The organism is Mycobacterium lehmannii, assembly GCF_002245535.1.
Lineage (GTDB): Bacteria > Actinomycetota > Actinomycetes > Mycobacteriales > Mycobacteriaceae > Mycobacterium > Mycobacterium lehmannii.
Genome location: NZ_NKCN01000030.1, coordinates 1 through 44,685, shown reverse-complemented (window position 1 = coordinate 44,685; position 44,685 = coordinate 1). Strand labels below are relative to the sequence as shown.

The 44,685-nt window shown below is 67.7% G+C and carries 51 protein-coding genes and 1 pseudogene; 36 read left to right on the top strand and 16 right to left on the bottom strand.

Annotated features, from left to right (window positions below):
- Positions 1-142: 142 nt before the first annotated feature.
- Positions 143-1,030, bottom strand: coding sequence for an oxidoreductase (locus CEX87_RS23985; RefSeq protein ID WP_064428412.1), 888 nt, complete (start codon positions 1,028-1,030; stop codon positions 143-145).
- Positions 1,031-1,106: 76 nt separating this feature from the next.
- Here CEX87_RS23985 and aspS point away from each other — a divergent pair, with 76 nt between their 5' ends.
- Positions 1,107-2,873, top strand: a complete 1,767-nt coding sequence (gene aspS / locus CEX87_RS23980; protein ID WP_064395402.1) for an aspartate--tRNA ligase — start codon at positions 1,107-1,109, stop codon at positions 2,871-2,873.
- A gap of 46 nt (positions 2,874-2,919) precedes the next feature.
- Entirely contained in the window at positions 2,920-3,789 is an 870-nt protein-coding gene (locus CEX87_RS23975; RefSeq protein WP_066809093.1) for a DUF4436 family protein, read from the top strand.
- Here CEX87_RS23975 and CEX87_RS23970 read toward each other — a convergent pair whose 3' ends face one another.
- Positions 3,790-4,581, bottom strand: coding sequence for an SDR family NAD(P)-dependent oxidoreductase (locus CEX87_RS23970; protein WP_064395403.1), 792 nt, complete (start codon positions 4,579-4,581; stop codon positions 3,790-3,792).
- A gap of 57 nt (positions 4,582-4,638) precedes the next feature.
- Between CEX87_RS23970 and CEX87_RS23965 the strand changes: the two genes are divergently transcribed.
- Complete coding sequence (locus tag CEX87_RS23965) at positions 4,639-5,061, top strand: nitroreductase family deazaflavin-dependent oxidoreductase (protein ID WP_064395404.1); 423 nt, start codon at positions 4,639-4,641, stop codon at positions 5,059-5,061.
- 54 nt (positions 5,062-5,115) lie between these two features.
- Here the strand turns inward: CEX87_RS23965 and CEX87_RS23960 are convergent, their stop codons facing one another.
- A complete protein-coding gene (locus tag CEX87_RS23960) occupies positions 5,116-6,297 on the bottom strand; it encodes a thiolase family protein (RefSeq protein ID WP_064395405.1) in 1,182 nt (393 codons plus the stop codon).
- A 94-nt stretch (positions 6,298-6,391) separates the two neighbouring features.
- On the opposite strand from CEX87_RS23960, the gene CEX87_RS23955 reads away from it, so the two are divergent.
- From CEX87_RS23955 to CEX87_RS23940, 4 genes are all read left to right on the top strand, one after another.
- Positions 6,392-6,859: a winged helix-turn-helix transcriptional regulator gene (locus CEX87_RS23955; protein WP_064428408.1), complete on the top strand. Its 468-nt coding sequence runs from the start codon at positions 6,392-6,394 to the stop codon at positions 6,857-6,859.
- A gap of 64 nt (positions 6,860-6,923) precedes the next feature.
- Positions 6,924-9,584 (top strand): circularly permuted type 2 ATP-grasp protein, encoded by a 2,661-nt coding sequence (locus CEX87_RS23950; protein WP_094289390.1) that lies wholly within the window; start codon positions 6,924-6,926, stop codon positions 9,582-9,584.
- Complete coding sequence (locus CEX87_RS23945; RefSeq protein WP_064395408.1) at positions 9,581-10,513, top strand: transglutaminase family protein; 933 nt, start codon at positions 9,581-9,583, stop codon at positions 10,511-10,513. The genes CEX87_RS23950 and CEX87_RS23945 overlap by 4 nt, the downstream gene beginning before the upstream one ends.
- A complete protein-coding gene (locus tag CEX87_RS23940; RefSeq protein WP_094289388.1) occupies positions 10,506-11,534 on the top strand; it encodes a zinc-binding metallopeptidase family protein in 1,029 nt (342 codons plus the stop codon). The genes CEX87_RS23945 and CEX87_RS23940 overlap by 8 nt, the downstream gene beginning before the upstream one ends.
- A 93-nt stretch (positions 11,535-11,627) precedes the next feature.
- Here CEX87_RS23940 and CEX87_RS23935 read toward each other — a convergent pair whose 3' ends face one another.
- Both CEX87_RS23935 and CEX87_RS23930 read right to left on the bottom strand, forming a co-directional pair.
- Positions 11,628-12,113 (bottom strand): nuclear transport factor 2 family protein, encoded by a 486-nt coding sequence (locus CEX87_RS23935; protein ID WP_094289386.1) that lies wholly within the window; start codon positions 12,111-12,113, stop codon positions 11,628-11,630.
- Positions 12,110-12,910 carry an SDR family NAD(P)-dependent oxidoreductase gene (locus CEX87_RS23930; protein WP_064395624.1) on the bottom strand — a complete coding sequence of 267 codons (801 nt, stop codon included), beginning with the start codon at positions 12,908-12,910 and terminating at the stop codon, positions 12,110-12,112. The genes CEX87_RS23935 and CEX87_RS23930 overlap by 4 nt, the downstream gene beginning before the upstream one ends.
- A 121-nt stretch (positions 12,911-13,031) precedes the next feature.
- Between CEX87_RS23930 and CEX87_RS23925 the strand changes: the two genes are divergently transcribed.
- The 4 genes from CEX87_RS23925 to CEX87_RS23910 all read left to right on the top strand — a co-directional run bounded on the left by CEX87_RS23925 (position 13,032) and on the right by CEX87_RS23910 (position 16,127).
- Positions 13,032-13,868, top strand: coding sequence for a DUF3097 domain-containing protein (locus CEX87_RS23925; protein WP_094289396.1), 837 nt, complete (start codon positions 13,032-13,034; stop codon positions 13,866-13,868).
- 20 nt (positions 13,869-13,888) lie between these two features.
- Positions 13,889-15,217: a replication-associated recombination protein A gene (locus CEX87_RS23920; protein ID WP_094289384.1), complete on the top strand. Its 1,329-nt coding sequence runs from the start codon at positions 13,889-13,891 to the stop codon at positions 15,215-15,217.
- Positions 15,218-15,339: 122 nt separating this feature from the next.
- Positions 15,340-15,657 carry an ArsR/SmtB family transcription factor gene (locus CEX87_RS23915; RefSeq protein WP_094289394.1) on the top strand — a complete coding sequence of 106 codons (318 nt, stop codon included), beginning with the start codon at positions 15,340-15,342 and terminating at the stop codon, positions 15,655-15,657.
- Positions 15,654-16,127 carry an SRPBCC family protein gene (locus CEX87_RS23910; RefSeq protein WP_064417090.1) on the top strand — a complete coding sequence of 158 codons (474 nt, stop codon included), beginning with the start codon at positions 15,654-15,656 and terminating at the stop codon, positions 16,125-16,127. The genes CEX87_RS23915 and CEX87_RS23910 overlap by 4 nt, the downstream gene beginning before the upstream one ends.
- A gap of 56 nt (positions 16,128-16,183) precedes the next feature.
- Here the strand turns inward: CEX87_RS23910 and CEX87_RS23905 are convergent, their stop codons facing one another.
- The gene (locus CEX87_RS23905) at positions 16,184-16,492 is read right to left on the bottom strand and encodes a GlsB/YeaQ/YmgE family stress response membrane protein (protein ID WP_064395413.1); all 309 of its coding nucleotides are present in this window, start codon (positions 16,490-16,492) and stop codon (positions 16,184-16,186) included.
- 79 nt (positions 16,493-16,571) lie between these two features.
- Positions 16,572-17,192, bottom strand: coding sequence for a hypothetical protein (locus CEX87_RS23900; RefSeq protein WP_094289382.1), 621 nt, complete (start codon positions 17,190-17,192; stop codon positions 16,572-16,574).
- Between the two features lie 119 nt (positions 17,193-17,311).
- Between CEX87_RS23900 and CEX87_RS23895 the strand changes: the two genes are divergently transcribed.
- The 8 genes from CEX87_RS23895 to CEX87_RS23860 all read left to right on the top strand — a co-directional run bounded on the left by CEX87_RS23895 (position 17,312) and on the right by CEX87_RS23860 (position 25,398).
- Positions 17,312-17,713 carry a secondary thiamine-phosphate synthase enzyme YjbQ gene (locus CEX87_RS23895; RefSeq protein WP_064395414.1) on the top strand — a complete coding sequence of 134 codons (402 nt, stop codon included), beginning with the start codon at positions 17,312-17,314 and terminating at the stop codon, positions 17,711-17,713.
- Between the two features lie 147 nt (positions 17,714-17,860).
- A complete protein-coding gene (alaS, locus tag CEX87_RS23890) occupies positions 17,861-20,557 on the top strand; it encodes an alanine--tRNA ligase (RefSeq protein ID WP_064425966.1) in 2,697 nt (898 codons plus the stop codon).
- A 4-nt stretch (positions 20,558-20,561) separates the two neighbouring features.
- Positions 20,562-21,143, top strand: coding sequence for a Holliday junction resolvase RuvX (gene ruvX, locus CEX87_RS23885; RefSeq protein WP_064417093.1), 582 nt, complete (start codon positions 20,562-20,564; stop codon positions 21,141-21,143).
- Positions 21,136-22,377 carry an endolytic transglycosylase MltG gene (locus CEX87_RS23880; protein ID WP_174522770.1) on the top strand — a complete coding sequence of 414 codons (1,242 nt, stop codon included), beginning with the start codon at positions 21,136-21,138 and terminating at the stop codon, positions 22,375-22,377. Before ruvX ends, CEX87_RS23880 begins: the two co-directional genes overlap by 8 nt.
- Positions 22,374-23,174 carry a shikimate dehydrogenase gene (locus tag CEX87_RS23875; protein ID WP_064417094.1) on the top strand — a complete coding sequence of 267 codons (801 nt, stop codon included), beginning with the start codon at positions 22,374-22,376 and terminating at the stop codon, positions 23,172-23,174. Before CEX87_RS23880 ends, CEX87_RS23875 begins: the two co-directional genes overlap by 4 nt.
- A gap of 53 nt (positions 23,175-23,227) precedes the next feature.
- Positions 23,228-24,349, top strand: a complete 1,122-nt coding sequence (locus CEX87_RS23870; RefSeq protein WP_064417095.1) for an esterase-like activity of phytase family protein — start codon at positions 23,228-23,230, stop codon at positions 24,347-24,349.
- Positions 24,346-24,891 carry a hypothetical protein gene (locus CEX87_RS23865; RefSeq protein WP_064417096.1) on the top strand — a complete coding sequence of 182 codons (546 nt, stop codon included), beginning with the start codon at positions 24,346-24,348 and terminating at the stop codon, positions 24,889-24,891. The genes CEX87_RS23870 and CEX87_RS23865 overlap by 4 nt, the downstream gene beginning before the upstream one ends.
- A 75-nt stretch (positions 24,892-24,966) precedes the next feature.
- Positions 24,967-25,398: a prepilin peptidase gene (locus CEX87_RS23860; protein WP_094289380.1), complete on the top strand. Its 432-nt coding sequence runs from the start codon at positions 24,967-24,969 to the stop codon at positions 25,396-25,398.
- Here the strand turns inward: CEX87_RS23860 and CEX87_RS23855 are convergent.
- From CEX87_RS23855 to CEX87_RS23835, 5 genes are read right to left on the bottom strand one after another with little or no spacing between them, the layout of a single operon-like run.
- A complete protein-coding gene (locus CEX87_RS23855) occupies positions 25,395-25,595 on the bottom strand; it encodes a CbtB domain-containing protein (protein WP_064395422.1) in 201 nt (66 codons plus the stop codon). The genes CEX87_RS23860 and CEX87_RS23855 overlap by 4 nt on opposite strands.
- Positions 25,588-25,878 carry a nitrile hydratase accessory protein gene (locus CEX87_RS23850; RefSeq protein ID WP_064417098.1) on the bottom strand — a complete coding sequence of 97 codons (291 nt, stop codon included), beginning with the start codon at positions 25,876-25,878 and terminating at the stop codon, positions 25,588-25,590. The genes CEX87_RS23855 and CEX87_RS23850 overlap by 8 nt, the downstream gene beginning before the upstream one ends.
- Positions 25,875-26,495, bottom strand: a complete 621-nt coding sequence (gene nthA / locus CEX87_RS23845) for a nitrile hydratase subunit alpha (RefSeq protein ID WP_064417099.1) — start codon at positions 26,493-26,495, stop codon at positions 25,875-25,877. The genes CEX87_RS23850 and nthA overlap by 4 nt, the downstream gene beginning before the upstream one ends.
- On the bottom strand, positions 26,492-27,229 hold the full coding sequence (nthB, locus tag CEX87_RS23840) for a nitrile hydratase subunit beta (protein WP_064417100.1): 738 nt from the start codon (positions 27,227-27,229) through the stop codon (positions 26,492-26,494). Before nthB ends, nthA begins: the two co-directional genes overlap by 4 nt.
- Complete coding sequence (locus tag CEX87_RS23835) at positions 27,229-27,771, bottom strand: DUF1097 domain-containing protein (protein WP_064395426.1); 543 nt, start codon at positions 27,769-27,771, stop codon at positions 27,229-27,231. Before CEX87_RS23835 ends, nthB begins: the two co-directional genes overlap by 1 nt.
- 102 nt (positions 27,772-27,873) lie before the next feature.
- Between CEX87_RS23835 and CEX87_RS23830 the strand changes: the two genes are divergently transcribed.
- From CEX87_RS23830 to aroQ, 7 genes and pseudogenes are all read left to right on the top strand, one after another.
- Positions 27,874-28,260 (top strand): nuclear transport factor 2 family protein, encoded by a 387-nt coding sequence (locus tag CEX87_RS23830; protein WP_094289378.1) that lies wholly within the window; start codon positions 27,874-27,876, stop codon positions 28,258-28,260.
- On the top strand, positions 28,257-28,748 hold the full coding sequence (locus tag CEX87_RS23825) for a DUF3237 domain-containing protein (RefSeq protein WP_198957292.1): 492 nt from the start codon (positions 28,257-28,259) through the stop codon (positions 28,746-28,748). Before CEX87_RS23830 ends, CEX87_RS23825 begins: the two co-directional genes overlap by 4 nt.
- Before the next feature lie 38 nt (positions 28,749-28,786).
- Positions 28,787-29,395, top strand: a complete 609-nt coding sequence (locus tag CEX87_RS23820) for a TetR/AcrR family transcriptional regulator (RefSeq protein WP_198957293.1) — start codon at positions 28,787-28,789, stop codon at positions 29,393-29,395.
- 37 nt (positions 29,396-29,432) lie between these two features.
- Complete coding sequence (gene aroC, locus CEX87_RS23815; protein ID WP_064395628.1) at positions 29,433-30,644, top strand: chorismate synthase; 1,212 nt, start codon at positions 29,433-29,435, stop codon at positions 30,642-30,644.
- A pseudogene (locus tag CEX87_RS23810) lies at positions 30,644-31,168 on the top strand (shikimate kinase); the annotation flags it as partial. The gene aroC and the pseudogene CEX87_RS23810, both read left to right, overlap by 1 nt.
- A 115-nt stretch (positions 31,169-31,283) precedes the next feature.
- Positions 31,284-32,360, top strand: a complete 1,077-nt coding sequence (gene aroB, locus CEX87_RS23805; RefSeq protein ID WP_064395430.1) for a 3-dehydroquinate synthase — start codon at positions 31,284-31,286, stop codon at positions 32,358-32,360.
- Positions 32,361-32,364: 4 nt separating this feature from the next.
- Complete coding sequence (aroQ, locus tag CEX87_RS23800) at positions 32,365-32,832, top strand: type II 3-dehydroquinate dehydratase (protein ID WP_064395431.1); 468 nt, start codon at positions 32,365-32,367, stop codon at positions 32,830-32,832.
- Here aroQ and CEX87_RS23795 read toward each other — a convergent pair.
- Positions 32,760-33,656 carry a hypothetical protein gene (locus CEX87_RS23795; RefSeq protein WP_064395432.1) on the bottom strand — a complete coding sequence of 299 codons (897 nt, stop codon included), beginning with the start codon at positions 33,654-33,656 and terminating at the stop codon, positions 32,760-32,762. The two genes, aroQ and CEX87_RS23795, sit on opposite strands and share 73 nt — an antisense overlap.
- An 18-nt stretch (positions 33,657-33,674) precedes the next feature.
- On the bottom strand, positions 33,675-34,220 hold the full coding sequence (locus tag CEX87_RS23790; RefSeq protein WP_064395433.1) for a B-4DMT family transporter: 546 nt from the start codon (positions 34,218-34,220) through the stop codon (positions 33,675-33,677).
- Positions 34,221-34,253: 33 nt separating this feature from the next.
- On the opposite strand from CEX87_RS23790, the gene CEX87_RS23785 reads away from it, so the two are divergent.
- The 4 genes from CEX87_RS23785 to CEX87_RS23770 are packed head-to-tail and all read left to right on the top strand — an operon-like array spanning position 34,254 to position 36,944.
- Complete coding sequence (locus CEX87_RS23785; protein WP_094289374.1) at positions 34,254-35,339, top strand: M24 family metallopeptidase; 1,086 nt, start codon at positions 34,254-34,256, stop codon at positions 35,337-35,339.
- 17 nt (positions 35,340-35,356) lie between these two features.
- A complete protein-coding gene (efp, locus tag CEX87_RS23780; RefSeq protein ID WP_064395435.1) occupies positions 35,357-35,920 on the top strand; it encodes an elongation factor P in 564 nt (187 codons plus the stop codon).
- A complete protein-coding gene (gene nusB, locus CEX87_RS23775; RefSeq protein WP_064395436.1) occupies positions 35,913-36,392 on the top strand; it encodes a transcription antitermination factor NusB in 480 nt (159 codons plus the stop codon). The genes efp and nusB overlap by 8 nt, the downstream gene beginning before the upstream one ends.
- A gap of 3 nt (positions 36,393-36,395) precedes the next feature.
- A complete protein-coding gene (locus CEX87_RS23770) occupies positions 36,396-36,944 on the top strand; it encodes a hypothetical protein (RefSeq protein WP_064395437.1) in 549 nt (182 codons plus the stop codon).
- An 11-nt stretch (positions 36,945-36,955) separates the two neighbouring features.
- Here the strand turns inward: CEX87_RS23770 and CEX87_RS23765 are convergent, their stop codons facing one another.
- Together CEX87_RS23765 and CEX87_RS23760 are read right to left on the bottom strand one after the other, a co-directional pair.
- Entirely contained in the window at positions 36,956-38,176 is a 1,221-nt protein-coding gene (locus CEX87_RS23765) for an FAD-dependent monooxygenase (RefSeq protein ID WP_064417114.1), read from the bottom strand.
- Between the two features lie 17 nt (positions 38,177-38,193).
- Positions 38,194-39,396 carry a serine hydrolase domain-containing protein gene (locus CEX87_RS23760; protein ID WP_064425961.1) on the bottom strand — a complete coding sequence of 401 codons (1,203 nt, stop codon included), beginning with the start codon at positions 39,394-39,396 and terminating at the stop codon, positions 38,194-38,196.
- A gap of 144 nt (positions 39,397-39,540) precedes the next feature.
- Here CEX87_RS23760 and pyrR point away from each other — a divergent pair, with 144 nt between their 5' ends.
- The 6 genes from pyrR to CEX87_RS23730 form a co-directional block, all read left to right on the top strand.
- Entirely contained in the window at positions 39,541-40,137 is a 597-nt protein-coding gene (pyrR, locus tag CEX87_RS23755) for a bifunctional pyr operon transcriptional regulator/uracil phosphoribosyltransferase PyrR (protein WP_064417116.1), read from the top strand.
- A complete protein-coding gene (locus tag CEX87_RS23750) occupies positions 40,134-41,084 on the top strand; it encodes an aspartate carbamoyltransferase catalytic subunit (protein WP_064395441.1) in 951 nt (316 codons plus the stop codon). The genes pyrR and CEX87_RS23750 overlap by 4 nt, the downstream gene beginning before the upstream one ends.
- Positions 41,081-42,385 (top strand): dihydroorotase, encoded by a 1,305-nt coding sequence (locus tag CEX87_RS23745; RefSeq protein WP_064425960.1) that lies wholly within the window; start codon positions 41,081-41,083, stop codon positions 42,383-42,385. Before CEX87_RS23750 ends, CEX87_RS23745 begins: the two co-directional genes overlap by 4 nt.
- The gene (locus tag CEX87_RS23740) at positions 42,382-42,885 is read left to right on the top strand and encodes a PH-like domain-containing protein (protein ID WP_064417172.1); all 504 of its coding nucleotides are present in this window, start codon (positions 42,382-42,384) and stop codon (positions 42,883-42,885) included. The genes CEX87_RS23745 and CEX87_RS23740 overlap by 4 nt, the downstream gene beginning before the upstream one ends.
- 20 nt (positions 42,886-42,905) lie before the next feature.
- Positions 42,906-44,048 carry a glutamine-hydrolyzing carbamoyl-phosphate synthase small subunit gene (gene carA / locus CEX87_RS23735; protein ID WP_064395443.1) on the top strand — a complete coding sequence of 381 codons (1,143 nt, stop codon included), beginning with the start codon at positions 42,906-42,908 and terminating at the stop codon, positions 44,046-44,048.
- An 81-nt stretch (positions 44,049-44,129) separates the two neighbouring features.
- Positions 44,130-44,685, top strand: a 556-nt coding sequence (locus CEX87_RS23730; RefSeq protein ID WP_463605570.1) for a carbamoyl phosphate synthase preATP-grasp domain-containing protein, incomplete at its 3' end; no start/stop codon positions are given.

Genomic DNA, 44,685 nt, shown 5'->3' with positions numbered 1-44,685 from the left:
ACGGGCATTACGGTGGGACACGAGAACCTCCGGACGGTGGTGGACCTAGACAAGCCACACCTCACCCGGAGGTTCTCCTCACATCAAGCCAACACGCCTGCTACCAACCTCATGACCCGGTACATCTAGTCAGAGTCCACGTCTAGCCAGGCCCGTCGCTGGCCGCGGCCAGCAGCGGCACCAGCACATCGCTGATCGGGGTGCTCAGCCCGTGCTCGGCCCCCTTGCGGGCGATCACCCCGTTGCGGATGTCCCACTCCAACTCCCGGCCGGCCTCGCGGTCGGTCAGCATCGAGGTGGTGATGTCCTCGGGGGACTTGGCGAGCAGCCCGACGATGCCGTCGATCACCTCATCGCCCAGTTGTGCACCCGCTGCCCGCGCGACAGCCAGGCATTCGGCCAGATAGCGCCGTGCCAGGCCGTCGACGTCGTCGCGGCGGAACATGCCCGAGCGACGGCCGCTGAGCACCATGAACCCCACGACCGCGTTGACCAGAAGCTTGTGCCACGCCGCGCTGAGGAAATTCGGGTCGATCTCGACCGTGACGGCGCTGCCGGCGAACAGTGCCGACAGTGTCCGCGCCCCGTCGGTGTCGGGCAGCACGAGGCGGGCCCCGGTGCGCAACCGGACATAACCCTGCTCCGTCGGCTCCGCCGAAACCCACACCGCCGCAGGCACAACCGTCGATGACGGGCAGTAGCGGCCGACGCGCTCGACCTGTTCGACACCGTTCTGCAGCGCGCACACGACGGTGCGCTCGTCGCACAACTTCGCGAGCCATCCGGCCGACTGCTCGTTCTGGGTGTCTTTCACCGCCAGCAGCACTACGTCGACCGGTTCGGAGATGTCGGCCGGGTCGGTCAGCACCGGACCGGGCACCACGATCGGCTCGCCGTCGTCGGACCTGACCTCGATCGAGTCTCGCGGCGTCCGCCCGCACAGCGTCACCGGGTGGCCGGCCGCGTGCAGCAGAGCCGCAACCGTCGATCCGATCGCCCCGGGTCCGACGAGCGCGACGCGACTGGGCATGAACGCCAAACTACCGGCGGATTCGACCCCTCTACACTTGTGCAGTTGTCTTGTCAGGCGAATTCCAGGAGTTTCAGTGCTGCGCAGTCATGCCGCCGGATCGTTGCGGCCCGCCGACGCCGGTCAGAAGGTGACGTTGGCCGGGTGGGTGGCGCGTCGGCGCGACCACGGCGGCGTCATCTTCATCGATCTGCGCGACGCGTCCGGGGTGTCGCAGGTCGTGTTCCGTGAGGCCGGCGTCCTCGCGGCGGCGCACCGGCTGCGCGCCGAGTTCTGCATCGCGATCGACGGTGTGGTGGAGATCCGCCCCGAAGGCAACGCCAACCCCGAGATCGCGACCGGTGAGATCGAGGTCAACGCGACGTCGCTGACCGTGCTCGGGGAGAGTGCGCCGCTGCCGTTCCAGCTCGACGAGCAGGCCGGCGAGGAGGCGCGCCTGAAGTACCGCTACCTCGACCTGCGGCGCGACGGGCCCGGCCACGCGATCCGGCTGCGGTCCAAGGTGAACGCCGCCGCCCGCGAAGTACTGGAACGGCATGACTTCGTCGAGATCGAGACCCCGACGATGACGCGCTCGACCCCCGAGGGCGCGCGCGACTTCCTGGTACCCGCACGGCTGCAGCCCGGGTCGTTCTACGCGTTGCCGCAGAGCCCGCAGCTGTTCAAGCAGCTGCTGATGGTCGCAGGCATGGAGCGTTACTACCAGATCGCGCGCTGCTACCGCGACGAGGATTTCCGCGCCGACCGCCAACCCGAGTTCACCCAGCTCGACCTCGAGATGAGCTTCGTCGATTCCGAGGACGTCATCGCCGTCTCCGAGGAGATCGTCGCCGCGCTGTGGCGGTTGATCGGCTACGACGTGCCCCTTCCGCTGCCGCGGATCACCTACGCCGACGCGATGCGCCGGTTCGGCTCGGACAAGCCCGATCTGAGGTTCGGGCTCGAGCTCGTCGAATGCGCGGAGTTTTTCTCCGACACCCCGTTCCGCGTCTTCCAGGCACCGTACGTCGGGGCCGTCGTCATGCCCGGCGGCGCCTCCCAGCCCCGTCGCACGCTGGACGCCTGGCAGGAGTTCGCCAAACAGCGCGGGCACAAGGGGCTTGCCTATGTGCTCGTCGGCGAGGACGGCACGCTGAGCGGTCCGGTGGCCAAGAACTTGTCCGACGCCGAGCGCGACGGCCTCGCCGCGCACGTCGGCGCATCCCCGGGTGACTGCGTGTTCTTCTCGGCGGGTCCGGCAAAGAGTTCACGGGCGCTGCTCGGCGCGGTGCGCATCGAGATCGCCAAACGGCTCGACATGATCGACCCGAACGCATGGGCGTTCACCTGGGTGGTGGACCCGCCGCTGTTCGAGCCCGCCGACGAGGCGACGGCCCACGGTGACGTCGCGGTCGGCTCCGGCGCGTGGACCGCGGTGCACCACGCGTTCACCGCGCCCAAGCCGGAGTTCGAGGACCGCATCGACACCGATCCCGGCGCCGTGCTCGCCGACGCCTACGACGTGGTGTGCAACGGCAACGAGATCGGCGGTGGTTCGATCCGTATCCACCGCCGCGACATCCAGGAGCGGGTGTTCGCGGTGATGGGAATCGACAAGGCCGAAGCCGAGGAGAAGTTCGGATTCCTATTGGAGGCGTTCACTTTTGGCGCGCCGCCACACGGCGGTCTGGCGTTCGGGTGGGATCGCACCACCGCCCTGCTGGCCGGTGCGGACTCGATCCGCGAAGTGATCGCGTTCCCGAAGTCCGGTGGTGGTGTCGACCCGTTGACCGGCGCGCCCGCACCCATCACCGCGCAGCAACGCAAGGAATCCGGGATCGACGCCAAGCCGAAGACCGACTGATCCCAATCCGCGTCAGGTTCGGCGCGACTGAGGCTACGATCCGCGCGTGACAGGTGCGGCGCCATCAGGCACGCCCAGGCGGCGACGGGTCACCGTCGTGACGACGGTCGTGGCGGTGATGGCGGTCTATGTCGGATCGCTCCTCGGATATGCGTTGTTGGAGCCGCGGCCCCGCAACTTCGAATTCTCAGAGCCGTCGGTCACCGGTGAATCCGTCGTCATCATCCGCTTGCGGCAGATGGACGCGATCCAGAACCGGCTGGCGGTCGACGTTCTCATGCACCCGGGCCCCAACCTGCAGGAGTACGAGCCCGCCGATTTCACGGTCCGGTTGAGTTCATGGACCGCTTCGGGCGAGTTGATCTATGTGCACGGTGACCTGTCGGTCAGTGAATCGGCCACCCATCTCGTCGCGGTCGGCGACCCCGACGACTGGCCGTTCGACAAGTTCACCACCGACACCATCGGCGTGGAGGCCTTTGCGGGCTACGGTGCCGAACAACGCCGCATCCCGGCGGGAATCGTCGCGGCGGGGCAGATCAACGGGTGGGACTTTCGTGCCCAGAACGGCACCGTCGATTCGGCGCCGGACCCGATTCCGACCGTACGGTTCACGATGGAGCGCACCAGGGGAGCGCTCGCGTTCGACATCGGGGTGTTGCTGGTGCTGCTTGCGCTGCCTGCGGCGGCGTTGTTCGTGGCGATCGAGACGGTGCTTGGCCGCCGAAAGTTCCTGCCTCCGTTGACGACCTGGTTCGCGGCGATGTTGTTCGCGGTGGTGCCGCTTCGCAACCTGTTGCCCGGGGCGCCGCCGGCGGGTGCCTGGATCGACCTGGCGGTGGTCCTGTGGGTGCTGATCGCGCTGGCTGCGGCGATGGTGCTGTACGTCGTCGCGTGGTGGCGGCAAAAGGACTGATCAGCGCCGCCCGTCGCAGCCGGTGAGTTCGGCCGACGCGTCCCACAGTCGATGCGCCATCACCGGATCCACCGCTTTGGGCCGCAGCCTGGTGACCTTGGGCCTGCCGAGCTGATTGAACCGCGGCGCCAGATAGGTCCCGCTGGGCAGGTCCGTCGTCACCGCCTGCAAGGTGGCCCGGGCGCCCTGCGCGGGGGTGTGCATCAGGCGCCGGATCCGCTTGTGCTCGCCCATTCCGAGCGATCGTGTGATGTCGGTGTTGGTGGCGCCCGGGTCGGTGGCGTACGCGCGCACACCCCGATTGGCCAACTCGGCGACGAACAGCAGGTTGGCCAATTTGGATTCGCCGTAGGCGCTCCACTTCGAGTACTTGCGGCGGTGCCAGTTCAGGTCGTCCAGATGCAGACTGGCGAACAGATACGTCGCGCTGGCCACCGAAATCACCCGGTCGGTGATCCGGTCGGCCAGCAGCGACGTCAACGCGAAGTGGCCGAGATGGTTGATGCCGATGTGGGATTCGAAACCGTCGGCCGTGCGCGTCAGCGGCATGCCCATCACGCCGGCGTTGTTCACCAGCACGTCAACCGATTCGACGGAATCGGCGAACGCGCGCACGCTGGCCAGGTCGGCGAGGTCGAGGGCGGCCACCTCGACGTCGCCGATCTCGGCCGCCGCGAGACGCCCCTTGTCGACATCGCGACAGGCGATCAGCACGCTGTGGCCGTCGGCTGCGAGAGCCGCCGCCGTGGCCTTGCCGACACCGCTGTTACCGCCCGTCACGATCACCCGCATGGTCGTCGATTATGCGGATGCGGAATACGGGGGCGTCCGCCGGCACTTGGAGAGGGAGTGACCGAGATCTCCAACATCAAGGACTTCAACGCAGGCATCGTCGATGAGTTCCGCGCCAACGGCGGGAAGGTCGGCGGGCCGTTCGAGGGCGGAAACCTCCTGTTGCTGCACACCACCGGCGCGAAGTCAGGTCAACCGCGGGTGTCACCGCTGGCGTACCTCCGACTCGAGGACAGGATCTACATCGTCGGCTCCTACGCCGGTTCCGACAAAGATCCAGCGTGGGCGCACAACCTCCGGGCGAATCCGAAGGTCCACGTCGAAATCGGGACCACCGATTACGACGCCACCGCTCGGGAGCTGCCGCACCATGAGCGCGACGAGCTCTACCCGAAGCTGGTCGAGTATGCGCCGGTGTTCGCCGAGTACCAAGCGAAGACGAGCCGGGTCATCCCGGTCTTCGAGCTCGCCAGGGCGTGACTTCGGCGTAGTTGAGCGCGGTCAGCGCGACCAACTACACCCAAGTCGCCCGGTTCAGAGGCGCTCGACGATGGTGGCGTTGGCCATGCCGCCGCCCTCACACATCGTTTGCAGCGCATACCGTCCGCCGCGCTGTTCCAGTGCGTTGACGAGGGTGGTCATGATCCGAGCACCGGACGCACCGAGCGGGTGACCGATCGCGATCGCGCCGCCGTTGACGTTCGTCTTGGCGAGATCGGCTCCGGTGTCGTGCGCCCACGCCAGGACGACGGGCGCGAACGCCTCGTTGACCTCGAACAGGTCGATGTCGGCGAGGGTGAGCCCGGCGCGCTGCAGCACCTTCTCCGTTGCCGGGATGACACCGGTCAGCATGTAGAGCGGATCGGAGCCGACGACGGTCATCGAGTGGATCCGGGCGAGCGGACGCAGCCCCAGCCGCGCGGCCACCTCGCTGGTGGTGATCAGCACCGCGGCGCTGCCATCGGACAATGGCGACGAGTTGCCCGGGGTGATCTCCCAGCCGATCTGCGGGAACCGCTGCTCGTAGGCGGGGTTGTAGAACGCCGGCTTCAGCGCGGCGAGCGTGTCGACGGTCGTGCCCGGCCGAATGATCTCGTCGGTGGTGAGACCGGCGATCGGGATCAGTTCGTCGTCGAACCGGCCCTCCTTGGTCGCGGTCGCGGCCTTCTCATGGCTGCCCGCCGAGAACTCGTCGAGCTGTTGGCGCGACAGACCCCACTTCGCGGCGATCAACTCCGCGCTGATGCCCTGCGGCACAAGGCCTTCGGGGTAGCGCTGCGCCATCGCGCCGAACGGATCGCTGCCGGGCAGCACGCTGGAACCCATCGGCGCTCGCGACATCGACTCCACCCCGGCGGCGACAACGATGTCGTAGGCGCCCGAGATGACGCCCTGGGCGGCGAAGTGGATGGCCTGTTGGCTGCTGCCGCACTGTCGGTCGACCGTCGTACCCGGTACCGATTCGGGGAACCCCGCGCCGAGTAGCGCGTTGCGCGCAATGTTGACCGCTTGGTCGCCGACCTGGGTGACCGCCCCGGCGATGACGTCGTCGATCTGTACCGGGTCGATGCCGGTCCTGGCCACCAGTTCCTTGAGACTGTGCGCGAGCAGGTCAACGGGTAGCACATCGTGCAGCGCGCCGTTCTGCTTGCCCTTTCCGACCGGTGTGCGTACCGCTCCGACGATGACGGCGTCCCGACCTGAGAATCCGGACATTGCTGCCTCCTACCCTCCACGCTGAGTGAACTTATCTATACCCAGCTATACCAGCTAGGTATAGATAGAACAACTCAGGGGTAGGGTGAATTCCATGACAGTTCTGCAGGGGAGGCTGGCCGACCGGGACGCGTGGTCGGCGGTCGGGGAGTGCCCGATCGAGAAGACGATGGCGGTGCTGGGCACCAAATCGGCGATGCTCATCATGCGCGAGGCTTACTACGGCACCACCCGCTTCGAAGACTTCTGGCGCCGGGTCGGTATCACCAAAGCGGCCGCGGCGGCCCGACTTTCGGACCTGGTTGAGGCCGGTCTGCTGGAGCGGCAGCCCTATCAGGAGCCGGGCCAGCGCAGCCGCGACGAGTACGTGCTCACCGAGGCCGGCCGCGAGTTCATGCCGGTGGTCTGGGCGATGTTCGAGTGGGGCCGGCGCCATCTGCCCAACCGCACGCCGTTGCGCCTTGCGCACCGGGGGTGCGGCGCCGAGGCCACCGTCGAGATCCGGTGCGCCCACGGTCACCGCGTACCGCTGGAGGAACTGGCGGTGCGGCTGGAGGGGTGAGCCTCGATCGCCGGCACAGCGCACCGCGCCGTATCCCGGGCTGACCGGTTACCGTTCTGCACTGATGGCACTACCGGCACCGAACATCCCCGACGACCTGCTGGGCAGGTACCGCACCGCACGCATTCAGCAGGCGCTGTTCGACGTGCGACCGGGCGCGGGCAGCGGCTACGACGAGTTCGTCGGCGCCGCAGGCGAAATCCGTCCGGGGTGGCAGGACGTGGCCGACTGCGTCGCCGAGCGCGGCCGCCCCGGTCTGGCCCAGCTGCGTGACGTGGTGCGCAGCCTGGTCGACAACGACGGCATCACCTATGTCCAGGTCGACAGGCGCGGTTCGGTGCTCGGTCAGGCCGGCCCCCACGGTCACGAGCCCACCGAACCGGGGCCGTGGCATCTCGACGCGCTGCCGCTTGTGGTCTCGGCCGACGAGTGGAACGTGCTGGAACCCGGTCTGCTGCAGCGCTCCCGACTCCTCGACGCGGTCCTCACCGACCTGTACGGGCCTCAGCTGTCGATCACCAGCGGCGTGCTGCCGGCCCCGCTTGTCTTCGCCCATCCGGGCTACGTGCGGGCCGCGCGAGGCATCGACGTCCCCGGCCGCCACCAGCTGTTCCTGCACGGCTGCGATGTCAGTCGCGGCGCCGACGGCGGCTTCCGTGTCAACGCCGACTGGACACAGGCACCCTCGGGGGCGGGTTACGCGCTGGCGGACCGGCGCGTCGTCGCGCATGCGGTTCCCGACCTCTACGAAAGGATCGGCCCGCGACCGGCGTCCCCGTGGGCCCAGGCGCTGCGACTGGCGCTCATTGACGCCGCCCCCGAGTCGGCCGAGGAACCCACTGTGGTGGTGCTCAGCCCGGGCATCCACTCCGAGACAGCCTTCGATCAGGCGTACCTGGCCAGCGTGCTGGGCTTCCCGCTGGTGGAGAGTGCCGACTTGGTCGTGCGTGACGGCAAGCTGTGGATGCGCTCGATGGGAACGCTCAAGCGTGTCGACGTCGTGCTGCGCCGGGTGGACGCGGACTTCGTCGATCCGCTGGATCTGCGTTCGGACTCACGAATCGGGGTCGTCGGCCTCGTCGAGGCGCTTCGCCGCGGCACGGTAGCGGTTGTCAACACGTTGGGCAGCGGCGTCCTCGAAAGCCCCGGACTGCAACGGTTTTTGCCCGAACTCTCGCAACAACTGCTCGGCGAGGCACCGATGCTCGATACCGCGACGATGTACTGGGGTGGCATCAGCACCGAACGCTCGCATCTTCTCGCCCACCTGTCGTCGCTGTTGATCAGACCGGTGGCCGGCGGCCGTGGGATCGTCGGCCCCGCCCTGTCGGCCGATCAGCGCAGGCAGCTCACCGAGTGCATCGAGGCCACACCGTGGCAGTGGGTCGGCCAGGAGCTGCCTCAGTTCTCCTCTGCACCAAGCGTTGTCGGCTCAGGTGGCCTGTCGGCGACCAATGTCGGTATGCGTCTGTTCACGGTCGCTCAGCGCGGTGGCTATGCGCCCATGATCGGCGGCCTCGGCTACGTGCTGGCACCGGGCGATGCGGCGTACACACTGAACACCGTTGCCGCCAAGGATGTCTGGGTTCGGGCACCGGAGCGGGTCACCGTGGAGCGGGTGCCGCCGGTCGAATTGTCCGCGGTCCGACCGAGCCCGACGCGCGCGGTGAGCTCGCCGCGCGTACTGGCCGACATGTTCTGGGTGGGACGCTACGCCGAACGCGCCGAGCACATGGCACGGCTGCTCACGGTGACCAGGGAGCGCTACCACGAATTTCATTACCGCCGGGACATGGACGGCAGCGAATGCGTGCCGGTGTTGCTGGCCGCGCTGGGCCACCAGACCGGTACCGACACCGGCGCCGACGGCGACGACGCGGAGATGGTCGCCACCGCACAGTCCACCCTGTGGTCGCTGACCGCGGACCGGTACCGCCCGGGATCGCTGGCGCAGTCCGTCGAACGCCTCGGACTGCTCACCCGCTCGGTGCGCGACCAGATGTCCAACGACACCTGGATGGTGCTGGCCGCTGTGGAACGGGCGCTGCTTCATCCACCAGCGTCGTCGGCCGGCCGTCCCGCCGACGAGCCGCCCGATTCGCAGGCCGAGGGCGAGGCGTTCCTCACCGCGACGGCCAGTCTGACCCTCGCGGGCATGCTGGCGCTGTCCGGTGTGGCGGCGGAGTCGATGATCCGCGATGTCAGCTGGACGATGATGGACATCGGCAAGCGCATCGAACGCGGCCTGAACCTCACCGCGCTGCTGAGCGCGACGCTCACCACCGCCCGTACTCCGGGCGCCGAGCAGGCCATCACCGAATCGACTCTGGTGGTGTGCGAGTCGTCAGTCATCTACCGGCGCCGGATGTTCGGAAAGGTCAGCATGTCCGCGGTCGCCGACCTGGTGCTGTTCGACGCCGACAACCCACGCTCGCTGGCCTACCAGCTGGAGCGGCTGCGCGCGGGCCTCAAGGCGTTGCCCGGGTCGTCGGGTTCGTCGCGACCCGAGCGGATGGTCGACGAGATCGCGACGCGGCTACGGCGACTCGACCCCGACGATCTCGAGGAGATCGTCGACGGCAGGCGGGTCGAGTTGGCTGAGCTGCTCGACGGAATGCACGCAGATCTCCGTGAACTGGCGACCGTGATCACGGCGACCCATCTGTCGCTGCCTGGAGGCATGCAACACCTGTGGGGCCCGGACGAGCGGAGGCTGATGCCGTGACCGCGTTCCCCGACGGCCCGACCTCGTCGGCGGCCAGCCGCACCTACCGCATCACGCACCGCACCGTGTACCGCTACGCCGCCGATGTCACCAGTTCCTACGGCCGTGGCTTCCTCGCCCCGCGGGACACGGCCCGTCAGCGCTGCCTGTCGCACGAGCTCGAGATCGATCCACCGGCCGCGGACAGCTCCACCAGCCGCGACGTCTACGGCAACATCAGCTCATACTTCCACGTGACCGAACGCCACCGGGCGCTGACGGTGACTAGCCGGTCGGTGGTCGAAGTCGACCCACCGCCCCCCACGCTGTACGGGGCCGGTTCGGCGCTGGCGCCGTGGGAGATCGCCCGCCCGGTCGGTGTGGACGCCGCGTTGGCGACCGAGTTCACCCTCGACCTGCAGCCGCCCGAGATCACGCCGGCCTTACGCGATTACGCGGCAGCCAGTTTCGAGCCGGAACGACCGTTGATCGACGCGCTGGAAGACCTGACGCACCGCATATATTCCGATTTCACCTACCGCTCGGGGTCGACGACGGTGTCCACTGCGGTCAGCCAGGTTTTGGCGGCACGCGAAGGGGTATGTCAGGACTTCGCACGGCTGGCCATCGCCTGCCTGCGCGCCAACGGGTTGGCCGCCAGTTATGTGTCGGGTTATCTGGCAACCGATCCGCCGCCCGGGAAGGAACGGATGATCGGTATCGATGCGACCCACGCGTGGGCCGCCGTGTGGACACCGCAGAACCAATGGCTGGGTCTGGATCCCACCAACGACCAGATGGTTGACGAGCGTTACATCACCGTCGGGTACGGCCGCGATTACGCCGACGTCCCGCCGTTGCGCGGCATCATCTACACCGAGTCGCAGAGCAGCGAGATCGACGTCTCCGTCGACGTCGAACCGTTCGAGGGGGGAGTGTTGCATGCGTGACTTCCTGTGCCCCAACTGCGGACAGCGCCTCGCCTTCGAGAACTCACTGTGCCTGTCGTGCGGGCGGCCGCTGGGTTTTTCGCTCGATGACATGGCGCTACTGGTCATCGCCACCGGCGACGAGCAGAACCACGCCGGCTTCGTCGGCGGCGAGAAGTATCAGCTGTGCGCGAATATGCATCTGGCGGAATGCAACTGGCTGGTGGAGAAAGCCCCGGTCCACAAGCTGTGTGAGGCATGCACCCTCACCCGCACCCGGCCGCAGGATTCCGACACCAAGGCGCTCGCGGCGTTCGCCGACGCCGAGCGCGCCAAGCGGCGGTTATTGGCCGAACTGCACGAACTCAAGCTGCCGATCGTGGGCCGTGACGAAGACCCCGACTATGGCCTGGCCTTCGACCTGTTGTCGAGCGAACACCAGAAGGTGTTCACCGGTCACGAAAACGGTGTCATCACTTTGGATCTCGCCGAGGGCGACGACGTGCACCGCGAGCAGTTGCGCAAGGCGATGGACGAGCCGTACCGCACCCTGCTCGGCCACTTCCGCCACGAGGTCGGGCACTATTACTACTACCGCCTGGTCAGCGTGTCACCCGACTACGACGCCCGGTTCCGTGAGTTGTTCGGCGACCCCGACGCCGATTACCAAGCCGCTCTGGACCGCCATTACAACGACGGTCCACCCCCGAACTGGGAGGACAGCTACGTCTCGTCATACGCCACCATGCACCCGGCCGAAGACTGGGCGGAGACCTTCGCCCACTACCTGCACATCCGCGACACCCTCGATACCGCCGCCGCGTTCGGGGTCGCGCCCGCGGCGGCGACGTTCGAGCGAAAGGTCTTGGGGCCGAGCAGCTTCGATGCGATCATCGAGATGTGGCTCCCGCTGTCGTGGGCGCTGAACATGCTCAACCGCTCGATGGGAAAGGAAGATCTCTACCCGTTCGTGCTGCCTGTGCCGGTGCTCGAGAAGATGCGGTTCATCCACACCGTCGTGGACGAGATCACCCAGACCTGAACTCGCGCTCCCCACACCTCCGCGAGCGGCCGTGTTTGCACACGACACGCCGCGACAATTTGACAGTTCGCGGTCGCTCGCACCGGTCGAGAGTCACCCCGACGTCGGACGCCCCGCCACACCCGCCGTCAACAACTCGCGCGCCTCGGCGCTGCCGTCGAGTTGTCGGGTCCGCCGCGCGACGATCGCCCATCGGCCGTCGCCGCGGCGCAACCGGAAGTGGTTGGCGCCCGCGCGCCACACCGCGAAACCGTCGTCGTGGCGCGTCACCAACAGCGACTCGCAGACCGCGACCGCGTCGTCGCCGTCCACCGTGACCACAGCAGGCCTCAAGAAGTGGCAGCATCCGCGACGGATCAAACCCTGGTGCGCATCGGAGCGGACCATCGCCGCGACCTCGCCACGGCTGGCCATGTGCCAACCCTCGACGTCGTAGCTGCCGTCGTCGGCCCAAAGGTCAGCCGTCGCATCAGCTTCGCCGGCATCCACCAGCGGACCGTAGGACGCGATCAGCCGTTCGATCGCGCGCTCCTCCTCGATGCGGGCAAGTCGCCGCTCAAGGTCCGCCAATTCGGTCATCGGGTTCCTTTCTCGCCCAGCAGCTTTTGCATGAACTCGTGCGTGCGCAGCACGACCTTGGGGCGGTCCGGGTCGTTGCGACGTGCGACATCCTCGGCGTTGCCGCCCGCGACGTAGACCGGCCCATTCGCCAACTGCTCCAGACCTTCTCGCGCCACATCGGCGGGATCGGCCACCCGCATACCGGGCACGTCGAAGTTCAGGCCCACCCGCTCCATGGCCGGTGTGCGGGTCACGCCCAGGACGAGTTCGAGCACATCGACGTCGTAGTCGCGCAGTTCGAGCCACAGGCTCTCGGCGAAGATCCGGCCGAACGCCTTCACCCCGCCGTAGACCGTGTGGCGCACGGAGCCCAGGTATCCCGCCATCGACCCCACCATCAGGATTCCGCCGCGGCGGCGGTCCCGCATCGGACGGCCGAAGTGCTGCACCATCGCGAGCATGGTGCCGACGTTAAGGTCAATCACCCTCTGAAAGTCGGCGAGGTCAGCGTCGAGGAAGTGCTCGCTGCAGGTGTTGGCCCCGGCGTTGTAGATCAGCAGACCGACCTCCAGTCCAGTGGTGACCGCGACGGTGCGCTCCAGCGCGTCGGGGGAGGTCAGGTCGACGGCGAGGGTACGCACCTCAACGCCGCTGCGGCGACAAGCCTCGGCCGTCTGCTCGAGCGGATCGAGCTTGCGTGCGATCAGCACGAGGTTGAACCCCGCGCTGGCAAGTTGGTGGGCGAACTGGGCGCCGACGCCTTCGGAGCCGCCGGCGATCACCGCCCAAGGTCCGTATCGGGACAGATCTGTCACGCCCCGCATTGTCGCCGACGCGCCTTGCTCATTGGGGGCAGACGTCGGAGTGGCAGACATCTCGGCGTGTCGGAACCACATTGCATCGGACGGCGGCAAGACGGGACCCTACGATCGCCCGGTGGCTGATCGCTATGGCTCCGACATCCTGGCCAACAACCCTCACCCGCGCAGAGTCCGCTCCACCGAACAACCGGCCGAGATCGGGCTCGTCGTCGAGGACGCGCAGACGGGATACGTCGGCGCCATCGTGCGAGTCGAGTACGGCCGCATGGAACTGGAAGACCGCGACGGACGACGTAAACCGTTTCCCGTCGGGCCGGGCTACCTGATCGACGGCAAGCCCGTAATCCTGACCGCGCCCCGCCGGGTCGCACCCAAGACCACCCGGACCGCGTCGGGATCCGTTGCGGTGCATGGTGCGCGGGCGAAAGTCGCGTTGGCCAGCCGCATCTACGTCGAGGGCCGCCACGACGCCGAACTCGTCGAACAGGTCTGGGGTGACGATCTCCGGATCGAAGGTGTCGTCGTCGAACACCTCGGTGGCATCGACGATCTCGTGGCAATCGTCGAAGACTTCCGGCCCGGCCCCGGCCGCCGGCTCGGCGTCCTCGTCGACCACCTGGTCGCGGGCTCGAAGGAGGCTCGTATCGCGGAGGCGGTGCGGCGCGGACCCGCCGGCGTGCACACGCTCGTTGTCGGGCACCCCTTCATCGACATCTGGCAAGCCGTCAAACCCGAACGGCTCGGCGTCGAGAAATGGCCCGTCGTGCCGAAGGGCGTCGACTGGAAGGCGGGGGTGTGCCGCGCGTTGGGCTGGCCGGCCGACGGGCAGGCCGACACGGCGAGGGCCTGGCAACGCATCCGCGGGCGGGTGCGGGACTGGAACGACCTGGAGCCCGCGCTGATCGGGCGGGTCGAGGAATTGATCGACTTCGTGACGCAACCCGCGTCGTGACGGCGTGGTAAGCAGAAGGCGTGTCCGACGGTCTGTTCGACGTTCCCGGTGAGGCCGCCACGCCCGCGGCCGGGCCCGTCGGTGCATCGGCGCCCTTGGCGGTGCGGATGCGTCCGGCCACCCTCGACGAGGTGGTCGGCCAGGACCACCTGCTGCAACCCGGCTCCCCGCTGCGCCGAATGGTGGAGGGGTCGGGTGCGGCCTCGGTCATCCTCTACGGCCCGCCCGGTACCGGTAAGACCACGCTGGCGTCGCTGATCTCACAAGCCACCGGCCGGCGATTCGAGGCGCTTTCGGCGCTGTCGGCGGGCGTCAAAGAGGTGCGCGCCGTGATCGACGTGGCCCGGCGCGCCGCGGCCTACGGCGAGCAGACCGTGCTGTTCATCGACGAGGTGCACCGCTTCTCCAAGACGCAGCAGGACGCGCTGCTGTCCGCGGTCGAGAACCGCGTCGTCGCCTTGGTCGCTGCGACCACCGAGAACCCGTCGTTCTCGGTGGTGGCCCCGCTGCTCTCACGCTCGCTGATCCTGCAGCTGCAACCCCTCGACGCCGACGCGGTGCGCACGCTGGTCCGTCGTGCCATCGACGACCCTCGCGGTCTCGGGGGCAAGGTCGAGGTCGCCGACGACGCCGTCGAGCTTCTGGTTTCGTTGTCTGCCGGCGACGCCCGCCGGGCGCTGACCGCGCTGGAGGTAGCGGCCGAAGCGGGCGAGGCCGTGGCGGTCGAGACCATCGAGCAGTCGCTGGACAAGGCCGCCGTCCGCTACGACCGCGACGGGGACCAGCACTACGACGTCATCAGCGCGTTCATCAAATCCGTGCGCGGATCCGACGTCGACGCCGCACTGCACTATCTGTCCCGGATGCTGGTCGCGGGGGAGGACCCGCGCTTCGTGGCGCGGCGGTTGATGATCCTGGCCAGCGAGGACATCGGCATGGCGGACCCGACGGCGCTGCACACCGCGGTGGCCGCCGCCCAGACCGTGCAGTTGATCGGCATGCCCGAAGCGCAGCTCACGCTCGCGCACGCCACGGTTCATCTCGCGACGGCCCCGAAGTCGAACGCGGTGACCACCGCGCTGGGGGCGGCGATGGCCGATATCCGGGCGGGCAAGGCCGGGATGGTGCCGCCGCATCTGCGCGACGGCCACTACTCCGGCGCGGAGAAGCTCGGAAACGCGGTCGGCTACCAGTACAGCCACGATGACCCGGACGGGGTTGTGCCGCAACAGTATCCGCCCGACGAACTGATCGGCGTCGACTACTACAAGCCGACCTCGCATGGCGTAGAGCGCGAGATCGCCACCCGGCTCGACAAGCTGCGCGCGATCATCCGTCGCAAGCGCTGACTTCAGCCTTGACACACCCTCTGGGCCGGTTTACCTTAGTATTCAATCAGTAGGTTGATCAAACATAGGGTTGATAATTGGAGCGTGATGACGATGCTGACTCCGCACTCGACCGCGCCTTCATGGCGCTGGCCGACCCCGTCCGGCGCGCCATCGTGGTGCGGCTATCTCGGGGGCCGGCCACGGTCAACGAGCTCGCGGAACCCTTCGACATCACCAAACAGGCGGTGTCCAAACACATTCAGGTGCTCGAGCAAGCGGGGCTGGTCACCAGGACCCGCGAAGCTCAGCGCAGGCCGGTGCACCTGGACGCCGCTGCGCTCGAGCGGCTAACCGCATGGATCGACCGCTACCGGCTCGACACCGAACGCAGTTATCGCCGGCTGGACACCCTGCTGGCAGAGATGACCGACACTGACGAGAAAGGAACCGACAGATGAGCAACGCACTGGATCTCACGGCCCCCGTGGACACTTTGGCCATGGAGTTCACCAGGGAGTTCGACGCTCCCGTGGACGCCCTTTTCCGCGCACACGCCGAGCCCGATCTGATCAAGCAGTGGCTCGGCCCCCGCGAACTGGAGATGACGATCGAGGAGTGGAGTTTCAAGAGCCACGGCGGATATCGCTACGTGCACAGGGACCAGGGCGGCGCATACAGCTTCAACGGCACGTTTCACACCGTCCGGGAAAACGAGTTCATCCTGCAGACGTTCGAGTTCGACGGAGCACCGGATCAGGTCAACATCGAGTACCTGTGGTTCGAGGATCTGGGCGACGGCCGCAGCCGGTTGCGTGGGCGGTCGATCTGCCCAACCGTCGAGGCCCGCGACGCGCTGCTGTCCTCCGGTATGGAGGGCGGGATGACCGAGGGCTACGAGAAACTCGACGAACTACTGAAGACGCTGTGACAGAAGCGATCCCGGCTGCCGGGGGGGCGCAGCCGGGATCGCCTGGGTGGTTTTCGCTAGCGCAGGACGCCGCCGCGACGGCCGCCCGTCACGCCGGTGCGCCGACGACCCATGAGCGCGGACACCAGCGCCACGCCGATCACGGCGACGACGACCTGGCAGAGCAATTCGATCCAGTCGACGCCTGCGGTGGCGGTCGGCAGCCCGAGCGCATTGGCGAGCCACGTGCCGATCAGCGCCGAGACGATGCCCACGAGAACGGTCACGATGATGCCGATGGGCTGCCTGCCGGGCAGGATCAGGCGGGCGAGCACGCCGACCACTGCGCCGATGAGAATCGCGGTGATAACTCCGGTGACGGTCATGGTTCCTCCAGGGTCTCGGGGTGCAGCTGACATACCCCGACACCGACGTCAATAAACGGATCGGTGTGGCCGACCGGGATCAGACCATTTCCGGGATGCGGAGGTGGGCGAGGGCCAGATCGAATTCGCCCACGTCGACGATGTCGGCTCCCAATTCGCGCGTTCGGGCATTGCGCAGCTCCCTGGCCTGCTCGCGGTTCTCCGCCATCGCGTCACGGCTGTCGAACGTCGCCGACGACACGGCGCGGCCCGAATCCGGATTGATCAGGTAGCTGGCGCTGCAGAAGCCGTCCAGTGCCTCGAGGACCGGAAGCACATCGGTCTTGAAGAACGCGATCGAGCGTGTGATGTGTTCGCGAGGCACCCTCAGCCAGGTGGCCCGGACGCAGGCGCCCTCCGCCGAGCGGTGATCGCGGTGCATGACGCCGATCTGCCACTGATCGACGGTCGCCTCGCCGCCGAGGGCCTCGGCGGCGCGATCGCGCAGCGGTGCCGCCCGCTCGGCGCTCGCCCGCAGCGCGTCCTCGGAGTCCCATGCGCTGGTCGCGATGCAGTGGCCGGATTCTCGATCCACCAGCAACGACAAGCCGACGAACCCGTCGACCGCTTCCAGCGCGGGCATGACCTCGGACCTGATGAACGCAATGCCCTCATCGATCGCCGAAGCCCGTGCATGGACGGTGGTAGAGCGTGCGTACACGGCCGACCTCCTTTGCTCGGGGCAGCGCCCCAGCGGCGCCGCCGGACCACCTCTCAGCTTCCTCCTGGTAGGAGGTCGATTCAATGGACGATCGAAACGCGACTCGTACCCTCGATGATGTGGATACCGACGTGCTCAACATCGAGACCGGTCAGCGCCGCATCATCGACCTGACCGACGACGTGCGCTCGTTCTGCGGCCGCCGCGGCGACGGGTTGTGCAGCGTCTTCGTCCCGCACGCCACGGCGGGTGTGGCGATCATCGAGACGGGCGCGGGTTCTGACGACGATCTCGTCGACACCCTCGAAAACCTGCTCCCGCGCGACGATCGCTACCGGCACTCCCACGGCTCACCAGGCCATGGCGCCGACCATGTGCTGCCCGCCCTGGTGTCGCCGTCGGTGACCATCCCGGTGCAGAACGGTGAGCCGTTGCTCGGCACCTGGCAGAGCATCGTGCTCGTCGACCTCAACCGCGACAATCCGCAGCGCAAGGTCCGGCTGAGTTTCATCGACGCTTGACGTGACGTCGGTGACAGCCGACCGAGTCTGGCCTGGGCACTGCCGACGCGGCCCCTTCGTTGTCTTTTCGGCGTGACAACCGGGACCGGTACTGTAGTGCGGTCGAATAGTCGCAGGTATCAGCGAAACTTCAAGGATGTAGCAGACGTGCAGACACACGAGATCAGGAAGCGTTTCCTCGATCACTTCGTGAAGGCGGGCCACACCGAGGTGCCGAGCGCTTCGGTGATCCTTGACGACCCGAATCTGCTCTTCGTGAACGCCGGCATGGTCCAGTTCGTGCCCTACTTCCTGGGCCAGCAGGCCCCGCCGTGGAAACGGGCCACCAGTATCCAGAAGTGCATCCGCACACCCGACATCGACGAGGTGGGCATCACCACCCGCCACAACACCTTCTTCCAGATGGCGGGCAACTTCTCGTTCGGCGACTACTTCAAGAAGGGCGCCATCGAGTTCGCGTGGACGCTGCTCACCAACCCGGTCGAACAAGGCGGTTACGGGCTCGACCCGCAGCGCTTGTGGGCCACGGTCTACCTCGACGACGACGAGGCGATGGCCCTGTGGCAGGAGGTGGCAGGGCTACCGGCCGAGCGCATCCAGCGCCGCGGCATGGCCGACAACTACTGGTCGATGGGCATCCCGGGGCCGTGCGGGCCGTCGTCGGAGATCTACTACGACCGGGGCCCCGCGTACGGCGTCGAGGGCGGCCCGATCGCCAACGAAGACCGCTACATCGAGATCTGGAACCTCGTCTTCATGCAGAACGAGCGCGGCGAGGGCACCTCCAAGGAGGACTTCGAGATCCTCGGTCCGCTGCCGCGCAGGAACATCGACACCGGCATGGGCGTCGAGCGGGTGGCCTGCCTCCTGCAGGGCGTGGACAACGTTTACGAGACCGACCTGCTGCGTCCGGCCATCGACCTGGTGGCCGCGCACGCGCCGCGCGGCTACGGGCAGGGCAGCCACACCGATGACGTGCGGTACCGCATCATCGCCGACCACAGCCGCACGGCGGCGATCATCATCGGAGACGGCGTGAGCCCCGGCAACGAGGGCCGCGGATACGTGTTGCGCCGCCTGCTGCGCCGGATCATCCGCTCCGCGAAACTGCTCGGCCTCGAACAACCGATCATGGCCGACCTGATGACCACCGTGCGCGACGCGATGGGCCCGTCGTATCCGGAACTGGTCGCCGACTTCGACCGCATCCAACGCATCGCCGTGGCCGAGGAGACCGCGTTCAACCGGACACTGGCCTCCGGCTCCCGGCTGTTCGACGAGGCGGCCGGCGCCACGAAGGCCAAGGGAGCCACGGTGTTGTCCGGCGCCGATGCGTTCACGCTGCACGACACCTACGGCTTCCCGATCGAGCTCACGCTGGAGATGGCGGCCGAACACGGCCTGTCCGTCGATGAGGAAGGTTTCCGCGGCCTGATGGCCGAGCAGCGGCAACGGGCCAAGGCCGACGCCGCGGCGCGCAAACAGGCGCACTCGGATCTGTCGGCGTACCGCGACCTCGTCGACGCCGGTCCGACCGAGTTCACCGGCTTCGACGAGTTGACTTCCGAGGCAAGGATTCTCGGAATTTTCGTCGACGGTGAACGGGTGCCTGTCGTCTCGCACAACGGTGGAGGCCCGCCGCCGGACCGCGTCGAGCTGATCCTCGACCGCACCCCCTTCTACGCCGAGTCCGGCGGCCAGATCGCCGACGAGGGCACGATCAGCGGATCGGGCTCCTCCACCGCGGCCAAGGCGGCAGTCACCGACGTGCAGAAGATCGCGAAGACATTGTGGTCACACCGTGTCCACGTGGAGTCCGGCGAGTTCGTCGAGGGCGACACGGTCGTCGCCGCGGTCGACCCGAAGTGGCGCCACGGCGCCACGCAGGGCCACTCCGGGACCCACATGGTGCACGCCGCGCTGCGGCAGGTGCTGGGGCCCAACGCCGTGCAGGCGGGCTCACTGAACCGGCCCGGATATCTGCGCTTCGACTTCAACTGGCAGGGTCCGTTGACCGCGGGGCAACGCAGCCAGATAGAAGAGGTGACCAACGAGGCGGTCGAAGCCGACCACGAGGTGCACACGTTCACCACAGAGTTGGACAAGGCCAAAGCGATGGGCGCCATAGCGCTGTTCGGCGAGCAGTACCCCGAACAGGTCCGCGTGGTCGAGATCGGCGGACCGTTCTCGCTGGAGCTGTGCGGCGGCACCCACGTGCACAACTCCGCGCAGATCGGTCCGGTCACCCTCCTCGGTGAGTCGTCGGTCGGCTCCGGCGTGCGCCGGGTGGAGGCCTACGTCGGCCTCGAGTCGTTTCGCCACCTGGCCAAGGAACGGGCCTTGATGGCCGGGCTCGCCTCGACGTTGAAGGTGCCCTCCGACGAGGTGCCTGCGCGGGTGGCGAACCTGGTCGAGCGGCTGCGCGCGGCCGAGAAAGAGCTGGACCGGTTGCGCCTGGCCAATGCCCGCGCCGCGGCAGCGAATGCCGCCGCGGGCGCGGAACTTGTCGGTAAGGTCCGTCTGGTGGCGCAGCGCATGGCCAGTGGGATGTCGGCCGGTGATCTGCGCACGCTCGTCGGCGACGTCCGCGGCAAGCTCGGCAGCGATCCCGCCGTTGTCGCGCTGATCGCCGAGGGTGAGAACGACAGCGTGCCGTTCGTGGTTGCGGTCAACCCAGCCGCGCAAGACCTCGGGTTCCGTGCCAACGATCTGGTGAAGACGCTGGGTGCGGCCGTCAACGGTCGCGGCGGCGGAAAGCCCGATCTGGCACAGGGTTCCGGCAAGGGGGCGGCAGGAATCGACGCGGCGCTGGCCGCGCTCCGCGCAGAGATCGACCGAGGCTAGCGGCGTGGATTCCACACCGACGGGCGACGAGTCGCACTCGCAGGCGGAATCAGGCGACCGTCGACCGGATCGGCCGGGGGATTCACTGAACCCGCCGGATCCGGGGCGCGGCCGCCGGATCGGCATCGACGTTGGCAGCGTGCGGATCGGCGTGGCCGCCAGCGATCCGGACGGCATCCTGGCCACTCCGGTCGAGACCGTCCGTCGCGACCGCACCGACCGGCACATCCGCCGGCTCACCGGGTTGGTCAAGGACCTCGATGTGGTCGAGGTCGTGGTGGGGTTGCCGCGCACGCTCGCCGATCGATCGGGGTCCTCGGCTCGGGACGCCGTCGTGTTGGCTGACGAATTGGCCGCACGGATCGCGCCGACACCGGTGCGACTGGCCGATGAACGACTTACTACGGTGGTGGCGCAACGCTCGCTGCGAGATGCCGGTGTCCGCGCCAGAGGGCAGCGCTCGGTGATCGACCAAGCGGCGGCGGTGGGCATTCTGCAGAACTGGTTGGACCAGCGGCGCGAAGCGGCGCGCACGCGAGGAGCGGATGAGCACGTTGCCGCGCATGGAGAGGTCGGGGATGACTAACCATTGGAGCGGTGAGCGGGCCGAACCGGTTGCGGTAGGCCCGCCGCGGCGCCGGATGACCCGCGCGGAGCGCATCCGCGCGGCGCGCAACCGGCGCAAGCGCCGGTGGGCGGGTGGCTTGGCCGTCGGCCTGCTGATCGTGGTCGTCATCGGCGCGGTGTTCCTGGGTTCCAAGATGTGGCACTCACTGTTCGGCGGTAACGACTTCACCGGTGACGGCGTCGCGGATGTCGTGATCCAGGTGCATGACGGCGACTCGACCACCGCGATCGGCAAGACGTTGCAGGAGCACAACATCGTCGCGACCGCGAGCGTGTTCGTCGACGCCGCCGAAGGCAACGACGCGATATCGGCGATCCAACCGGGCTTCTACAAGATGCGGACCGAGATCCCGGCCGCCAACGCCGTTGCGCGACTGTCGGATCCGAAGAACCGGGTCGGCAAGCTGACCATCCCCGAAGGGCGCCAGCTCGACGATGTGCGTGACGTCAAGACCAACGCGGTCACCGAGGGCATCCTCACCCTGATCTCCCGAGCGACATGTGTCGACCTCGACGGTGATCGGCACTGCGTATCCGCGGACGCGCTGAAGAACGTGGCCGCGACGGCGGCGCCGGCGTCGCTCGGCGTGGCCGACTGGGCTGTCGGCCCCGTCCAGGCGATGGGTGACGACCACCGCCGCCTCGAGGGGTTGATCGCCGCGGGGACGTGGAACATCGACCCATCGGCACAGCCGCAGGAGATCCTGACGAATCTGATCTCCACCAGCGCAACGCAATACGCCAACGGTGGACTGCTCGAAACGGCCGCGGCCATGGACATGTCGCCTTACGAGATCCTGATCGTCGGCTCACTGGTGCAGCGGGAGTCGACACCGGAGGACTTTGCGAAGGTGGCGCGCGTCATCTACAACCGGCTGGCCGAGAACCGCACGCTGGAGTTCGACTCGACGGTGAACTATCCGCTCGACCGCATCGAGGTGGCCACCACAGACGCCGACCGCGCCCAGCGCAACGACTGGAACACCTATGTGCGTCCCGGCCTTCCGGCGACACCGATCTGTTCGCCGAGCACCGCCGCGTTGACTGCTGCCGAGAATCCCGCGCCAGGGGATTGGCTGTACTTCGTCACCATCGACATGCAGGGTACGACGTTGTTCACCCGGGACTACCCGCAACACCTCGCGAACATCGAGCTCGCCCGGCGCAACGGTGTGCTCGACTCCGCGCGGTGAGCCCCGGCCGTAAGGCTGCGGTGCTCGGGTCGCCGATCGCTCATTCCCGTTCACCGCAACTACACCTCGCGGCCTATCGCGCCCTGGGCCTGGACGACTGGACCTACGAGCGCATCGAGTGCACGGCCGAGCAGCTGCCGGCTCTGGTCGACGGTTTGGGGCCGGAATGGGTGGGCGTGTCGGTGACGATGCCCGGCAAGTTCGCCGCGCTCGCGGTCGCCGACGAGCGCACCTCCCGTGCGGAATTGGTGGGCTCGGCCAACACACTGGTCCGGTCACCGACGGGTTGGCGAGCGGACAACACCGACATCGACGGTGTGACGGGCGCTCTGGAGGGCGTGGCGGCCGCCCACGGCATCGTCGTCGGCTCCGGGGGTACGGCGCCGGCGGTGGTCGTCGGGCTGGCCGAACTCGGGGTCCGACGGATCACGGTGGCGGCCAGGAACCCGGACAAGGCCGCCCCCCTGGTGGATCTGGCGACGCGGCTGGGTGCCGAGGCGCGGTGGTCGGACATCAATGGAACCGGATTGGCCGCGGCGGCGGCCGACGCAGACCTGATGATCAACACGATTCCGGCGGACGTCGCCGCGGCGTATGCCCCCCCGCTGGCCGTCGTCCCGCTGCTTCTCGATGCGATCTACGATCCCTGGCCGACCCCGCTGGCCACCGCTGTGCAGGACGCCGGTGGACAGGTGATCAGCGGTCTGCAGATGCTGCTGCACCAGGCGTTCGCGCAGGTCGAACTCTTCACCGGGATGCCAGCGCCGAAAGAGGCGATGGCCGCGGCGCTCGACTGACCCGGTCTGCCGCGATTGTGAACCTGATCGCCCGGTCTGGCGTTGGTAAGGGTATGAACTCAGTCGGCAAGGCCGCTCTCTCGGTGACCATGGCAGCGATCCTTGCCGCGACGCCGCCCGTTGCCCATGCCTCGGCGCCGCAGTACCTGGGTCAGTGGCAGGTGTCTCACCGCGCGGTCTTCGACGGCACCCTGATCGGAGGTCTCTCCGGGATCAGTTACGACCAGGAGCGCGACCTGTACTACACGATCAGCGACGACAAGGCCGACCATGGCAACGTCCGGTTCTACAGCGTTCGGCTGAACGTCTCCGACAGTGGAATCGACGGGGGTCACTTCGTCAGCAAGCAGGACCTGCTCGATGAATCGGGACGACCCTTCCGTCCCAACGACATGTCCGTCCATCCACCGGTGCTGGCTCCCGACGCCGAGGCGATCGCCTTCGACAGTGCCCGCGAGCAGTTGTATTGGACCTCCGAAGGATTCGTTGCCGACGGTGACGACACCGGCCCGGCGGGGCTGTTGCAACCCTGGATCAGGATTGCCGGCCTCGACGGCACGTATCGAGGGGAATTCGTCATGCCGCCCGGGTCGGCCCTATCGGCGGACAAGACCAGCGGGCCTCGTCGCAACGGGGTGCTCGAGGGGCTGACGCTCACGCCCGACGGCCGTCACCTGTTCGCGGCCATGGAGCAATCGCTGTACCAGGACGGCCCCACCGCAGACGAACAGACAGCCGGGCAGATCCGCATCACTAAATTCGACGTCGAGTCGAGGACGGCCGTCGCGCAGTACGCCTATCAAGTGGAACGGGCGGCACCGCGAACCGGACGAAACGGTGTGCCCGACATCCTGGCCCTCTCGGAGAGCTCATTGCTCGTCATCGAACGCGCAGCCAACCTTCCCCATGCCGTTGCGGTCGCGCTCTACCGCGCCGACCTCGGCCACGCGACGGATGTGCTGGGGCTGTCGTCGTTGAACGAAGCGTCGGTGACACCGATGGCCAAGTCGCTGGTCGTCGACCTCAACGCCCTCGACGAGCTCAAGGCGCTCGACAACGTCGAAGGAATCACTCAGGGCCCTGTGCTACCCGACGGCCGCCGATCCGTCGTACTGGTCAGCGACGACAATTTCCAGCCGTTCGAAGTGACCCAGTTCTTGGCGTTCGCGCTGTGACCGCGACCAGGAGGAACACGGTGGGCATGCCGTACCAGTACGACAACCGCGTTCAAGAGTCGGCGCGCGAGTGGCAGACACTTCAGCTTGCCGTATTGGGCTTCGTCGGCCTGTGCGGCGTTCTCACCGGTGATGATTCGGGTAAGCGCCGCCCGCAGTGGCTGCAGGAGATCGGAGCTGTGAGCGCGTTCGCCGGGTTCGTGCTGGCTGTCACGGGGATCTTTCTCGTCGCCACCATCGCACACCCCGTCATCGGGCAGCCTCGTCTTGGTCCCGCCACCATTTCGCGTCTGCGCGTGGGGATCACGTTCACGTTCGCCGCGGCCGCGCTGACCGCGGTGGCGGCGTTGACCTGGTGGTGGCCGCAGCCGCGCAGCGAGGCGCCGATCGCACCCAAGATAGAAGTGACGACCTCGCAAGGTTCGGTGTGTGGCGTTCCGGTGCCCGGCCGCAACGGAGCGGTTCATCTCGACGCCGATGGTGAGCAGTTCGTGATCCCGCTGCGACGGTTGCTCGCCATCACTGTCGTCGAGACCTGTTGAGGCGCGGTGTCGTCCGGAATGCCCGCGCCCAAAGAAGTGATGAGGGCGGCGCTGCAACGCCGTTAGCCTTCAATTGTGGGGGCGGGGGTCTGTGGTGTCGTCGCGTTCGTGTGGCTGGTGGCGCTGAGCGTGTTCGACGTCACGGCGCGCCGGCTGCCCAACTGGCTGACCCTGCCGGGAGCGCTGGTGATCGTTGCGGTCGCGTTCATGGCGGGGCGCGGTGTTGCCGCCTTGATCGGCTCCTCGGCGCTGTTCCTCGTGTACCTGACGGTGCACCTGCTCGCGCCTGCGGCGATGGGCGCCGGCGACGTAAAACTCGCCTTCGGTCTCGGAGCCCTGACCGGTTCGTTCGGTGTCGACGTGTGGGCCGTGGCCGCGCTTGCCGCACCGCTGGTGACGGCCACGTGGGCCGTCGTCGCCGTGATGTGCCGCAGGGAAAGCACTGTCCCACACGGCCTGTCGATGTGTCTGGCCGCGGCAACGGCGACCGCGCTCGCGGTGTCCTAATGACAGGGGAATCCGAGCAGATGGCGGGCGTCGTGCACGAACTCGTGGATGTGGGTGTCCGAGCCGAAGATCGACGTCGCGCCCTGGTCGAGGCCGACGACATACAGCACCATCAATGCCAGGAACGCCGTACCGGTCAGCCACGCGATGGCGGCCAGTGCGCTGACGTCGATGCGGGTGGCGGTCGCCTCAGTCATGGTTGTCTCCGGTCACACGGGCGGGCGCGGTCAGCAGATGGTGGTCGTGAATCACCTTCTCCAGGGCGCTGACCCAGTGGTCGTAGTACTGCCAGTCGCCGCGGTCGGTTTCTGGGGTCTCCTCCCACCGCCCGATCGTCTCGATCAGGCTCTGCTGGAAGTCACTCCAATCGAAGTGGCGGAATTCCGACAGGGCCAGTGCCAGACCGAACGCACGCCGTTGCCAGTCGTGGTCGAATTGCGGGGCGGCCTGGTCGGTGGTGCAGGTCTCGTGCAGGTTCATGAGGCCGGCCCCGCCAGGGCCACGCCCATCATCGATTCGGTGGTGACCAGTTCCATCAGCTCCTCGTCAGTGAACTGGTCTGTGCCGGATGGGCGTTCGGGGATGACGAACCACCGTGAGTGTCCGCTGCTGTCCCAGACCTTGATCTCGGTGTCCTCGGGCAGTTCGACGCCGATCTCGGCGAGCACCTTGCGTGGTTCGCGCGCCGCCCGAGCACGGAACACCGGGTCCTTGTACCAGTACGGCGGCAGACCCAGCACGGGCCACGGGAAGCACGAACACAGCGTGCAGATGACCAGATTATGCACACCGGGAAAGTTGGCGACGGCCTGCAGATGCTCGCCCTCGGCGCCGGCCATCCCCTCCGGTAGCTCGAGTTCAGCGATGGCCGCAGGGGTGTCGACCACGACGCGAGCCGCGAAATCCGGGTCGGTCCATGCCTTCACGACGATCTTGCGTCCGTTCAGCGGTGTCATCTCTGATTCGAAGTACGACAACACCTTGTCCACGGTTTGGTTCGTGATCACGCCCTTCTCGATCAGAAGAGATTCCAGCGCAGCGACTTTGGCGGCGCTGGACAGCTCGCGATCCTCGGGGTAGTAGAACTGGTCGCTCATCGCGCTCCTTCCAGGTAGGCCTCGAACAGCTCGGCGTAGATGGTCAGCGGACCGTCCTCGGCGCGCTCACCGAACAGATCCTGCGGGTCGAACGCGACGATGTAGATCGGCATCGGGTCACCGATGCCGTCGCCGGTGTTGGTGAAGTACGCGTAGTCGCCCTCGAAGATCCGCTCCACGGTGCCCACGCGACCACGCAGATAGCCGGGCAGGCGGGTGTGGGCGGCGGCGGGGACGTTGGTGATGCGCACGGAGTCGCCGACGGCGAACTTCGGGTGCGCGACGTCGCGGCGGGGACTGTCGCCCCGACGCAGATAGTCGACGACCTGGTCGTCGATCGCCGGCACCGGATCGCCGACGGCAGGGGTGGTTTCGGCACCCAATTCCTCTTTACGCGCGGCCAATTCGTCTTCGGTCACGTAGCCCTTGTCGATGAAGAACTGCGTGATACCGCCCAGCCACTTCTCGTAGTAGCGGAACTTGAAGTAGTCGAACGGGTTCATCGCCTCGGCGCCGGTGCGCAGGTCGGCCCATGTCCACTCGTCCTTGAACGCGGTCGGCACCTCGTCGATCGGATACCGCGGAAGCGACGAACCGAGGTGGTTCGACAACCCCATCATCGCGACGTGGATACCGAAGATCCGCTTCTCCCACTCTTCGACAAAGACTCGCTTCTCGAGGTTGAGCGGTTCCGGCAGCCCCTCCAGGCCGCCGAGGTAGTGCTGCAGTTTCATTACGCGGGGCTGCCTTCCGTCGTCGGTGCAATTTCCGGGGTTGCATGGTTGGGTTCGGGCTCGCGGGTCAACACCTTCGCGACGTACTCGCTCAACAGCCCGAATGAGGCCCCGAGTACACACGCCATCGCGGCGACCAGGCCCGGGTGCGATATCGACGTCACGGTGATCGCGTTGCCCGTCCCGGCCACCGTGGACACCGTGCTCGCGAAACCGACCACCACCGCGGGCGTCGTCGAGAGAAGCGGTAGCCAGGACGCCTGCACCATCACCGCGCTGCCGATCCCGACGGCCACCGCGACCGCCAACAGGCTGCCGCCCAAGAGGTGGCCCGCATACAGGCTCGCCGACGCGATCAGGACGCCGGCCAGATTGCTCGCCAGCGAGCGCACCCATCCGCCGATTCCGCCACCGACGAAGAAGAAGGAGGCCCACGTCAGGAAGACCACCCAGATCGGAACCGTGATCACTTCCGCGGTCAGGGCCACCGCGAGTCCGCCGAGCACGCCGATGCTCACCGTCAATGCCGATCTTGAATCCATGGAAGAACTGTGCGGTCGCGGTGTTTCGCCCGCGTAACGGCTGTGTTGGATTCAGAACAACTGCAGTTGCATACTCAGAGTAGGTTAGTACATACTATGAGTATGCAAAATGCAGACCTTGACCTGAAGGCCATCTCCGAGCGGTATTTCGCCGCATGGGCGGCTCGCGATCCTGACGCGATCGCCGAACTGCACACCGCGGACACCCGGTTCTGGACCCATGTGGACATCGAGCCCGCGGTCGGCCGCGACGCCGCGCGGGAGGCGTTCGCCGGTGTCTTCGAACAATTCCCACACTTCGCCTTCGAGGTCAACCGCATCCTCTATGGCAGTGCCCACTGGGTGCTCGACTGGGTGTTGATCTCCGGTGACGTGCGGTTCGACTGCCTCGACGTGGTCGTCGTCTCACCCGACGGACTGGTCGCCCGCAAGGACTCGTTCATCGACTCCGCGCAGATGGTCGCGTCGATGAGCGGGGGCCGTTCGTGACTGTGGCAGCGGCGATCGACCAACTGCCACTCGTCGACGCGCTGCCCGTGGAGCACCTCTTCGACGTCAGCGTTGATCTGCTTCCGGCACAAACGATTCCGACCGCAACCGGCATGCGGCTGACGTTCGTCACCAAAGGCGGGGGCGTGAACGGGCCGCGGCTGCGCGGCGAGGTACTACCCGGAGGTGGCGACTGGCTGCTCGTCGGCGACGACGGATGCGGCAGGGTCGACGTCCGCGCGACCTTGCGCACGCACGACGGCGTGCTCATCCACTTCGAGAGCGCGGGCATCATCAACGTTCCCGCCGACGGCCTCGACCGGCTGGCGCGCGGGGAGGTACTCGGTTTCGGCGAGACCTACGTGCGGACCACGCCGAGATTCGCCACCGCCGACGAGCGGTACGCATGGCTCGGCGGAATCGTCGCGGTGGGCTACAACATTCTCTCGCCCGACCACGTCGACTACCGGGTCTATCAAGTGTTGTGAACCGGTACGCGCTGTCCGGTTATCGTTCGCCCGTGGCGATGAAGGGCGCGAAGCGCACCCAGGCGGAGCGCACCGAGGCGACCGTCTCCGCGCTCGTCGACGCGGCGCGCGCGTTGTTCGCCGAGGACGGTTACGAGGCGACCTCGCTCGACGCCGTCGCGGCCCGGGCGCAGGTGACCAAGGGCGCCGTCTACCACCACTTCGACGGCAAGCGCGGCCTGTTCGAGGCGGTCTTCACGGGCGAGGTCGAGCGGATGGCGGTGCCGCTGGCCGAGGCCTATCAGCGTGCCTACGCGCGGAAGAAGGATCCGTGGGACGCCTTCGGGGCAGGCTGCCGGGCGTTCCTGGACGAATGCCTCGACCCGGGGGTGCAACGGATCGTGCTGCTCGACGCGTTCACCGCGCTGGGCTGGGAGGAGATGCGGCGCCTGGAGGCCCCGCTGCTCGACATGATGGAGGCGGCCATCGCTCGTGCGGTCGACGCCGGGCGGATCGCCAAGCGCACGCCCGGGCCGCTGGCGCACTTCCTGTTCGGAGCCATCTGCGAGGCGGCCATGATCGTCGCGCGCTCCACCGATCAGAAGGCCGCCCACCGTCAGGCCGCGGCCGAACTCGCCCGCGTCCTCGACGGCCTGGTCATCGCCTGATTCGGGGTCAGACGGCCGACGTGGGAAGATGGGACGCGTGTTGCGATGGACCACTGCTGGTGAATCACACGGCCGCGCCCTGGTGGCCGTGGTCGAGGGCATGGTCGCGGGCGTGCGCGTCACCTCCGACGACATCGCCGGACAACTGGCGCGCCGACGTCTCGGGTACGGCCGCGGCGCCCGGATGAAGTTCGAGCAGGACCAGGTCACGATGCTCGCCGGTGTCCGGCATGGCGTCACGCTCGGCGGCCCGATCGCGGTCGAGATCGGCAACACCGAGTGGCCGAAGTGGGAAACCGTGATGGCACCCGACCCCGTCGACCCCTCCGAGCTCGCAGAAAGCGCGCGGAACGCGCCGCTGACCCGGCCTCGGCCCGGGCACGCCGACTACGCGGGCATGCTCAAGTACGGCTTCGACGACGCCCGCCCGGTGCTGGAGCGTGCCAGCGCGCGCGAGACCGCGGCCCGCGTCGCCGCAGGCACCATCGCCCGCGCATTCCTCAAGGAGGCCCTCGGCGTCGAGGTGGTGTCCCACGTCATCTCGATCGGCGCGTCGGACCCCTACGACGGCCCGCCGCCGCAGGCGGCCGACCTCGCGGCGATCGACGCCAGCCCCGTGCGCGCGTACGACAAGGCCGCCGAGAAGTCGATGATCGACGAGATCGAGGCGGCCAAGAAGGACGGCGACACGCTGGGCGGCGTCGTCGAGGTGGTGGCGAACGGGCTTCCGGTCGGGCTGGGCTCCTTCACCAGCGGCGACAACCGGCTGGACAGCCAACTCGCCGCCGCGGTGATGGGCATCCAGGCGATCAAGGGTGTCGAAATCGGCGACGGCTTCCAGACCGCCCGCCGCCGCGGCAGCGTCGCCCACGACGAGATGTATCCGGGACCCGACGGCATCATGCGCTCGACGAACCGCGCGGGCGGGTTGGAAGGCGGGATGACCAACGGCCAACCGCTGCGGGTGCGGGCGGCGATGAAGCCGATCTCCACGGTTCCGCGCGCACTGGCCACCGTCGACATGGACACCGGTGAGGAGGCCGTCGCGATCCACCAGCGCTCCGACGTGTGCGCCGTGCCCGCCGCGGGTGTGGTCGTCGAGACCATGGTGGCGCTGGTGCTGGCGCGCGCGGCGCTGCAGAAGTTCGGCGGTGACTCGTTGACCGAGACGCGCGCCAACATCGACAACTACCTGCGGGCGGTGCGCACGCGTGAGCCCTCTCCGCAACGGGTCCAGGCTTCGGGCTGATGGCGCCCCGAGCAGTGCTGGTCGGATTGCCCGGCTCGGGTAAGTCCACCATCGGGCGGCGGCTGGCCAAGGCGCTCGACCTTTCAATGCTCGACACCGACGCCGCGATCGAGGAGACCACGGGCCGCACGATCGCCGACATCTTCGCCACCGACGGCGAGCAGGAGTTCCGCCGGATCGAGGAAGAGGTCATCCGCTCGGCACTGCGGACCCACGAGGGTGTGCTGTCGCTGGGCGGCGGCGCGGTGACCACACCCGGCGTGCGCGAGGCACTGGCCGGTCATACGGTCATCTATTTGGAGATCAGCGCCGCCGAAGGAGTTCGCCGGACCGGCGGAAGCACCGTGCGCCCGTTGCTCGAGGGCGGCGACCGCGGCGAGAAGTTCAAAGCCCTGATGTCCGAACGGGTTCCGCTGTATCGGCAGGTGGCGACGCTGCGGGTCAACACCAACCGGCGCAACCCCGGCGCGGTGGTGCGCTATATCGTGGCCCGCCTCGAGAACCCCGAGAACTCCCACTCCTCGCGACGCAAGCGCCGCTCGCCGTGGCGCAGGGGGCCGTCGCAGCTGACCGCCGAACCCAGTACCGAGGCCCCGCCGTCCCCGGCGGCGGTCGCCGCCCGCAATCCGAAGGCCAACCGTGATTGAGCCCGTGACCATAGACGTCCGCGTCGACCCGTCCTACCCGGTGATCGTCGGCACCGGACTGCTCGGCGATCTCGAGCGCGTGCTCGAGGGCAGGCACAAGGTCGCGATCCTGCACCAGCCGACGCTGGCGCAGACCGCCGAGGTCATACGAAGCACCCTGGCAGACAAGGGGATCGACGCACACCGCATCGAGATCCCGGACGCCGAGAAGGGCAAGGACCTGCCCGTCGTCGGGTTCATCTGGGAAGTGCTGGGCCGCATCGGGGTCGGCCGCAAGGATGCGATCGTCAGCCTGGGCGGGGGAGCGGCGACCGACGTCGCCGGGTTCGCCGCGGCCACCTGGCTGCGCGGCATCGACATCGTGCACGTGCCGACCACGCTGCTCGGCATGGTCGACGCCGCGGTCGGCGGGAAGACCGGCATCAACACCGACGCGGGCAAGAACCTGGTCGGCGCGTTCCACCAGCCGGCGGCCGTGCTCGTGGACCTCGCGACCCTGGAGACGTTGCCGCGCAACGAACTCGTGGCCGGTATGGCCGAGATCGTCAAGGCCGGCTTCATCTCCGACCCGACCATCCTCGATCTGATCGAAGCCGACCCAGAGGCGGCGCTCGACCCGACGGGCACCGTGCTTCCCGAACTGATCCGCCGCGCGATCGCGGTCAAGGCCGAGGTGGTGGCCGCCGACGAGAAGGAGTCGCAACTACGCGAGATCCTGAACTACGGCCATACCCTCGCCCACGCGATCGAACGCCGCGAACGCTACCAGTGGCGGCACGGCGCCGCAGTTTCGGTGGGGCTGGTCTTCGCCGCCGAACTCGGCCGGCTCGCGGGCCGGCTGGACGACGAAACCGCCGAGCGGCACCGTTCCGTGCTGACGTCGCTCGGGCTCCCGGTCAGCTATGACCCCGACGCGTTCGGCGACTTGCTGGAAAACATGGCCGGTGACAAGAAGACCCGCGCCGGTGTGCTGCGGTTCGTCGTGCTCGACGGGCTCGGCAAGCCCGGACGCCTGGAAGGGCCTGACCCGTCACTTCTGGCGGCGGCCTACGCAGAAATAGGGCGGTGACGTCATGACCCAGACTGTGCTCGTGCTCAACGGCCCCAACCTCGGTCGGCTGGGCCGCCGCGAACCCGGCGTGTACGGCAGCACCACCCACGACGAGTTGGTGGCGCTCATCGACCGCGAAGCCGATGCCCTCGGACTGAAGGCCGTTGTGCGCCAGAGTGACAACGAGGCCGACCTGCTGGGCTGGATCCACGCGGCCGCCGACGCCGGTGATCCGGTGATCATCAACGCCGGCGCGCTGACCCACACGTCGGTCGCCCTGCGCGATGCCTGCAGCGAACTGCGCGCGCCGCTGATCGAGGTGCACATCTCGAACGTGCACGCGCGCGAGGAGTTTCGGCATCATTCGTACCTCAGCGCCGTGGCCACGGGAGTGATCGTCGGCCTCGGCGTGCAGGGTTACCTGTTGGCCCTGCGGTATCTGGCCAGCCTCGGCGAGGAACCGCGTTCGTCGGTGCTGGCCACCGAATAGCAGATCGCCGTCGAGATCACCGTCGGCATCACGAGCGTGAGCATCAGCACGCAGACGACGATCGCCGGGTTCGGCGCCGTGAGCCAGGCCTCGGGGATGCGGGCCAGGCTTACGGCGAGCCAGGATCCAAAGATCGCAAGCACCACGGTGCCGATCGTGGCGAACTGGATGGACCGAAGCTCGAGGAGCGTCGGTTCGGTGGTGTCGGCCAACGACTTTCGTAACGCCCGGGTGCGCAGGTACACCAACACGAAATCGGCGATGACGAATGCCGCGGCTGCGACGACGATGGTGCCCTCGACCCACACCGCGGGCCGGTGCCCCCACATGAAGCGCAGGTAATCGATCGAGGTCTCGGACACGATCAGCGTCGCCGTCATCGCGGCCGCGAAGGTCAACCAACCGCCGAGTTCGGCAAGGAAGCCATACGCGCGCACATCGGCGGGGTCCTGGTCGCTGATCTTGTTGACGGCGTGGCTGGCCAGCATCCAGCCGAGCCCGCCGAACAGCGCAGCCGCCCCCGCGGCCAGCATCCCGGTCGACACCGCACCCTGAGTCCAGGCGATCGCACAGGTGGCCCGGCGCGCCCCGTCGGGCACCTGGGTTCCGGTGATCAAGCTGAACAGGAAGCTGTCGAGCATCAGGACCAGGACGGCCGAGGAGAACAGCGCCAGCGTGTGCACGCCTTCGCGGCTGTTCTTGTCGAACAGCAGGGCGATCGCGGTGATCAGGAAGCCGCCGAGCACCCCGGCCAGTTGGGAGTTCGCCGACGCGGACGACAACACGCTCCATTGGTCGGACGTGCAGAACTCGTCCGGGTTCACGGAGCGCTGGGCCTAGAGCTAGACCCGGTCGTCGCGGGGTGCGGTCTGGGTGGTGTCGTCCGTGCCCGGTTGACTGACCGCGGCGAAGACGTCGGTGTCGGTGCGGTCGTCGTCACCGGCGCGGTGCAGGTGCGGCGTCTGGTCGGCCTTGCGGTCGACGAGCCAGCGGCCCAGGGCCACCCCGGCGAGCGCCATCAGGAACACCAGCAGCGCGGTGAACGCCGCGAAGGTGGTGAGCTCGTTGACGAGCGCCTCGACGTAGAGCGCCTTGTAGAACAGCGAGATGAACCAGGCCACCGCGCCGCTGACGATCCCGGCGAACAGGCCGGCCAGCAGCCAGACCATTGCCAGGTCTCCGCGGCGGTCCGGGTCCGGGTTGGCGCGGGCGTCGGCGCGGCCGTCGATGAACCCCCAGATGAATACCGCAACTGCGAACAGAACGACCAGCACGACGCTGATCAATCCTGCCTTGGTTTCCCACGCGTTGATCAGCGCGCCCTGCAGCAATCGCACGATCACCATCAGGGTCGCGAACACCAGTCCGCGCAGCAACCACTTACTCATGGGGCCTCACCTTAGCGAGTAGCGTCATCGACCGTGACTATTTCACAGCGCCGGAGCCGGTTGCGCGAGCGGCTGGCCAAATCCGAAATCGATGCCATGTTGGTATCGGACCTGGTCAACGTGCGCTATCTGAGCGGGTTCACCGGCTCCAACGCCGCCCTGCTGATCAAGGCGGACGACGAAACGCCGGTGCTGGCGACCGACGGGCGCTATCGCACGCAGGCAGGGCAGCAGGCGCCCGACGCCGAAATCGTCATCGAGCGGGCGTGCGGACCGCATCTGGCGGGTCGTGCCGCCGCCGACGGCGTGCGCCGGCTCGGCTTCGAGAGCCATGTGGTCACCGTCGATGCTTTTTCAGTTCTGGAGAAGGCCGCTGGAGAACAGATCGACATGGTGCGCGCCGCCGGGACCGTCGAGGCGCTGCGCGAAGTCAAGGACGCCGGCGAGGTCGCACTGCTGCGGCTGGCCTGCGAGGCTGCCGACGCGGCACTGCAAGACCTGGTCGACCGCGGTGGGCTGCGGGCCGGTCGCAGTGAGAAGGAGGTCGCCCGCGAACTGGAGTGGCTGATGCTCGAACACGGCGCCGACGGTCCGTCTTTCGACACGATCGTGGCGGCCGGACCGAACTCGGCGATTCCGCATCACCGGCCCACCGATGCCGTTCTGACGGCCGGCGATTTCGTCAAGATCGATTTCGGCGCGTTGGTGAGCGGTTACCACTCCGACATGACCAGGACCTTCGTGCTCGCGCCGATCGCGGACTGGCAGCGCGAGATCTACGCGTTGGTGTCCGCCGCTCAGAAGGCGGGCCGGGAGGCGTTGGCGCCGGGAGTCGCGTGCAAGGACGTCGACGCGGCATCGCGGCAGGTCATCGCCGACGCCGGTTACATCGAGAACTTCACCCACGGCCTCGGCCACGGCGTGGGACTGCAGATCCACGAAGCGCCAGGAATCAGCGGGGCCTCCGTCGGTACACTGCTTGCTGGCTCCGCGGTGACCGTGGAGCCCGGTGTCTATCTGCCCGACCGTGGCGGTGTCCGCATCGAGGACACGCTCGTCGTCGGGGACGGCGCTCCAGACTTGCTCACCCGGTTCCCCAAGGAACTGGCCATCCTCTGACAAGGAGTACTACCAACGTGGCAACGACCGCCGACTTCAAGAACGGGCTCGTCCTGGTGATCGACGGCCAACTTTGGCAGATCATCGAATTCCAGCACGTCAAACCGGGCAAGGGACCGGCCTTCGTGCGCACCAAGCTCAAGAACGTCGTCTCTGGCAAGACCGTGGACAAGACCTACAACGCCGGGGTGAAGGTCGAGACCGCGACGGTCGACCGGCGCGACGCGACCTACCTGTACCGCGACGGTTCGGATTTCGTGTTCATGGATTCCGAGGACTACGAGCAGCATCCGCTGCCCGAGTCCCTCGTTGGCCGCGCCGCTGGGTTCCTGCTGGAGAGCATGCCGGTGCAGATCGCCTTCCACGACGGCAATCCGCTCTACCTCGAGTTGCCTGTGACCGTCGAACTCGAGGTGACCCACACCGAGCCGGGCCTGCAGGGTGACCGCTCCAGCGCCGGCACCAAACCCGCGACCGTCGAGACCGGTGCCGAGATCCAGGTGCCGCTGTTCATCAACACCGGCGACAAGCTGAAGATCGATTCGCGTGACGGCAGCTACCTGGGTCGGGTGAATGCCTGACCGGAAGGGCGATCGGGGCAGGCATCAGGCACGCAAGCGCGCCGTCGACCTGCTCTTCGAAGCCGAAGCGCGCGGGCTCACCTCGGCCGAGGTGGCCGATGCACGAAATGCGTTGGCCGAGAACCAGTCCGACGTATCGCCGCTCAACCCCTACACGGTGACGGTGGCCCGTGGTGTGACGGAGCACGCCGCACACATCGACGATCTGATCGCCTCCCATCTGCAGGGCTGGACGCTCGAGAGGCTGCCTGCCGTCGATCGCGCGATCCTGCGGGTCGCGGTGTGGGAGCTGCTGCACGCCGAGGACGTCCCCGAACCGGTGGCCGTCGACGAGGCGGTCGAACTCGCCAAACAGTTGTCCACCGACGACTCACCGGGTTTCGTCAACGGAGTGCTGGGTCAGGTGATGCTCGTGACGCCACAGATTCGTGCCGCCGCTGCGGCCGTGCGGGGTGAGGGGAGCGGGGGATAGGCGATGCCCACACCGCAGGACTGGGCGCCGTACTCCAGCGTCGACGAAGCGGCCAGGGTGTATCTACGCGATCCCGAACTCGCGCTCGACCAACTGCGGTCGGTGGTGGACCTGCCGATCATCAAGTCGTTCATCATGTCGCGCGGCGACATCGACGAGCCGTGGGGCGAGGAGGACCAATCCCTGTGGCAGGAGGTCGTCCTCACCGACGGGCACCGGCTGATCATGTGGCGCGCCGACGACGAGATGTCGTCGACGGACCGCGACCGTCGCGTGCTCAACGCCTCGGTGCGCACGATCCTGTTGTCGACGATCACCGATCACGTGCTGACTACCGAGTACGAGGTGCTCGACGACGGCGCCCGGCGCCTGTCGGAGGTCAGGTTGCGCATGTACACCCAACTGATCACCCGCGCACGACAGAAGTCCGCCACCGAATCCGACGTCTACTGCGAGTCGTTCCGCTACTACAAGTCCGTCGACAACGGCGGGCTCGCGCAGATGCAGCGGCTGTTGCAGTTCGGGCGGGTCCTGTCGCGCAGCATGCAGTAGCGCGCCGACGATTACCGGGCCACGGAGTCTCGATAGTCCGGCAACTCGATCGAGTCGGCCGTCGTGAACCACAGCCGCGCGGCCACCGGTCGAAACGGCCAGCGCTGCATCCACTTCATCACCGCCGCGTTGACCGCGATGTCGGACTCCTTCATCGGTGCGTACCGGTCGATGGTGTTGTTCAACTTCTGGCAGGTGTCGACGTAGGGGCGCATCCGCGACTCGTACCGCGCCAGCGCCTCGGCGATGCCGTCGGCCTCGAACGAATCCGCCGGGCCCAGTTCGCCCGCGAGAAGATAGGCGCCGACAAGGGCGAGGCTCGTACCCATGCCCGACAGCGGCGATGCGCAGTATCCGGCATCGCCGACGAGGGTGACGCGTCCCGTCGACCATGACGGCATGTGGATCTGGGCGAAAGAATCGAAGTAGAAGTCGTCGGCTTGGTCGGCGGCGGCCAGCAGCGCGTCGCACTCCCACCCGGCGCCTGCGAACCGCTCGGCGAGGATCCGGCGCTGTTGGTCGGGGTCGTGCCGGTCGTACTCAATCGGCTCGGATCGAAAAGCCAGGCCGGCCTTGGCGATTGCGGGATCGTGGGAGGGCCGCATCGAGGCGTTCAGGCCGCCGGGAGCCTGGTAGAGCAGGTACCAGCCGTCGAGTCCGACGCTGTCGGGCGCGGAGAACCACGCGTTGTATCCGCCGATCGGCTTGACGAACTGATCCTCGGGGCCGAAGGCCAGGCGGCGCACGGCCGAATGCGGACCGTCGGCGCCGACGACGAGGTCGGCGTGCAGCACTGTGCCGTCGGCCAGCGTCGCCTCGACTCCCGCGTCGACTTCGCGAAGTTCCGAGATCCGCTGTCCGAAACGGTATTCGACGGAGTCGCGGGTGGCCTCGTACAGCACGTCGACCAGATCGCCGCGCAGGATCTCCAACTTCGACACCAGACCGTTGCCGTCGAACGCGGTCACCGGCATCTCGGCACGTCTGCTGCCGTCGGAACGCACCCAGGCCGCACCGCGCTGTTCGAGCGCGCGGGCCCGCATCTGGTCGATCAGCCCCATCCGCTCGACGACGTCGCCGCCCGCGCCGCGCAGATCGACCGTCTGGCCGCCGGGCCGCACGCCCGGTGCGATCTCCACGACGACAACGCGATATCCCTTGCGCGTCAACCAGAACGCCAACGACGGCCCGGCGATCCCGGCGCCACTGATCAGGACGGTCTGCTGGGTCATGCCGCCAGACTAAACGCTCAGATGTCGAGTGCCTGGTAGGTCCGGCGGACGAATTTCGGCTGAGCGCTCTGCAGCTTGGCCAGCGAGGTGTTGCCCGCGATCGCGGCCATGTCGACGTTGAGATCGGGCAGGTTCTGGACCAGGTAGATCAGGATCAGATCCGCGGACGGGTCGGCCTGCCACCATGTGCCGTACGCACCGGGCCAGCTGAACGTACCCAGCCCGCCGGGCCCGAACAGCGGCTGGGATTTCGCCGGATCGGTCACCACCGACAGGTTCAGCCCGAACCCGCGGCCCACCCAGAACGGGGCGCCGAGAAAGTCCTGGCGCTTCTGCTCGTCGGTCAGGCGGTCGGTGCGCATCAGCCGCACGGACTCCTCTGACAGCACCCGGACACCGTCCAGCGTCCCGCCGGCCAACAGCATCTGCGCAAAGCGCAAGTAGTCATCGACTGTCGACCACAATCCGGCACCGCCGGTGCAGAACGGCGGATCGGTGATCGGTGCGGGTCCCATCACGTCGTGCTGCAGGGTGTTGTTCTGGTCGAGCTTGTACATCGTCGCGGCGCGGTGTCGTCGCGACGTGCCCACCGAGAACCCGGTGTCGGGCATCTGTAAGGGCTCAAAGATCCGTTCGCGCAAGATGTCGGACAACGGTTTGCCCTCGATCCGCGATAACGCGATCCCCAGCACGTCGGTGGCGTGGCTGTAGGTGAGCCGGTCACCGGGCTGGTGCGCCAGCGGCAAGGCGGCCAGCTCGGCCAGCCAGCGGTCCTGATCCTGGCGGAACGACATCCGGCCGTAGGCGCGGCTCAACGGACCCAACACCGAGAAGGCATAGGCCAGACCGCTGCGGTGGGTCATCAGGTCGTCGAACGTGATGAGACGCCGGGCAGGCGTGGTCTTGTCGAGCTCACCCCGCGGGTCGACAAGCACCTGCATGTCGGCGAGTTCGGGCACCCACCTGGCGATCGGGTCGGTGAGCGCGAAGCGGCCCTCCTCGAGAATGCTCATCGCGGCCGCGACCGTCACCGGCTTGGTCATCGAGGCGATGCGGAAGAGCGTGTCGCGCTGCATCGGCAGCCCGGCGTCGACGTCGCGGTGCCCCAACTCGTTGACCTGAACCACCTCGCCGGCGTGCCACACGAGGGTCACCGCCCCGGCGAGGAGCCCGGCGTCGATCGCCTCGCGGATGGACGCGTGGTTGCCGTCGAGTTTCATCGCGGCAAGCCTACTGACACGGTGGTGTGGGCAGTCGCCTTCGTGGCGCGAACGGACCACCGTCATCCGGGTGCTAAGCTTCCCCGCAGTTTCGACGTCCTTTAAGGAGCCGTCCAGAGAGGCGGAGAAGGAGGTCAGAGTCGCTTGGGCGCGCATGAAGGCTCGTCGGGCACCGACCGGGAGCTGATGTCCGCAGCGGACGTCGGCCGCACCATTTCCCGTATCGCCCACCAGATCATCGAGAAGACCGCACTCGACGGTTCCCCCGACGACGCCACGGCTCCCCGCGTCGTCCTGCTCGGCATCCCGACCCGGGGCGTGACGCTGGCCACCCGGCTCGCCGAGAAAATCAAGGAGTTCTCCGGCGTCGTCGTCCCGCACGGCGCGCTCGACAACACGCTGTACCGCGACGACCTCGACTTCAAGCCGCCCCGCGCTCTGGAGGAGACCTCGATACCCGAGGGCGGTGTCGATCAGTCGCTGGTCATCCTCGTCGACGACGTGCTCTACACCGGCCGCTCGGTGCGCGCGGCCCTGGACGCGCTGCGTGACATCGGCAGACCGAAGGCGGTGCAGCTGGCCGTCCTCGTCGACCGCGGCCACCGGGAGCTGCCGCTGCGCGCCGACTACGTGGGCAAGAACGTGCCCACGTCCCGAAGCGAGAACGTCAAGGTCCGGTTGGCCGAAGACGATGGCCACGACCGTGTGTCCATCGCGCCGTACGGAGGTCCGATCAGGTGAAACATCTGCTCTCGGCGGCGGATCTGTCGCGCGACGACGCGCTGGCGATCCTCGACAACGCCGACCGTTTCAGCCAGGCGCTGCTCGGCCGCGAGGTCAAGAAGCTGCCCACCCTGCGCGGGCGCACGATCATCACGATGTTCTACGAGAACTCGACCCGCACCCGGGTCTCCTTCGAGGTCGCCGGCAAGTGGATGAGCGCCGACGTGATCAACGTCAGCGCCTCGGGATCGTCGGTGTCCAAGGGGGAGTCGCTGCGCGACACCGCGTTGACGCTGCGCGCCGCCGGAGCCGACGCGCTGATCCTGCGCCACCCTGCCTCGGGAGCGCCGCAACAACTCGCCGAGTGGACGGCCACCGAGGACGGGCACGGTCCTGCGGTCATCAACGCCGGCGACGGCACCCACGAGCACCCCACCCAGGCGCTGCTCGACGCGTTGACCATCCGCCAGCGCCTCGGCGACATCGAGGGCAAGCGGGTGGTCATCGTCGGCGATGTCCTGCACAGCCGGGTGGCCCGCTCGAATGTGCTTCTGCTGCACACCCTCGGCGCGGAGGTGGTGTTGGTCGCGCCGCCGACGTTGCTGCCGGTCGGTGTCGCCGGCTGGCCGGTCACGGTCTCGCACGACCTCGACGCCGAACTGCCGCTGGCCGACGCGGTGCTGATGTTGAGGGTGCAGGCCGAGCGCATGAACGGCGGCTTCTTCCCGTCGGCCAGGGAGTACTCGGTGCTCTACGGCTTGTCCGAGAAGCGCCAGGCGCTGCTTTCGGGTAACGCGGTGGTGCTGCACCCGGGCCCGATGGTCCGCGGTATGGAGATCGCGTTCTCCGTCGCGGACTCGTCGCAATCGGCTGTGCTGCAGCAGGTTTCCAACGGTGTGCATATCCGGATGGCGGTGCTGTTCCACTTGTTGGTGGGTGCCGAGAAAGAGGCGATCAGCGTATGAGCGTGCTGATACGAGGGGTCCGACTCTACGGCGAGGGCGACCGCGTCGACGTGTTGGTGGACGACGGGCAGATCGCCGACATCGGCGCGGACCTGGCGGAGTCCGGCGGCCTCGAGAAGGCCTCCGAGGTCATCGACGCCACCGATCAGGTGCTGCTCCCCGGCTTCGTCGACCTGCACACCCACCTGCGCGAGCCCGGCCGCGAGTACGCCGAGGACATCGAAACCGGCTCGGCCGCAGCCGCTCTGGGCGGGTACACCGCGGTGTTCGCCATGGCCAACACCACCCCCGTCGCCGACAGCCCCGTGGTGACCGACCATGTCTGGCAGCGAGGTCAGCAGGTGGGTCTGGTCGACGTGCACCCCGTCGGCGCGGTGACCGTCGGTCTGGCGGGTGCCCAGCTCACCGAGATGGGGATGATGGCAAGCGGTGCCGCGCAGGTGCGGATGTTCTCCGACGACGGCATCTGTGTGCACGACCCGCTGATCATGCGCCGCGCGCTCGAATACGCCACCGGGCTCGGCGTGCTGATCGCCCAGCACGCCGAGGAGCCCCGGCTCACGGTCGGCGCCGTTGCCCACGAAGGTCCCAACGCCGCGCGGCTGGGCCTCGCCGGGTGGCCGCGCGCGGCCGAGGAGTCGATCGTCGCGCGCGATGCGCTGCTGGCGCGCGACGCCGGCGCGCGGGTGCACATCTGCCATGCGTCCACCTCGGGCACGGTCGAGATCGTGCGATGGGCGAAATCACAGGGGATCTCGATCACAGCGGAGGTGACCCCACACCACTTGCTGCTCGACGACGAACGGCTGGCCACCTACGACGGGCGCTATCGGGTCAACCCGCCGCTGCGTGAGGCCTCGGACGCGCGGTCGCTGCGCCAGGCGCTGGCGGACGGGATCATCGACTGTGTGGCCACCGATCACGCCCCGCACGCCGAGCACGAGAAGTGCTGCGAGTTCTCCGTCGCCCGCCCCGGCATGCTCGGATTGCAGACCGCGCTGTCGGTGGTGGTCGAGACCATGGTGCGCCCGGGGCTGCTGAGCTGGCGGGACGTCGCGCGGGTGATGAGCGAGCGGCCCGCCGAAATCGTCGGGCTGCCCGATCAGGGAAGGCCACTGGAAATCGGCGAGCCGGCCAACCTGACGGTGGTCGACCCGGACGCGACGTGGACGGTCGAGGGTTCCGCCCTGGCCAGCCGGTCGGCCAACACGCCCTATGAGGCGCTCGAACTGCCCGGGGCAGTGACGCTGACGTTGTTGCGCGGCAAGGTGACTGCGCGCGATGGGAAGTGTCCGGCATGAATACAGCCACGCTCGTCGGATCGCTGATCATGGCGGCCGTCGTGGCCGTGCTCATCGCGGTGCTGATCCAGGCGATGATCCGGGGATGGCGCCGCCGCGCCGAACGTCAGGCCGAACTGATCGGGACACTGCCCGCGCTTCCCGACACGGTCGGGCCCGCGATCGTGTCCGCCACCAAGGGCCTGTACGTCGGCAGCACGCTGGCCCCCCATTGGAACGACCGAATCGTGGTCGGCGACCTGGGCTTCCGCGCCAAGGCCGTGCTGACGCGCTACCCCGAAGGAATCATGTTGCAGCGCAGCGGGGCCCTGCCGATCTGGATTCCCGACGAGGCGATCACCGAAATCCGCACCGAGCGGGGGATCGCGGGCAAGGCGATGACGCACGAAGGCATTCTCGCGATCCGGTGGCGACTGCCGTCGGGCACCGAAATCGATACCGGGTTCCGCGCCAACGACCGCCGCGAGTACTCGCACTGGGTGGAACAGGAGGCGGTGTGAGAGGAAGCGACAAGTCGGCGATGAGCGCTCGTCGCGAAACGCAGAAGGCACTGTTGGTGCTCGAGGACGGCCGCGTCTTCACGGGCACGACGTTCGGCGCGGTCGGGCAGGCGCTCGGCGAGGCGGTGTTCTCCACGGGAATGTCGGGCTATCAGGAGACGCTCACCGATCCGAGTTACCACGGGCAGATCGTGGTCGCGACGGCACCGCAGATCGGCAACACCGGATGGAACCACGAGGACGCCGAGAGCCGCGGCGACAAGATCTGGGTGGCCGGTTATGCGGTGCGCGATCCCTCGCCGAGGGCCTCGAACTGGCGGGCCACCGGCACGCTCGACGAGGAACTCGAACGCCAGGGCATCGTCGGCATCGCGGGCATCGACACTCGCGCGGTGGTGCGCCACTTGCGCAGTCGGGGCTCGATGCGGGCCGGGTTGTTCTCCGGTCCGGCGCTGGCCGACCCCGACGAACTGCTCGAGCGGGTGCGCAGCCAGCCCGGCATGCTCGGCGCGAACCTGGCCGGAGAGGTCAGCACCGACGCCACCTATGTGGTGGAACCTCAAGGACCGCAACGGTTCACGGTGGCTGCGATCGACCTCGGCATCAAGACGAACACCCCCCGCAATTTCGCCAGGCGCGGTATCCGCAGCCACGTGTTGCCGGCGTCGACGACCTATGAGCAGATCGCCGACCTGAAACCCGACGGTGTGTTCCTGTCCAACGGCCCCGGCGACCCCGCCACCGCCGACCACATCGTGGCCGTCACCCGGGAGGTGCTCGGCGCGGGCATTCCGCTGTTCGGCATCTGTTTCGGCAATCAGATCCTGGGCCGTGCGCTGGGACGCTCGACGTACAAGATGGTATTCGGCCACCGTGGGATCAACGTGCCGGTGATCGACCACCAGACCGGCGCCGTCGCGATCACCGCGCAGAACCACGGTTTCGCGTTAGAAGGAGAGCGCGGCGAGGTTTTCGATACCCCGTTCGGCGAGGCGATCGTCAGCCACACCTGCGCCAACGACGGTGTCGTGGAGGGCATCAAACTCGTCAGCGGGCTGGCTTTTTCGGTGCAGTACCACCCGGAGGCCGCCGCGGGACCTCACGATGCGAACTATCTGTTCGACCAGTTTGTCGACCTGATGGCAGGGGAGAAGGGTGCCTGATTTGCGCCGAAATTGCATTCCAGCAGGCCATTACTCGCACTTTCGCTGCGGGAATGCACTTTCGCGGAATGAGGCCAGCTAATGCCCAAGCGGAGCGACCTGAACCACGTCCTGGTGATCGGCTCCGGGCCGATCGTGATCGGTCAGGCCGCCGAGTTCGACTACTCCGGCACCCAGGCGTGCCGGGTGTTGCGCGCCGAGGGGTTGCAGGTCAGCCTGATCAACTCGAACCCGGCGACGATCATGACCGACCCCGAGTACGCCGACCACACTTACGTCGAGCCGATCACGCCGGCGTTCGTCGAGCGGGTGATCGTGCAGCAGGCCGAGCGCGGCAACAAGATCGACGGCCTGCTGGCCACACTGGGTGGCCAGACAGCGTTGAACACCGCGGTCGCGCTGTCGGAGTCGGGGGCGCTGGCCAAGCACGGCGTGGAGCTGATCGGCGCGGACTTCGAGGCCATCCAGCGCGGCGAGGACCGGCAGCGGTTCAAGGACATCGTCGCCAAGGTCGGCGGCGAATCCGCGCGCTCGCGAGTGTGTTTCACGATGGACGAGGTGCGCGAAACGGTCGAGGACCTCGGCTTGCCGGTGGTGGTGCGCCCCTCCTTCACGATGGGCGGGCTGGGCTCGGGGA

Bases quoted from the DNA above. Each gene is read 5' to 3' on its own strand.
- CEX87_RS23985 (WP_064428412.1), bottom strand. From the start codon at position 1,030: ATGCCCAGTCGCGTCGCGCTCGTCGGACCCGGGGCGATCGGATCGACG.
- CEX87_RS23970 (WP_064395403.1), bottom strand. From the start codon at position 4,581: ATGCGGGTGATCGTGACGGGCGGTAACAGCGGTGTCGGCAAGGCCACG.
- CEX87_RS23960 (WP_064395405.1), bottom strand. From the start codon at position 6,297: ATGTCCGGATTCTCAGGTCGGGACGCCGTCATCGTCGGAGCGGTACGC.
- CEX87_RS23955 (WP_064428408.1), top strand. From the start codon at position 6,392: ATGACAGTTCTGCAGGGGAGGCTGGCCGACCGGGACGCGTGGTCGGCG.
- CEX87_RS23950 (WP_094289390.1), top strand. From the start codon at position 6,924: ATGGCACTACCGGCACCGAACATCCCCGACGACCTGCTGGGCAGGTAC.
- CEX87_RS23940 (WP_094289388.1), top strand. From the start codon at position 10,506: ATGCGTGACTTCCTGTGCCCCAACTGCGGACAGCGCCTCGCCTTCGAG.
- CEX87_RS23935 (WP_094289386.1), bottom strand. From the start codon at position 12,113: ATGACCGAATTGGCGGACCTTGAGCGGCGACTTGCCCGCATCGAGGAG.
- CEX87_RS23915 (WP_094289394.1), top strand. From the start codon at position 15,340: ATGGCGCTGGCCGACCCCGTCCGGCGCGCCATCGTGGTGCGGCTATCT.
- CEX87_RS23910 (WP_064417090.1), top strand. From the start codon at position 15,654: ATGAGCAACGCACTGGATCTCACGGCCCCCGTGGACACTTTGGCCATG.
- CEX87_RS23905 (WP_064395413.1), bottom strand. From the start codon at position 16,492: ATGACCGTCACCGGAGTTATCACCGCGATTCTCATCGGCGCAGTGGTC.
- CEX87_RS23880 (WP_174522770.1), top strand. From the start codon at position 21,136: ATGACTAACCATTGGAGCGGTGAGCGGGCCGAACCGGTTGCGGTAGGC.
- CEX87_RS23870 (WP_064417095.1), top strand. From the start codon at position 23,228: ATGAACTCAGTCGGCAAGGCCGCTCTCTCGGTGACCATGGCAGCGATC.
- CEX87_RS23855 (WP_064395422.1), bottom strand. From the start codon at position 25,595: ATGACTGAGGCGACCGCCACCCGCATCGACGTCAGCGCACTGGCCGCC.
- CEX87_RS23850 (WP_064417098.1), bottom strand. From the start codon at position 25,878: ATGAACCTGCACGAGACCTGCACCACCGACCAGGCCGCCCCGCAATTC.
- nthA (WP_064417099.1), bottom strand. From the start codon at position 26,495: ATGAGCGACCAGTTCTACTACCCCGAGGATCGCGAGCTGTCCAGCGCC.
- nthB (WP_064417100.1), bottom strand. From the start codon at position 27,229: ATGAAACTGCAGCACTACCTCGGCGGCCTGGAGGGGCTGCCGGAACCG.
- CEX87_RS23835 (WP_064395426.1), bottom strand. From the start codon at position 27,771: ATGGATTCAAGATCGGCATTGACGGTGAGCATCGGCGTGCTCGGCGGA.
- CEX87_RS23830 (WP_094289378.1), top strand. From the start codon at position 27,874: ATGCAAAATGCAGACCTTGACCTGAAGGCCATCTCCGAGCGGTATTTC.
- CEX87_RS23820 (WP_198957293.1), top strand. From the start codon at position 28,787: ATGAAGGGCGCGAAGCGCACCCAGGCGGAGCGCACCGAGGCGACCGTC.
- aroQ (WP_064395431.1), top strand. From the start codon at position 32,365: ATGACCCAGACTGTGCTCGTGCTCAACGGCCCCAACCTCGGTCGGCTG.
- CEX87_RS23790 (WP_064395433.1), bottom strand. From the start codon at position 34,220: ATGAGTAAGTGGTTGCTGCGCGGACTGGTGTTCGCGACCCTGATGGTG.
- nusB (WP_064395436.1), top strand. From the start codon at position 35,913: ATGCCTGACCGGAAGGGCGATCGGGGCAGGCATCAGGCACGCAAGCGC.
- CEX87_RS23770 (WP_064395437.1), top strand. From the start codon at position 36,396: ATGCCCACACCGCAGGACTGGGCGCCGTACTCCAGCGTCGACGAAGCG.
- CEX87_RS23765 (WP_064417114.1), bottom strand. From the start codon at position 38,176: ATGACCCAGCAGACCGTCCTGATCAGTGGCGCCGGGATCGCCGGGCCG.
- CEX87_RS23760 (WP_064425961.1), bottom strand. From the start codon at position 39,396: ATGAAACTCGACGGCAACCACGCGTCCATCCGCGAGGCGATCGACGCC.
- CEX87_RS23745 (WP_064425960.1), top strand. From the start codon at position 41,081: ATGAGCGTGCTGATACGAGGGGTCCGACTCTACGGCGAGGGCGACCGC.
- CEX87_RS23740 (WP_064417172.1), top strand. From the start codon at position 42,382: ATGAATACAGCCACGCTCGTCGGATCGCTGATCATGGCGGCCGTCGTG.
- carA (WP_064395443.1), top strand. From the start codon at position 42,906: ATGAGCGCTCGTCGCGAAACGCAGAAGGCACTGTTGGTGCTCGAGGAC.